The following is a 57,671-nucleotide window of genomic DNA, read 5'->3' as shown; positions in this document are numbered from 1 at the left end:
CTTCTGGATCATGGTCAGCGCGGTTTGTATTGCCATGGGGGCGATGATGTTTGCCTCTAAACCACTGACCAAATTTGTCAATGCGCATCCTACCGTGGTCGTGCTGTGTCTGAGCTTTTTGCTGATGATTGGCGCCACACTGATTGCAGAAGGTTTCGGCCTGCATGTGGATAAAAAATACGTCTACGCCGCTATCGGTTTTTCCATCATGATCGAAATTTTTAACCAGGTGGCACGCCGCAATTTCCTGAAGTATCAGGCGCGTATTCCGTTAAGGGAGCGAACAGCGAATACCATTTTTAACATGATTGGGCTGCACGGAGGCAAACACACTTTTACCGCTGCATCTGAAACAACATCCGGTTCCGGTGCACAAGCCAGTGCGAACAGCCCTGTATTTGGGGATGAAGAGCGTTTCATGATCCGCGGGATTCTCACGCTGGCAGACCGCTCCATCAAAACCATCATGACGCCGCGCATGGATATTTCCTGGATTGACAGCGAAGATACGCCTGAGCAGATCAAGCAGGCGTTGCTGGACTCTCCGCACAGTCTGTTTCCGGTCTGCCAGGGCAATCTTGATCATGTGATTGGCGTCGTCAATGCCAAAGATCTGCTGGAAGCCATGGAAAATGGCATTGCCGTGGATGACATGCTCAAGCAGCACCCGCCCATTATGGTGCCAGAAAGTATTGACTCGCTGCAATTGCTGAAAGTCCTGCGGGCAGCCAAACGCCGTCTGGTACTGGTGACCGATGAGTTTGGGGCAATTCAGGGGCTGATCACGCCGCTGGACATTCTGGAAGCCATTGCCGGTGAGTTTCCGGATGAAGATGAAACGCCTGATATCACCAAACAGGAAGGCGAAGTCTGGCTGGCCAAGGGCAGTGCCAGCCTGCATCAGCTGGAGCGGGCGCTGGGAAGCATTGACTTTATCCAGCCGGGAGAAGAGTATGCGACGCTGGCAGGGCTGCTGTTGGCTGAATATGGTCAGATACCGCAGGAGGGCACGGTGATTGATATTGCGCCTTACCGCTTTGAGGTGGTGGAGATGGATAAGCGCCGTATTGAGCTGGTGCGCATCAGCATGCTGCCAGTAATACAACCGGATCAGTCAGATTAAAGTAAGAAAAACGCTCCACATTCTGTTTGCAAAAGAATGGGAGCGTTTGACGCTATACGGCTAAAAGCAAACTTATTGCGGTGGCACAGATGCTGGTGCAGGTGCATCCATTTTGAAGCAGGCTTTAAATGCAAAATAAACAGAGATCTGAAACAATGCAAATAAAGCCATGAAGCACGTTACCACAATGAAAAAAAGCAGCATGGTGGTAAATGTGTTCAACCCCAGCAGCATCGCCAGCAGACTGCAAAACAGGCTGACAATAAATAAGCTGATAGTCAATAAAGCCAGCCACATGACTGCATACAGTGCAAAGGCCGCTATATTTTTATAACCTGCAATCAGGTTGAAAAATATGGCCTTGGCTGCTGGTATTTGCCCCCAATAAACCAAAGCAGGGGTGAAGAGAAAGAAGAACAGCACAATCACATAAATGAACAAGGACTGGATGCTCATCACAGAAACATACTGCACGAGAAGCATTTGGTCATTTTCAGACAAAACAATGGATGTGCTGTTGGGATCTGACAGCCGCATGGTCAGTTCCACAAACTGGGCTGTAAGTTCAGGAAACAGGCTGGCGGTGATCTGTCGGCATACCAGCCATACCAGAACCGTTGCAGCCATGTACATGACACTCAGGGTGAATAACGGTCTTTTGCCTGCCGGCGCATTCAGGATGCCGTTAAGCAGCAGGGTGAATGACGACGGATTGTTGTGCAAGATATTATCGGTGGCAATCATGAATGCCAGGCTGAAATACACAGAAACCATGAACGCCAAGAGCGGGCCGATATATGGCAATGTTGACGACAAGGCAAACGTCATGAAAAAACTGAGTACGGCCAAGCCAATGAAATGCATGGGGCTGCGTTTGAACGCAGAAAAGCTTTGAAAAATCCATTGCTGACCGGCGGTCATGGGAACAATATTGAGTTTCATAGTCAGAAAGTGTCAGCTGATGGGATAGGGTGTTCAGATGAAGAGAGGTGTTTTTCAGGCAGCCAATTCCATGGGTGGTTGACGCGGTGGCGCAAAATACGCTCGAAATGGCTGGGGTCGTGCGGTGTCAGCATTTGTGCGGTACGGGGCAGATAAAAGTCCCACAGGCGCGATGTCCAAAAGCGCAGCGCCCCGGCACGCAACATGGCTGGCAGCATGGCCAGCTCCGCATCAGACAAAGGGCGTTGCTGGTGGTATGACTGCATCAGGGCCTGTGCACGGGGCACATCCAGTTCACCGGTTTGCAGGTTCACGCACCAGTCGTTCAGGCATACGGCAATGTCAAACATGAATGTATCAATGCCGGCAAAATAAAAGTCAAAAAAACCGCTGAGCCGTTCGGTTTCAGGCGTCTGGCCATCAAACATGGCATTGTCGCGAAACAGATCCGCATGCACTGGACCACGTGGCAGTTGCTGGTATTGCGCGCTGGCAGCCGTTTTTTGCTGAAAGGCCAGTTCGTTTTGGATCAGTTGGCTTTGCTCACTTGATAAAAAGGGCAGCACTAAGGGAATGGTTTCCTCCCACCAGGATAGCCCGCGTAAATTAGGCTGCTGAAGCTGGAAGTCCAAGCCGGCTGTATGCATCAGCGCAAGGTAATGGCCAAGCTGCGCACAATGGTGAACCTGAGGGGCCAACTGGTTATGCCCATACAGGCGCTCCACCAGCGCGCAAGGCTTGTTCTTTAACGAATGCAGGATTTCACCCTGATGTGCGCCTTGGCGATGCGGCTGCGGTGCCGGCACCGGAATTCCTTTACCGGCCAGGTGCTGCATCAGTCCCAGGTAAAAGGGAAGTTGTTCAAAATCCAGCCGCTCGAAAATAGTCAGGACGTATTCCGCCTGATCTGTTGTGACAAAATAGTTGGTATTTTCTATGCCTGAAGAAATACCTTTCAGTGCAATCAGTTTGCCTGAATCAAACGGAACCAGAAACGCCTGTACCTCGTCAAAAGAGACTTCTGTAAAAACAGCCATATTGACCTGAAGACTTAAAAACTCAGAACACGCCAGACCCGCTGGCCCGCATTGTTATTACGGTCAGATGGCTGTGCAGGAGAATCCGGCACCACTTCATAAGACGGCATGTTGCCCTGCGGCTTCACCTGTATGCTTTGCGTTTCACCACGCACACGCAGTTCATCGATCTGGATGCTGCCATCGTCAATATGAATGCGCTCGGCTTTGGCTTCGGGCGTGCCGGAATCTGCCTCAGGGCTGTCCTGAACCCGTACGGCGGCTGGCGCTGGTGAACTGCCGGTAGCAGCATCTTGCTGGGCCTGTGCATTCATATAGAACCCGCTCAGTACGGCCAATGTCGCAAAACTGACGGTGGTGATAATTTTTGACATGATTTAAAAATGGATAAAGTACTCTCAGGGCCACAGGGCGTTTGTGCAAAAATAAGCACTGGGCTGTGCGTGTATGTGCAATAAGTGAGAGTATATCGGTTATTGGGTTTCCCATGTATCAAACTATTTTTCCTGTAATAGACGCAGGCCTGGCTCTGATAGATAAAACAAGTGACAATTGCTGCTTATGAAAAAACTGCTTTTAATTGATGGCTCCAGCTACCTGTACCGTGCATACCACGCCATGCCCGATATGCATGTGGTGGCCGGAGACCGTAACAGCCCGCCGACAGGCGCTTTGCACGGCATGGTCAATATGCTGGAAAGCCTGCGTAAAAGTGAACCTGCGGTACTGGGTGCCTGCGTATTTGATGCGCCAGGGCCAACATTTCGAAATGAATGGTATGACCAATACAAGGCCAATCGGCCGCCAATGCCCGAAGATCTGGTGGCACAGATAGAACCCATACACGAAGTGGTGCGCTTACTGGGCTGGCCGCTACTGGTGGTGCCGGGCGTTGAAGCTGATGACGTGATTGGCACACTGGCTTGCATCGGGGCGCAAAATGGTTATGAGGTTGTGATTTCAACCGGAGACAAAGACATCACCCAACTGGTCAACGAGCATGTGTCCCTGGTGAATACCATGTCCGGTGAAAGGCTGGATATTGACGGCGTAACGCAGAAATTTGGCGTGCCTCCTGACAAGATCATTGATTACCTGACGCTGATGGGCGACGCGGTCGACAATGTCCCTGGCGTCAATAAGGTGGGCCCGAAAACAGCCGCCAAATGGATCGGTGAGTACGGTTCGCTGGATGGTGTGATTGCTGCCGCGCCCACAATGAAAGGCGCAGCCGGGGAAAATCTGCGCCAGGCGCTCGAATGGCTGCCGGAAGGCAAACGGCTGGTCACCATTGTGACCGATTGCAACTTGACGCAGGCGATAGACGGCTTTCCCAAGCTGGATGCATTGCACATCCTGCCCGAAGACAAACCTGCACTGAGGGATTTTCTGCAACGTTTTGGTTTTCGCAAACGCGTGCAGCAACTGGAGCAGGAGTTAAAGTCGGTATCCTCTGGCGAAAGCTCCTCAATTTCAAATGCTTCTGCCAATGGAGAACTGTTCCCTGATGAGCCGTTGCCGTCATCTCAACAAGCTGCCGGGCAGGCCGCAAACTACACGCTGGTGCAGGATTGGAAAACGCTGAACGCCTGTCTGGATGCCATACAAAAAGCAGATCTGGTCGCTCTGGACACAGAGACCACATCGCTCGAGCCTATGCAGGCGCGTATTGTCGGGCTGAGCTTTTCCGTAGCACCTTACAGCGGCTGGTATATTCCGCTGGCGCATGATTATGCCGGCGTACCGGAACAACTGCCTTTGCAGGAGGTTCTGGATAAATTCCGCCCCTGGCTGGAAAACGCCAGCGCCGCCAAACTCGGGCAGAACATCAAATACGACTGGCATGTATTTGCCAACCATGGAATTGAAGTACAGGGCTACCAACACGATACCATGCTGGAAAGCTATGTGCTGGAAGCGCAGCGACAGCACTCTCTTGAAAGCTTAGCATTGCGCCACCTGAACCGCCAGGGTCTGAGCTACACTGATTTATGCGGCAAAGGCGCACATCAAATCCCGTTTTCCCAGGTTGATATTGAAAAAGCCGGTACTTATTCGGCAGAAGACAGCGACATGACGCTAGATGTGCATCAGAAACTGTGGCCACAGATCGATGCGACCCGCGAGCAAAGTGTCAAAGAAGGGGCAGGGCTGGCCCGGATTTATGCGCTGGAAATGGAAACCTCGCGCGTACTGGCACGTATGGAGCGCCAGGGCGTACTGGTTGATGCACAGGTTCTGGGCAGACAAAGCGCAGAACTGGGCAAGCGTATCAGCGAGATTGAACAGCAGGCGTATGAACTGGCAGGGGAAAAATTCAATCTGGGCAGCCCTAAACAAATTGGCGAAATATTTTTTGAAAAACTGGGGCTGCCGGTTGTTAAAAAAACCGCCAAAGGCGCGCCTTCCACCGATGAGGAAGTGCTGGAGAAGCTGGCCTTGGACTATCCTTTGCCAGCCAAGATTCTGGAGCACAGGTCATTGTCCAAGCTGAAAAGCACCTACACCGACAAACTGCCGCAAATGGTTCTGCCGGCAACCGGCAGGGTGCACACCAATTACGCACAGGCGGTTGCTGTGACCGGGCGGCTGGCCAGCAACGACCCCAACCTGCAGAACATTCCGGTGCGAACGGAAGAGGGGCGCCGCATCCGCACGGCATTCATTGCGCCGGCAGGCTGCAAAATTGCCAGCGCCGACTACTCCCAGATTGAACTGCGCATCATGGCGCATCTCAGCGGCGATGAAGGGCTGCTCAAAGCCTTCTCCCATGGGATGGACGTGCACCGCGCAACTGCCAGCGAAGTTTTTGGCGTGAAGCCTGAAGAAGTCAGTGCCGATCAGCGGCGTTATGCCAAAGTCATTAACTTTGGCCTGATTTACGGCATGAGCGCTTACGGACTTGCCAGCAACCTGGGAATTGAAACATCCGCAGCCAAGGCATGGATAGATCGCTACTTTCTGCGTTATCCGGGGGTACGCCGCTATATGGATGAAACCCGCCAGCGTGCCAAAGAACTGGGCTATATTGAGACAGTTTTTGGTCGCCGGCTTTATCTGCCCGAGATCACCAGCCCGAATGGCCCCAGGCGTGCCGCAGCAGAGCGTGCGGCAATCAATGCGCCAATGCAGGGGACGGCAGCCGATTTAATCAAACTGGCGATGGTCGCCATGCAGGATAAGCTCGATCAGGAGCAGCGCCAAAGCAAAATGGTGATGCAGGTTCATGATGAACTGGTTTTTGAAGTGCCTGAAAATGAGCTTGAATGGATTCAGGCCGAAGTTCCCAAGGTCATGGCGAGTGTGGCTACGCTCAAGGTTCCCTTAATTGCTGAAATCGGTGTTGGCAACAACTGGGACGAAGCGCATTGATACCGCCAAGGCTGGAAACTATTTTGTCAGTAGTGTTATTTCCCGGCTGTGGCAGTTGCTTTTAGGTCAGCCGTAAGGAAAGCACCAGAGTAAAAACCCGTATCCGGGACGGGGAAAGGCTGGTGCAATCTGAGCGTTCAGCGCTGCCACGGCAAAAGACCCTTTGACGATCTTGACTGAATCGCTCAATCTCTGATATACTCGAGTAAAAGATTCGGAATTTTAGTGAACAGAGTGCACTGATTGACCATATTGCTGATGAGAGTCAGCTTATTTATTATCCAGTGCATTCATCGCGATGATGAACGTATCCAGTGACTGCAATTGGTGTTAAATAGCTGCCTGTGCTTGAGCAGGCTTAGGAAAAATATAGGAGTGTCAGCCATGCGTCTTACAACAAAGGGAAGGTTTGCCGTTACTGCCATGATTGATCTGGCGATGCGGCAGCATATGGGGCCTGTCACATTAGCTGCAATCAGCCAGCGGCAACAAATTTCTCTGTCTTATCTGGAACAATTATTTGGCAAACTGCGCCGCCATGAACTGGTGGAAAGCACACGCGGCCCGGGCGGTGGATACACATTGGGCCGTAAACCTGAAAGCATCACAGTGGCAGACATCATTGTGGCTGTGGATGAGCCGATTGACGCAACCCAATGCGGCGGCAAAGAAAACTGCCTGGGTGAGGGCGGGCGCTGCATGACCCATGAGTTGTGGACCTCCTTGAATTCCAAGATGATCGAGTTTCTGGACTCTGTCACGCTTAAAAAACTGGTAGACGAACAACTGGCCAAAGGTGTTACGGTGGAAGATGCGCCGATCAAGCGTGCAATTTCTTCAGCACCGGTTGTAAAACCCATCAAAGTCAATGCCCCCAATTCGGTGTTTGCATTGGGAGCGGCTTTTACAAAATAAATTACCTGACGCTGGTAGCAATACCGTGAGCAGTTTGATGATGCCTAGGACACGAAGTCTTTGGGTGGTTTTTGGGCAAGTATAAAAGCGATACATCAAAAATGGACACGACCCCACACTTTCCAATTTATCTGGACTATAGTTCTACAACCCCATGCGACCCCCGCGTGGTAGACGCCATGATTCCATGGCTGCGAGAGCATTACGGCAATCCTGCATCGCGTTCGCACGCCTGGGGTTGGGAAGCAGAAGAAGCCGTGGAAAAAGCGCGCACACAGGTTGCTGAGCTGATCAATGCCGATCCCAGAGAAATTGTTTGGACGTCAGGGGCAACAGAGTCTGACAACCTCGCTCTCAAAGGTGCTGCACAGTTTTATAAATCCCGTGGCAAACACCTGATTACCGTTAAAACAGAGCACAAAGCCATTCTGGATACCATGCGTGCGCTGGAGCGCGAAGGTTTTGACGTCACGTATATGGACGTTTTGCCCAACGGGCTGCTGGATCTGAACGCATTTGAAGCCGCCATCCGACCTGATACCATTCTTGCCAGCGTCATGCTGGTCAATAATGAAATTGGTGTGATTCAGGATATTACGGCCATCGGCCAGATTTGCCGCAAGCACAATGTTATTTTCCATGTCGATGCGGCGCAGGCTACCGGCAAAGTGGAAATTGACCTGCAGAAGTTGCCAGTTGATTTGATGAGCCTGGCCTCGCACAAAACCTATGGTCCCAAAGGAATTGGTGCCCTGTATGTGCGCCGTAAGCCCCGTGTGCGCCTGGAAGCTCAGATGCACGGTGGAGGCCATGAGCGCGGAATGCGTTCCGGCACGCTTGCAACCCACCAGATTGTTGGCATGGGTGAGGCGTTCCGCATTGCCCGTGAAGAAATGGCCACCGAGCTCCCGCGCATGCATGCATTGCAACAGCGCCTGCTCAAAGGGCTGCAGGGGCTGGAAGAAACATATATCAATGGTGACCTGGAACACCGCATTCCACACAATCTGAACATCAGTTTCAATTATGTGGAAGGCGAATCTCTGATGATGGGGCTCAAGGGGGTTGCCGTATCGTCAGGCTCGGCCTGTACATCGGCCAGCCTAGAGCCCAGCTATGTGTTGCGCGCGTTGGGGCGCAATGATGAACTGGCACACTCCAGTCTGCGCATGACCATTGGCCGCTTTACAACCGAAGAAGAGATTGACCATGCAGTACAGGCAATCCGCCACAATGTGACCAAGCTGCGTGAACTTTCCCCTTTGTGGGATATGTATAAGGATGGCATTGACCTGAATACGATTCAGTGGGCCGCCCATTGATTTTTTAGCGTTCATATTGGAGTAATCCCAAGCAAAAGCTGTTTTCTGTATTGGGAGGAGTTAAAAATGGCTTACAGTAATAAAGTTGTTGATCATTACGAAAATCCACGCAATGTGGGCTCTTTTGAAAAAGATGATGCATCCGTGGGTACCGGCATGGTTGGTGCGCCGGCCTGTGGCGATGTGATGCGCCTGCAAATCAAGGTTAATCCGCAAACGGGTGTGATTGAAGATGCCCGTTTCAAGACTTATGGTTGCGGTTCGGCCATTGCCTCAAGCTCCCTGGTGACAGAATGGGTCAAAGGCAAAACGCTGGACCAGGCACTGGAAATCAAAAACAACCAGATTGCGCAGGAACTGGCTTTGCCCCCGGTTAAAATTCATTGCTCCATTCTGGCAGAAGATGCCATCAAAGCCGCTGTGAGTGACTACAAAACACGTCAAAGCCATTGAGCAAAAGCGCCTGATAAAAGGAGATGATGAAATGACGGTCTCATTAACTGAATCTGCGGCTCGCCATGTATCGAGCTACCTGGCAAAGCGTGGCAAAGGCATTGGCATTCGTTTGGGTGTTAAAACAACGGGCTGTTCCGGTCTGGCCTATAAGCTCGAATACGCGGATGAGGTCACACCGGAAGATGTGGTTTTCGACTCTCAGGGACTGAAAGTGCTGATCGACCCTAAAAGCCTGCCTTATCTGGAAGGCACAGAGCTTGATTTTGTGAAAGAAGGGCTGAACGAAGGTTTTCGTTTCAACAATCCCAATGAGCGTGGCCGCTGTGGCTGTGGTGAATCCTTCCGGATTTAATCATCAGCAATGACGGTTGCACTTGCTGCAAGCAAATAGAAAAGGGGACATGATGATGTCCCCTTGTTTTTTGCGTCCCATCCCATCAGAAGCTGTATTTCAACCCAAACTGTGCGGCTGTATCACGGTAGGAATTGGAACCCATCTGATGCCCCACATTGAACCATAAGGTGGTGTTTCTGCTGATATTGGCTTCCATACCAATTCTCACTTCTCCCACATCTTTGGCGCCATCCTGAGACACTTCTGTGCCCCCCATGTTGACATGATAGCTCTTGGTGTTGTGTATCCAGTTCAGCTCAAGGTAGGGCTGCACAACATTCTGGCTGGCCTGGCTATTGATATTGCTCAGGTAGCCTCTGGCGCCCAAACGGGTCTGCACATTGTTGCGGTTGCTGGTTACCCAGGTGCCGTTGTGTTCCATATGGTCATCGGCCTTGGCGCCCATCCAGGTAACCTGGGCCTGAGGCTGAATCCACACGCCATATTCTTCGTTCATCTGGCCAATCTGGAATGAATACCCGGCCTCCAGAGAAGCGGTTACCCCTTTGATGTCATAGCTTTCTTCTGCCAGGCCGCTGCCGTTAACCTTGGCATTGACATCATTCCACAAAATCCAGCCGTCCACATAAAGGCCTGACTTATCTTCCTGGTTGGCATACCAGGTGCCATAAACGCCCAGGCTGTAGCCATCGACCTTACCGGAAGAGCGGTACCCGGTTAAAGAAGAGTCGGTATCAATATTGACCCGGCCATACCCACCCATCACACCCAAGTGAAAACGGTCGCTGCCGTTGCTGCTCCACTGCGCAATATCGCCGCCAACCTGCACAACGCTGCGATCAGACTTGTTGGTTAACTGGCCGCTGCTATCTTCAGACCTGTTGTGTCCATAGTCGTAACGTATCCACAGGCTGCTGACTTTATCCTGCGCGCTCAAGCTATCGGCAAATTGCGGCTCCCCGAGACGGTCATGCAAACGCATGTTGAACATGTTGTTTGCCGCTGCCAGATTGGCTGAATAGGTTCCACCTTCTGGGCGCATCATATAGACGCCGGTCTGTGTTTTACTACCACCCTGGCCGGTAATGATGTATTCACTGGTCAAATACCAGCTCTCAGGATCAAGCCCGCTGACGTTGCCTTTCATCAGGCTGTATTCATACGCGCCTGCAACGATACGACCACCCTGCACAAAAGCAGAATCGGTCGATGTACCACTCACATCAATGATCTCAAAGCCTTCAAGTGTCTGTCCACCCAGGCCGCCTACGTTGCTGACCGTTACATACGTGGTGCCGGATGCATTGCCATCAATCACCAGTTTGTCAGTCACGGAAGAAACATCATCACCCAAAGCGCCGTTCAGATGCAGTGCGCCATTGTTCCCGATGTAGTTGCCATGGATTGTCAGACTTCCGGTGGTGCCGGAAAGAACATTCGCAGCCGAACCGGGAGCAACAATGCCCGAGTTGTTCACATCAGCGGTAATGGAGCCATATCCGCCCAAAGTTCCGCCTGCGTTCACAATCACACTGCCACCACCGCTCAGAGCAGCAGTCGGGTGGCTGCTATCGCCCACCATCAGTGTGCCGGCATCAATGGTGGTTGTACCTGTATAAATGTTGTCTGCATTCAGCACCAGCGTACCAGCACCGTTTTTGCTCCAGGAACCTGTGCCTGAGACCACCCCCGAAAGATCAAACGTCGTTCCGGCATCCACAATGACGGTGCCGGTAGAGTTCAGTGTGACGTCGCGTGCGCTTGAGAAGCTTGCTACGGTTTGCAGGGCTCCGCCATCAAATATGAGCGAGGCAGTAGGGTCGCCCAGATTGGCATCCTGCGATACGACAAGCGTCCCGCCTTTGAGCGTTGTCGAGCCGGTATAGGTGTTGATGCCTTCAAACCTGACCGAGCCGCCCGTACCCGTATTATCGATGGTGATGACACCGGGGGTACCACTGACCGCATCAGAGAGAATGCCGGTAAATACCGAATTATTGCCATTCTGATCGATGGTGTTTGTGGCGATATTGGACAGCGTGAAGTCGTCTGTATAAATACCATTGACCTGATCCATTTTCAGAGTGCCCCCGACAAAGATCGGGTCCACAGTAACGCCCAGCTCGCTGCCCAGGTAGTTAGGCTGCATCAAGTCAATCGGTGAGCGCCCGGTATAGCCGCCAAAAACCACATCTCCGGTGGAGTAGAACTGGAACGGAAGTGTTAAGTTATTACTTGCTGAGATGCTGTAACCAGAAACAAACAGCGTATAGGTAATACCGGCTGTAACGCTGAAAGTGATTTGCGGGCACCAGCCTGTATTGTTACCGCATGAGACATTAAGCGTTGAGTCTCCCAATGTCGTCCGATGCGTTGCCTGCGGGGTATCATCATTGCCGACGATTGCTCCGGTTCCCGGGCTGCTTGGGTCGTAAACACCGTTATACAGAATCATGACGGTATCGCTTGGTGCGTAAGTCTGCCCAAAAGTAAAACTACCGCTGCTTGTCGGCGTGAATATGATGGCCGAATATTTGAAGACATTTGACCCGGTGGTCAATGCGGATGGATTGCCTAAAACACCGTTGCCAAGATTTGACTGATTCAGCCCGACAGTCGATGTCGTGGAATTGCTGGTGTCAGCTGTGTAAAAAGTTGCTGCAGATGCGTTGCTTACAATACAGCCTGCACCAATCACTCCGGCAGTTGTTGCATACAACAATTTTTTCAACTTGAATGGAGGTGTTACTCGTTGAGCCATTTGATACCCCTTTTGGCGTCATTGATTAATTCTTATGACGAATTGTCTGCCATTGGCTAAAAATAGGGCAAAACTGTAGCGTGAAAGCTGCCAATTCATGTTAAATAATTCACAGAAGCAGATTTTTGTTTTTTCTTTGATGGAACTTTTTCAGAAATTGAGTTGAAATGATTCTTGTTTAATGAAAATTCATCGGTTCTATTTCGAATATGTCGGTTTATTGATCACACCCTTTCTGATCTGAGATATAGAAGGGCAAAAAACAAAATAGCCTCTGTGAAAGAGGCTATTTATCTATAGAGAAGTGGCCCTTAAACTATAAGGAAGCTTCCACTTCCGGAATCATCATGCGGGATTTTGTCAGAACCATACCCATGTTGGCTCCTTTTCTGCACACAAAGCAGGCCACCTGATGTTGCTTTTTGCCGCGCAAAAACACATGCAGGAGGTTATCGCTGTTGATGATGATTTCCTGAAAATAGTGGCGCCCGTCTTCGCTGACACCACGAGCCTTGCGGAAAATCTGCTCAATCAGTTGCACATTCTGTCCTTGAAACAGATCCGCTGTAGCTGCTGCCAGCAGCTCGATCACTTCGCGTGGGTGTGAATCAACCGTTTTGATGCCCAATAACATGCCTGATGCCAAATCAACGTAGCCTGCTGCCACACAGTCCGGGATGGATGTCACTGCTTTTTGTAAAGCCATATCTAAAGAACTCATTGTATTTCTCTTGTTTACTTGTGAGGATTAAGTTTTATGATAATTTTCCGGCAGAGTGCCAGAGCTGTTCAGACTATTCTTCTGAATCAGCGGATTGGAATTTTACAGATGCATCACGTTCGGTCAAATTTGAAAAATGACCTGATAAATACCGCCGCTGATAAGGTTATGTGTTTGCGTGTAGGCATGAACACCCATGACCAGCGCAGCGCAACATGTTAAACCCTGTGGTTGATCGTGAGGTTATCGCTCGCAAACCGAGATACGAAAAAAAGGGGACATTGTGTCCCCTTGGTTTTCACAGCCTGCAAAATATCAGAAGCTGTATTTCAAGCCAAACTGCGCTGTTGTATCACGGTACGAATCAGAACCCATCTGATGCCCGACATGCAGCCATAAAGAAGTGTTCTGGCTGATATTGGCTTCTACACCCAACCGTACTTCACCCACGTCTTTGGCACCATCCTGCCGCATTTTTGTACCATCCATGCTGACATTGAAGCGTTTCGTGTTGTGTATCCAGTTGAGTTCAAAGTAGGGCTGCACAACGCTGCGAGTTGCCTGGCTGCTGTTGATATTGCTCAGATAGGCCCTGGCACCCAAACGGGTCTGCACGTTGTTGTCATTGCTTTTGACAAATGTGCCGTTATATTCGATATGGTCGTCCGCATCCATCCCCATCCAGGTTATCTGGGCCTGTGGCTGAATCCAGATGCCATAATTTTCATTCATCTGGCCAACCTGGAATGCATACCCGGCTTCGAGTGACGCCGTTACGCCTTTGATGTCATAACTTTCGCCATACAACCCCTGGCCATGCACTTTGGCATTCATGTCATTCCATAACAGCCAGCCGTCAATATACAGGCCTGATTTATCCTCCTGATTGGCATACCAGGTGCCGTATAAGCCGACACTGTAACCTTCCACCTTGCCTGAAGAACTGTATCCGCTCAAAGCCGCATTCGTGTCACTGTCGGTGCGGCCATAACCACCCATGACCCCCAGATGGAAACGGTTGCGTCCGTTGCTGCTCCATTGCGCAATATCACCGCCGATCTGCACCAGGCTGCGGTCTGATTTGGTCGATGTCTGACCGCTGTTATCTTCAAACCGGTTATGCCCGTAATCGTAACGGATCCACATGCTGGTCACTTTATCCTGCCCTGTGATCAAGTCCGTATATTGGGTTTCGCCCAAACGGTCATGCAGGCGTGTATTGAACATTGTGTTGGCCGCTGACAGGTTGGCAATATAAGAGCCGCCTTCCGGGCGCATCACATAAATGTTGTTATTGTTCCCAAGGTACTGGCTGGTCAGATACCAGCTTTGCGGGTCAAGGCCGCTGGTTGCGCCTTTCACCAGGCTGTATTCATAGGTCCCGGCCACAATACGTCCGCTTTGCACGAAAGCGTTATCGGTCGATGTGCCGCCCACATCAATGATTTTGATACCTTCAACAGTTTGCCCGCCGATACCACCCAGGCTGTTGATAACGACATAAGTGGTGCCAGATGCATTGCCGTTGATTGCCAGTTTATCTGTCTGGGAAGAGGCGTCATCCCCCAAAATGGCGTTCAGCCGCAACACGCCGTTATTGCCAATATAGTCGCCCTGAATGGTCAATTGCCCGAACGGAACGGCCGTTGTCAGTGCACTTGCAGCCGAGCCCGGTGCCACAATACCTGTATTGCTCACGTTTCCGGCAATAGAACCATACCCGCCTAAAGTACCGCCTGCGTTGACAATCACGTCTCCGCCGCCGCTGAGCGCTGCGGTCGGGTAGTTGCTGTCGCCAATCACCAATGTGGCACCCGTGTTAATGGTGGTGATTCCGGTATATGTGTTGACCGCATTGAAGGTAACAGAGCCGCCTGTGCCCGTATTGTCAATGACAATGCTGCCCGGTATGCCGCTGGTTGCATCGGAGAGGATCCCCTCAAATACCGAGTGGTTGCCGCTCTGGTCAATGGTACTCGTGGTGATATTGGCCAACGTAAAATCGTCTGTGTAAATGCCGTTAGCCAGGTCCATCTTCAAGGTACCGCCGACAAAGCTCGGGTCCACGGTGACGCCCAGCTCGCTGGACAGGTAATAAGGCTGCATCAGATCAATAGGGGTACGGCCGCTGTAGATGCCAAAAACCACATCCCCGGTGGAATAAAACTGGAAAGGAAAGACGAGGGATGATCCCGGGCTGAAAGTGGAAACAAACAGCGTATAGGTAATGCCTGCTGTGATGCTATACGAAATCTGCGGGCAAAGGCCTGAGCTGCCACTGCATGAAACAGAAGTGGGGGAGCCAATGGCACCTTCATGATCAGCCTGGTCTGTATCATCGTTTCCAACCAGCCCGCCAGCACCCGGATTGGACGGATCATAAACACCGCTGTACAGAATCATCACCGTATCGGTGTTTGCAAATGTCTGCCCGAACGTGAACATCCCGCTGGTGGTTGATGTGAATATGATGGCCGCGTAGTTGTAGTTATACGAGCCGGATGTCAGCCCGGACGGGTTTGAGATGGTGCTGCTGCCCAGATTGCCTGCAGACAGGCCGACCGTGGATGTCGTCGCGTTGGAAGAGTCAGCAGTGTAAAACGTTGTTGCCTGCGCATTCTCAGATATCAGACTGGTGCCGATCAATCCGACCAAAGCCAGTGAAATTGCTGAAAGTGGCAGGCTTTTAGCATGTCTTCCTGCTGCGCCCAGTGGTCGCTGGTTTTTTTGTATTGTGCTATAGATCATGAGGGGCCCTTAAAAAGTAGCAATGATCAGTGCCGTGGATCGTGGATACACGAAACCGTGTCAGAGCAATAAATGCGAAATGGAGTGTCTTGACACCGCCCGCTGCTTGTTAATGCGGTGCAGTTATTCAATAGAGGCATCGTACGAGTCTGGATACAACACCATCGTGTCAGGTTGCATGCGCCGTACTGTTTATCTGCCGATTTTGCCGGCCTGTTTAGCTTTTAATACCCATTTTATATTTATTGTTATTCAAAAATCTACAACAGAATGTATTTATGTTGGATTGATGCAATTTCCCCTGCAAATGCGAGCAATAGGCTGCAAATGCAGATTCATAGATGCTTCGACCTGCAAAACAAACTGCAAATACTGCTGTGAAAATCGTTATGAATTTGAGTGCCAACACACTCTCAAGATCAGCGCAGCAGCAGGTTAAACCCCGCGTTGATCATGCCGCCGCCAATCACCAGCCAGCCAAACATCAGGGCCGCCAGTAACAGGGGCTTGATCCCCGCTTTTCGAAACGCGGAAACATGGCTGGTGAGTCCTAGCGCAGCCATAGCCGTGGTCATCATGACATCGTCTGCATAGATAACCGATTGAACCAGCGGGTCTGGCAGAATATGCAACGAATTGATCACCGCCATGAACATAAATCCAACAGCAAACCAGGGTATGGTGATTTGGGCGTTGCGAGGGAGGTCATTTTCGTTCTGACTTCCGTTCTGCTCACGCAGTTGCCAGGTTGACAGTGCCAGCAGAAAAGGTGCCAGCATCAGCACACGGATCATTTTGCTGATCACCGCGGTATCTGCCGCGTGTTCTCCAATGGCATTGCCCGCAGCCACCACCTGTGCAACTTCGTGAATGGTTGATCCGGTAAATATGCCAAAAGAAAATTCGGAAACACCCCAGTACTTTAAGATCAAAGGGTAGAGCAACGGGTAGATAAACATGGCCAGCGTGCCAAAAACAACAACGGTAGCAACGGCCATGGTCACTTTTTCTGTTCTGGCTTTAATAAGCGATTCTGTTGCCATAACGGCCGCTGCCCCGCAGATCGAGCAACCACTGCCAATGAGAATGATACTGTGCCGATCCAGCCCAAACCATTTGCGCCCAAGCCAGATGGTCAGGCCAAAAGTGGTACATATGACGGTGGCGTCGATGAGTACGGCAGTGATGCCAACGGAAGCAACATCCTGCAACGTCAAACGTAAACCGAACAGGATAATTGCCAGGCGCAGTATTTTTTGCTTTGAAAAATCCACGCCTGCATGGCATACAGGTGCCATGCGGTGGTAGATGGTATTTCCAATCAGCATGCCTCCTACAATTGCCAGCAGCGAGGCCGAAATACCCCAGGGCTGAACCCAGCCTGAATGAGATACATACAGGGCACAACATGCCAAGGCAACCGCAAGTAAAACACCTGGCATCAATTTCATGATGAATTTCATTGATTATTTGATTTATTTTGTAATATCGGCTTACTGTACAGCGCACAATAAAATAAGTAAAATTAATAATATGGATGTATTTAAGTAATTTTATTAATATGAAGCGGCCTAAAGGGATGGCATTAAGGAGCGTTGTTTGCGTTTGCATCTGACACTGCGTGAACTGGAAGTATTTCAGGCCATTGCACAGCACGAAAATGTACTTAAGGCATCTGAAGCTGTCATGCTGACCCAGTCTGCCGCCAGTCAGGCACTGGCCCGGCTGGAGCAGGCGGTGCAGCAGCAATTATTTGACCGCCATGGCAGGCGGCTGACACTGAACGAACATGGCCGGCTGTTTTTACCCCAGGCGAGGGCGCTGCTTGACCGGGCCCAGGCGCTGGAGAAAACCTTTACCATTGGCTCGTTGTCGATACGCATAGGAGCCAGCACCACGATAGGAAACTACCTGATGCCATCCTGCCTAGCCGCATTCCGCAGCCAGCATACGGGCTCCAAACTCAATCTGATGGTTGGAAACACCGAAGCAGTCGTCAATGCAGTTGCCAATTTTGAAGTGGACTTTGGCTTTATTGAGGGCATCTGTCACCATCCCGGGCTGAATACGACTCCCTGGCGTGATGACGACATGGTGGTATTTGCATCCAGTTCACAGCCTTATGCCACCCGGCGGTTGACTGCGGAGCAATTGGCACAGTTGCCTTGGTTACTCAGAGAAGAGGGCAGCGGCACCCGGGAAGTTGTCGATCAAATGCTGCGGCCTTATCTTCAGCACTTTAACGTCGACATGGAGCTGGGCGATTCAGAAGCCATTAAACACACCGTTGCAGCCGGGCTGGGAGTCAGTTGCCTGTCACGATGCGTTATTGAAGACCTGATCACACAAAATAAGGTCGTGGTGCTTGATACTACTTTACCGCCATTGCGGCGCACGCTTTACTGTGTGATGCATCAGGATAAGGAAATAACCCGGGGTATGCAGGCATTTTTAGCTTCATCTATGGATGAAACTTCACCTTGAAGAAACGAGCAAGATTCATGACATATACCATTCGCGATGAACAGGAGCAGGACTTTGCACCCATTTCGGCGCTTTTGCAAAAGGCATTTGAAAACCATCCTTACAGCATCAATAATGAATACCTGATTGTAATGGCATTGCGCGAGGCAAACGCCCTGACTTTAAGCTGTGTCGCGCTGGATGATCAACAAGGCCATGTCGTCGGGCATATTGCGTTTTCGCCTGCGCAGCTTGATGGGGTGTTCGATGGCTGGCATACGCTGGGGCCCTTGGCGGTATTGCCGGAATACCAGCGCAAAGGCATAGGGCAGGCGTTGATCAGGCACGGACTTGAGCGCCTTCAGGGACTGGGCGCAAGCGGGTGTATCCTGGTTGGAGACCCTAGCTACTACACCCGGTTTGGCTTCAAGTCTTATCCGCAGTTGGCTGTTGAGGGAATTCCAGCAGAGAACCTGATGGTATATTCATTGACGGGAGAAGCCCCTGTGGGGCAGGTTACCCATCATGAGGCATTCCATATTTAATATATTGTTTAATAACAATGAGATAGAAATCACTTTAAAAGTAAATTCTTAACCTAAAAGCAGCGCATCGTCGGATATTTCTTCACCGCGAACCTTGGTGAACATGGCGACCAGCGCCGGCACATCCATGCGTTCACGCTCTTTACCGGAAACATCCAACACCACTTTACCCTGGTGCAGCATGACTGTGCGTTCGCCAATATCAAGGGCCTGGCGCATGCTGTGCGTGACCATCATGGTGGTCAGCTTGTTTTCCTCAACAATACGCTGGGTCAGGTCCAGCACAAAATGCGCGGTGCGCGGATCCAGCGCCGCAGTGTGCTCATCCAGCAAAAGAATACGCGATGGCTTCAACGCGGCCATCAGCAGGCTGACCGCCTGCCGCTGCCCGCCGGAAAGCAGGCCGATACGGTCTGTCAGCCGGCGCTCCAGCCCCAGCTTTAAGGAAGCCAGTTTTTCGCGGAACAGGTCGCGCAACTCGGCACGGGCGGCACGCCTGAGCCCGCGGGAGGTGCCGCGCTGATAGGCCAATGCCATATTTTCTTCAATTGTCAGGTCTTCACAGGTGCCTGCCATGGGGTCCTGAAATACCCGGGCAATCTTGGAAGCCCGCTTGTAAGCCGGCTGGCTGGTTACATCTTCACCGTCAATGATGATGCGTCCGCCGTCAATCACCTGGTCACCGGAAACTGCATTCAAAAAGGTCGATTTGCCTGCACCATTGGAGCCGATAACGGTGACAAACTGGCCTGCCGGAATATCCAGCGACATGCCGCGCAAGGCACGGGTTTCAATCGGCGTGCCGTGGTTGAACGTCAGAACAATATCTTGTGCGCTGAGCATTTATTGACCTCCTTTACGGGGCATTAAACGTTGTTTCAGCATCGGGATAATCAGGGCAAATGTCACCAGAACCGCGGTAATCAGGTTCAAGTCCTGCGCTTGCAAGCCAATGAACTCTGCATTCAGTGCCAGCGCGATGAAAAGCCGGTATACCACAGCGCCAAGAATCACTGCCAGCGTGGTCCAGATCAGGCGACGGGCAGGAATAATGCGCTCGCCGACGATGACAGCGGCCAGCCCGATCACAATGGTACCAATCCCCATGGATGCATCAGCACCGCCATTGGATTGGGCAAACAATGCGCCAGCCAGTCCAACCAATGCGTTGGAAATGGCCAGCCCGAGCAACATCATGCGGCCTGTAGGAACACCTTGCGCGCGCGCCATCCGGGCGTTGGTGCCAGTTGCACGGATAGAAAGGCCCATTTCGGTGGAAAAAAACCAGTCCAGAAGAATCTTGGCGATGATCACCATCAGCAGCATGATCAGCGGACGCGCCTCATAATCCTGCAGCAACTCCCCAGGCTGTAAGGTTGTGAATACCGTGGGATCATTGATCAACGGAACGTTGGCGGCCCCCATAACGCGCAGATTGATCGAATACAGCGCTGTCATAACCAGAATACTGGCCAGCAAGTCCATGATGCGCAACTTAACACTTAGAAACGCCGTGACCAGCCCCGCCACAAAACCTGCGGCCGTACCCGCCGCGGTCGCCACAAAGGGGTTGTGCCCATGCACGATCATGATGGCACATACTGCACCGCCCAGGGTGAAACTGCCGTCAACTGTCAGATCAGGAAAACGCAGCAAACGAAATGAAATCAGTACCGCCAAAGCTACCAGGCTATAGATCAAACCGATTTCAATAGCGCCAAGAAATGAAAATAAGGACATCGGGCAGACAGATTGATACGTTAAGTGTATTTCAGGCACGCTATTTTAAAAGCGTGCCTGCAGGAATTTCTTTATGTAAAACAGATTATTGTATTGGTTTCAGCCATACTGAGTAAACCATATGGCTTACTGAATGATACGGTTGGCCTGGTCAAGCAATTCCTGAGAGAAGGTGACACCCTGGCCTTGGGCAGCTTTCAGGTTAAGGACCAACTCCAGGTTTTGGCCGATTTCCGGTTTGATATCGCCCGGTTTTTCACCGTTGAGAATGCGCAAAACCATTTTGCCGGTTTGTATGCCCAGCTCTTTATAGTCTACCCCCAGTGAAGCAGCAGCACCACGCTCCACACAGTTAGGGTCGCTCGCGATGAGCGGGATTTTGGCGTTTTCAGCAACTTTGGCCAGCGTTTCAAAGGATGCAACCACATTGTTGTCTGAAACGCTGTAAAACACGTCAATTTTGCCTACCAGGCTGCGACCGGCGGCACCCACATCCACAGTACGAGGTGCGGCCGCCGTCACCAGTGTCATGCCCCGGCTGGGCAGTAACTCCTGCAACTGGCGGACATAATAAACGGAATTGGCTTCAGCCGGGTTGTATACCACGCCTACACGTTTGGCATCAGGCGCAATCTGCAAAATCAGGTCAACCTGGCGGTTGACTTCCAGCATATTGGATACACCGGTCATATTGGTACCCGAAGGCTCCCAGCCTGCAACCAGTTTGGCGCCGATCGGGTCTGTGATAGCAGAAAATACGATGGGAATGTCTTTTGTGGTGGACAGCATGGTCTGGGCTGACGGGGTTGAAATGGCCACGATCACATCCGGCTTATCGCCCACGAATTTACGGGCGATCTGAGCGGCGGTTCCCACATTGCCCTGTGCGGTCTGATATTGCCAGCGCAGGTTTTTGCCATCGGTATAGCCGGCAGCCTCCAGCGCTTCTTTCACGCCGTCACGCACAGCATCCAGTGCCGGATGCTCAATTACCGAAGTGACTGCAACAGATCTCTGCTGTGCCACAGCAGGCGTACCCAGAGCCACCAGTGCACCCAGCCCTGCCAGCAAAAAGCATTTTTTGAGTGTACCCAATGAATTTTCGATCATATGTAAGGCCATAAATCATCCTGTTATTTGTATTGAAAGTTCATTTCCTTGCAACGGGGGTTTATTCTGTTATTTTGCAAGGGGTTAAAAATGAGAACATGTTATTGTAAATGGGCCAGCCTAAATATACAAAAACATGTTTTCTCAGCCTGTTTTCGGTTTGGGCATTAAAAACGGCTGTCTTTAAGCCGTGGGTCCAGCCAATCACGCAAGCCATCGCCCAACTGATTAAAGCCCAGCACGGTCAATGCAATGGTCACACCCGGAATCACAGCCAGCATAGGCGCTTCAAACAGCAGCGTTTGTGCTTCGCTGAGCATGCGTCCCCAGGAAGGCGCAGGCGGTTGTGTTCCTAAACCGAGGTAGGAAAGGGCGGCTTCAGCCAGAATGGCCATTGAAAACTGTACCGACGCCTGCACAATGATCAGCGGCAACAGGTTGGGCAGGATATGAGACTTCACAATGCCCCAGTTGGAGCGCCCCAGTGCACGGGCGGCTGTGATGAAATTGCGCGGCAGCAGGCTTCGCACGGCATTGCGCGTCAGGCGGGTGAATACCGGAATATTGGCAATGCCAATGGCAATGATTGCATTGGTGATGCCTGGACCAAACAGCGCAATCAGCATAATGGCAAGCAAAATGGCTGGAAATGCAAAAGCAAAATCCATTGTGCGCATGATCATTTCATCCGATTTGCCACGGTTAAAAGCGGCAAGCATGCCTAACAACAGCCCTGCAGCCAGGCCAATGCTGACGGCAACCAGTCCCACCCACAGCGCATTGCGGGCGCCCCCCATCAGGAGTGAGGCCACATCGCGACCATACGCATCGGTACCCAGCCAGTGCTGGGCAGAAGGCCCCTGCAATTTGATAGACAGGTTAAACGCATCAACCGGCCAGGGCTGCCATACCGTGTAAATAAGGGCAGCCAGCACAATGCAGAGTGTCAGTGCGCCGCCAAACCACAGTTTGGCGCTCGGGCCTGAGCGGCGTTTGCGGATAGAAAGGGTATTCATGTGCACAGGCCTTTTTTCACACAGAATCCCCCGTGCTCTTTTGCAGACGTGGGTCAATGGCGGCACAAAACAGGTCCACCACCAAATTGACCACCATCACCATCATCACCAGCAGCAGCAATGCGTTGCGAATCACAATCAGATCCCGATTGCCGATGGATTGAAATATCAGACGCCCAAGGCCGGGCAGTGAAAAGACATTCTCAGTCACAATCGCCCCGGCCAGCAGATTGGCAAACTGGAGCCCTGCAATGGTCAGTATCGGAATGGACGCATTGCGCAGCACGTGCCGCCACAGCGTCATACGGGAACTGGCGCCTTTTGCCCGTACGGTGCGGACGTAATCTTCCCGCATAACCTCCAGCATCGATGATCGGGTAAAACGTGTCAGGATCGCCGCCTGCACCAACGCCAAAGCCACCGCAGGCAACAGCAGGGCATGCAGTGCAGACGTCACGCCACCGCCTTCCTGAACACTCCAGCCGGGAAAACCGCCTGAAGCAAACCACTGCAATTTAACAGCAAACAACAATACCAGCAGTATCGCCAGCCAGAAGCTTGGTATGGCCATGCCGGTTTCGGCCAGAATGGTGACCACATGGTCTCCGGTACGCCCATGGCGTGATGCAGCGTATACACCCAACGGCAATGCAATCAATATGGTCAGCAGCATGGCCATCAACGCCAGAGGCAGTGTCACCTGCAGGCGCTCTCCAATCAGTTCAGCCACGGGAGAACCATAAACATAACTCAGCCCCAGTTCGCCTTGCAGCAATCCGCCCAGCCAGTGGACATAACGTACCCATGCAGGCTGATCCAGACCCAGTTGCCGTGCAAGTGCTGCCACCACCTGAGGATCAGCATCCGGCCCGCTGAGCGTCTGCGCCGCATTGCCGGGCAATACTTCCAGCGCCATAAAAATAACCACCGAGGCTGCCAGCAGCATCAGCAGAAATGAAAATATGCGTTTGAACAGATAAACCGCCATAAGTGCGCAAGACAACCACGTGACCACCCGAATGGGCCTGGATGAATGGATTATACGCAGCAGCGTGATCCGTGCTGGCGGCTCATCAACTTAAAAGCCGGTTGAAGCCTGAGCGGTCAGTCATCTGTTTCACACCAGTTAAATATCAGTCTCACCTGGTTTTGCACAGGAGAACTGGCGTTTGTTGTACTAAAAAGACGCTGCCGCCATACAGAAAGAGACTCTTTTCACAATGGGAGGGATTCTGGGCGTTTGATTGAAAAAAAGGTGGGATAATGAATAAATCTAGTTTGTGCTGCGCAAAAATACTTGTCTGACCCGGTTAGACGGATGATTTTTATTATTGCGGGAAGTATGGGCTTGTGGTATTTTTAGAAAAATTTGTGAAATAGCAAGAGGGGGAAATATGAAGAAACTGGCTGTTGCTGCCATGAGCTTGGCAGTTTTATGCTCTGGGTGCGCAATTGTTGGAGGCGGGCGTCCCAGCGAAGACAGTGGTGAAAAGGTATGGTCCATCATGGCATCTCATGAAACCTGGGCTTTTAACAGTGCCGACGACTTATGCCCTCATGGATACTATGTCCATAATGAGTTACCCAACCGTCCTTTGCCGCCGCTTTACCTGATGGAAATTGAATGCAAACCAGAATCTTCAGGGCAGGTAAATCTTGTACTGACCCCTCCTAAAGTTGAAGCCTACAATCCTCTGGGCATAGGCAAGCCAGGGCAATACTCCTACCAGATTGAACGCATGCCCGAAGTTTTGGCCTGCAATGAAAAACCGCTTGCACTGGTGGAGTCCAAAGGCCCCGGGATTGAAGAATACAACGTTGACTGCTCCAACGGCAATCAACTGGCTGTGCGCTGTGAGTTCAGCATCTGCTCAGTGAAATAACCCGGCCTGAGAATTTCTTTTCGATCTGTTGAAACCTCCGGAGTCATTCCGGAGGTTTTTTTATTTTTTAATCGCGCGGAGAGCGCAGCATGCGCAAGCCATTAAGCACCACCAGCAGGCTGGCTCCAACATCGGCAAACACTGCCATCCACATGGTACCGTAGCCTGCAACAGTGAGCAATAAAAATACCAGTTTGATGCCCAGCGCCAGCGTGATATTCTGCAGCAAAATCCGGTGCGTACGCTTGGATATCCTGATGAACAGAGGAATCTTGCGCAGGTCATCATCCATGATGGCAACATCGGCTGTTTCCATGGCGGTATCGGTACCGGCAGCCCCCATGGCAAAACCGATATCTGCACGCGCCAGGGCAGGGGCATCATTGATGCCGTCACCCACCATGCCAACCATGTTTTTCTGATCGCCACGGGTCTTCATCTGCGCAAGCTTTTCTTCGATGGCCTGGCGTTTATCTTCGGGCAGCTGATTTCCGCGCGCTTCATCAATACCGGCCTGCAACGCAATCGCCTGTGCGCTGTGCTGGTTATCACCGCTGAGCATCAGGGTCTGCACCCCGAGCTGATGCAGCTCGGCAATGGCTTGCTGGCTGGTCGGCTTGATGCTGTCTGCCACAGCAAACAAAGCCAGCACCGCCTGGTCAGTTGCCAGGGCAACCACTGTTTGTCCCTTTTGCTCCAATGTATTGATATGTTGTGCAATTTCAGGAGCCAACAGATTCAACGATTCGATCAAACGCAGGTTACCTAAATAGTACTGAACACCATATATGACACCGCGGGTTCCCTGACCGGCCAGTGCCGTAAATTGCTCTACCGGCAGAAAATCAATGTTATCAGCCAGTGCCGCCTTGGCAATTGCCAGGGAAACCGGATGATCTGACCGGCCGGCCAGACTGGCTGCAATCTGTCGGGTCTGTGCAGGCTCGGCTTGAGCTGCAGGCAAAACGGCCATTTCTGTCTGCACCGGTTTGCCATGCGTAATGGTTCCGGTTTTATCCAGTGCCAACCAGCGCAGCCGGCGGCCATTTTCCATATAGACACCGCCTTTGACCAGCAGTCCGCGCTTTGATGCCGCCGTCAGCGCGCTGACAATGGTGACAGGGGTAGAGATCACCAATGCACAAGGGCAGGCAATGACCAGCAGAACCAGCGCCTTATATATCCAGGCAAGCCAGGGTTGGGCAAACAACAAAGGCGGGATAATGGCAACCGCAACCGCAATCAGCACCACCGCCGGCGTATAGTAGCGGGCAAACTGGTCGACAAACCTCTGGGTGGGCGCACGTTCCGACTGTGCTTCTTCCACAGCGTGGATAATGCGGGCCAGTGTGCTGTTATGTGAGGTGGCTGTCACCTTGAACTGAAACTCCCCTGATTCATTCAGGGTGCCTGCAAAAACAATGTCACCGGCTTTTTTATCAACCGGAAGACTTTCCCCGGTTACGGCAGATTGATTGATGCTGGTCTGGCCCTGCGTGATGACGCCATCCAATGCAATGCGCTGCCCAGGACGAACCCGGACAATATCGCCAATGCTGAGCGCATCAGGCGCAAGTTCTTTCCAACTGCCGTCGGTCTGCAATACCGTGGTGGTATCGGGTGCCAGTTGCAGCAGGCTGCGAATAGCCAGCCGGGCCCGGTCCAGCGAACGGGCTTCAATCAGCTCTGAAATGGTGAAAAGCGCCATCACCATGGCTGCTTCAGGCCATTGGCCAATGACTGCGGCACCTGTGACCGCAATGCTCATCAGCGCATTGATATTGAGTTCACCATGCCTGAGCGCAATCAAGCCTTTGCGGTATGTGCCCAGACCGCACATCAAAATGGCAATGATCGCCAATGCAGCGGAGACCATCGAAGGCCATTCAAGCCAATGGGTGATCTCAGCACCCAAAGCCAGTGCTAAGCCGCCAGCAGCCAGGCCAAGCGCCCGGTACTGCTGCTTGGGAGAAGCCGTGAGTTCAGGAGCAGGGGCTCCTTCCTTAACGGGCACAGCTTGCATACCCAAAGAGGCAATAGCCGTCTCGATTGTGCCTTCCGTCCCTTTGAAATGAATGGCACTGAGCGTGCGCTGCATCAGGTTGAATTCCAGCGCGCTGATATTGTCCATGGATGCAAGCTGCTTGCGAATCAGTGTTTCTTCTGTAGGGCAATCCATGGCGTCAATACGCCACTGCGAAATCTGGCTGCCATCCGGAACAGGCTGCTGACGCAGACGACTGCGGGTTTCCGGCACCGGTCCGGAAACATTGCAGCAAGGGGTGTTGTGATCATGATGGTGCTGCGCATGCTGCTGATCTTTATCCGCATGCGCATGATCTTCTACCGACACTTCAACATGCTCATGCTTGGCAGCATTGCAACTGCAACAGCAGGTATCAGATGCTGTTGAATCGTGGGTTAAAGTTGTTTTTTCTGTATTCATGCTGTTATTACACACCTTATAGTCACTATAAGGTCAAGCCCCTAGGGCCGAAAATGCAACAAGGCCACAACACGAGGATGAAAAGGTTTCAGTTGCTGGGACTATTTGGCCTGCCGTGCTTTGGCTTTAGCCAGTACCTGGCTGATCAGCTCGCGCTTGCGTTCCAGCGTATGCGGATCGGACAGCTTTGAAACCTGCTCCAGATTTGCCAGTTTTCTTTGCGCTTTGGCCAGCAATCTGGCCTGGTTTTCACGCTGCTGGCGCTCCAGGCGGAACTGGCGAAACACATAGCGATCACGTGCCGTATCCGCCTGTTTTTTTGACCACGCCGCCCAGCCTGTCGGGGCTGGGTGGTCACAGGAAGAGGGCACCAGTTCAATGCAATCCACAGGGCAGGCCGGCAGACACAGCTCGCACCCAGTGCACTGGCTTTCTATCACCGTATGCATCTGTTTGGATGCACCCATGATGCAGTCTACCGGGCAGGCCTGAATGCATTTGGTGCATCCGATGCACCAGTTTTCGTCAATGACTGCCAGCAGGCGCGGGCCTTCTATGCCTGCATCAGGATCGAGCTTTTGTGCGGTTTGTTGCGTGACTTCAGCCAGGCGGGCAATACCTTCTGCTCCACCCGGCGGGCAGCGGTTAATGCCGGTGTGACCTTCTGCAACCGCCTGCGCATAATGGCGGCAATCCGGATAGCCACAGCGCGTGCATTGTGTCTGTGGCAACTGGGCATCAATCAGCTCAACCAGCTTCTGTCGCTGCATGGGCGTCATTTTGGCGTATGCAGATGACATTTCCTGTGAACCAGTCACTTGGATCATCACCCCTTAAGAAGTCACTTTGACTTTGGGCATAATGGCCGAATAGTCACGTGGACGCAAAGCAATTTCTGCCGCAATTTTTAGCGCAATTGCCCGATATGCCTTTGCCTCCGGGGATTGAGGGGCATGTACCACGGTAGGCGTACCTGCATCGGCCTGCTCACGAATCGCAAGGGTCAAAGGCAACCCGCCCAGGTAAGGAATGTCATACTTCTGCGACATCCTCTGAGCCCCACCTTCGCCAAAAATGTGCTCTGCATGACCGCAGTTGGAGCAGATATGCACCGCCATGTTTTCAATGATGCCCAGCACAGCAATGCCCACCTGCTCAAACATCTTGAAACCCCGTTGTGCATCAAGCAGGGCAATATCCTGCGGGGTTGTCACAATCACGGCGCCGGTGATCGGCACTTTCTGCGCCAGCGTCAACGCAATGTCTCCAGTGCCGGGCGGCATATCGACAATCAGGTAATCCAGCGCCTTCCAGTTGGTCTGCACCAGCATCTGCTGTAGCGCCTGGGTTGCCATGGGGCCACGCCAGATCAGGGCATTGTCGGCATCCACCAGCAGGCCGATGGACATTACCTGCACGCCATGATTTTCCAGCGGTTCCATGGTTTTGCCGTCGTTGCTTTCCGGTCTACCATCAACCCCCATCATCATGGCCTGGCTGGGGCCATAGATATCAGCGTCCAGAATACCTACATTGGCTCCCTCAGCATGCAATGCCAATGCCAGGTTGGCTGCGGTTGTACTTTTACCGACACCGCCTTTGCCGGAGGCGACAGCGATGATATTTTTCACCTGAGGCAACAGTTCCAACCCCTTTTGCACCTGGTGCGCAATGATCTGCGAGCGCACATGACACACCACCTCCCGAATATCGGGGCAGGATTTCTTCAGCGCATCTTCAATCTGCTTTTGAATCCGCTCATGTTGCGATGCAGCAGGGTAGCCCAAAAGCACATCCAGGCTGACACGCGAGCCTTCAACCTGGAGGTTCTGCACGCTTTTCTGGCTGATGTAATCTGCGCCTGTATTGGGGTCGATGACGGTTTGCAGTGTTGTGAGGATATCTTCTGTAGTGATGTTCATAACGGATACATTGTATGGGTTAGTTCGCAGAAATCGGCAAAACCGGCTTTTGTATTGATATTGACCATGAACGCTAGCTTGTCATCATCAAAGCAAACGCGAGTATAAGCCTGTTGCATCATCCAGTGCTGAACTTTTCGTTCACCCGCCTGCAAGTAATGATACAACTGGCTTTCAAGCGAGCGGTGCAATAACGCAAACACCGGATGGTCTTTGCATTGATCAGGCTGGCTGTCAGAAGTCGTGCAGGCAAAAGCGACTTTGGCATTGGCCTGCCGGGCACCTTCGTATAACTGCTGTACCAGATGAGGGTGCAAAAGCGGCGCATCGCAAGGCACCGTCATGAGCCAGGGGGTCGTACACTGGCGCAGGCCAGTCAGCATACCGGCCAGGGGGCCGGGAAAATCCTCCCAGTCAGCGTCGCGCTCGTCTGTCCAGACCGGAACTCCGAGCTTTTGATACTCGGCAATATGGCGATTGGCATTAATCACAACTTGATCAACCTGGGGCCGCAGCCTTTCAAGCACATAGTGAACCATGGGTTTTCCCTGCCATGGCAGCAAGCCTTTGTCAGAAACAACGCGCTGCATACGCTGGCTGGCCCCTCCAGCCAGAACCATTCCGGTAATCAGTTCATCACGACCTGCTGCCATCTGTTCAGCCTCCAATGTAGCTCATCTCTACACGCCGCAAAGGCTGCATTCCCTGTCCGCGCAATTCTGAATAATGGTCGTCACGCTGTTGCCATAAATGCGCGACGGAAGCCTGCAGCGCCGCATCGTCCAGATTTTGCCGCAACAAGGCGCGCAGATCATAGCCGGCACCGGCAAACAGGCACAGAAACAGCCGCCCCTCCATGGACAGGCGGGCCCTGCTGCAACTGTGGCAAAACGCCTGTGTCACACTGGAAATCACACCGATTTCCCCGGCGCCATCGTCATACGCCCAGCGCTGAGCTGTTTCTGCCGCTGTGTGAGGCTCTAAAGGGTGCACAGGGTAGAGTGCATGGATACGCCGGATCACTTCGCTGGATGGCAATACCTCGTCCATACGCCAGCCATTGGTTGTTCCCACATCCATATATTCGATAAAGCGCAAAACAATACCGCTGTGCCTGAAATGCTCCACCATGGGAATGATCTGCCCGTCATTGATGCCTTTGCGAACCACCATGTTGATTTTGACAGGATGCAGATCGGCTGCCAGCGCCGCATCAATTCCTTTGAGCACAGTGGCCACAGGCACACTCATATTGTTGAGCCTTTGAAAAATGGCATCATCAATGGCGTCCAAACTAATGGTGACACGGTCCAAACCGGCTGCTTTCAATGTTTTGGCTTTTTGCGCCAGTAAGGACGCATTGGTTGTCAATGTCAGCTCCGGTGCCTGTCCTGACAAGGTGCGCAGGCTGGCGAGCTGCTCAATCAGGTTTTCCAGATGTTTGCGCAACAAAGGCTCGCCACCGGTAATACGCAGCTTGGTCACCCCCAGCTTCAAAAACACACGGGCAATGCGGTTGATTTCTTCAAAACTCAGCAATTGGTCGTGTCGCAAAAAGGGGTGATCGCGGTTGAACACCTCTTTGGGCATACAGTATGAACAACGGAAGTTGCACCGGTCGGTCACCGATATCCGCAAATCCTGCAACGGGCGATGCCTGGTATCTTCAATGGCTTCCAAAACAGGGGGCATCGCGTCTGCACGGATCAGTTCGATCGGCAGCGCAGGCGTACGCGCATCCACTAACTGCTGCGTCGTTTCATGATGGGGCGTTGTAAGATCTGGCGCATTCATGATGTACTCAATTATAAAGGATATACACTGTGCCCCGGTTAATGCCACACCTCTTGGGTGGTTGAAAATAATCTTATAAAACAACAAGTTACAAAATATAATCCAATGTGCTTAGTACGTCTAAGCAGATTGCAGAACCGCCTCGGCCCCCTTATCTTCCTGCGCTTTCAGTGAATCCCTGTAAGCCACCAGCATTTCATACCGGTTGGGATAAATATGGAAGGACAACTCTTTCGGGTCGATATTGTGCGTTTGCAACCACTTTTTCATATGGTTGGTATGGTCGGCAAAAGCCAACGCAATGCCACGGGCAGCCAGGAATTTGCCCAAATCAGACAGCGTCATCACGCCAGTAAGGTCCACGTTATTGATCGAATGCCCATCAATAACAACCCACTGAACAGGAGAAATATCTGTACGCCTGACCAGACTCAGCACACGCTGACGGAAATAACTGGCGTTCAGAAAAATCAATGATGCATCGAAGCGGTACAGCAGCAACCCCGGAACCTCCTGAGCTTCCGGGTGATGGTCTGTTTCATAAAAGTTATCGTCATCGGGCATCAGCCCCAGGCAATGGTCGACAGGGCGGGCCGTTTTGCGCAGGAAAGAGAGGATTGCCAGAAAAATTGCCAGAATCACCGCATGAATCACACCCAGCAGCAGCACAGAGAGAAACGTCGTCATCGCGATGAAAAACTCTGTTTTGCTGATTTTGCGCAGCTTGAACAGCCAACTGAAATTTGTCAGCTTGATGGCACTGCAAATCAGGATAACCCCCAATGCTGCCAAAGGCATGTACCCCATGGGCTCAATGAACAGAACCAGTGCACCCAGGATGGTGAGGGCGGCAATCAGTTGCGCAAACCGCGTTTTGCCGCCGGCCGCTTCATTGACTGCGGTACGCGAATCGGCCCCACTGATCGCAAACCCCTGACATATGGCTGATGCCATATCGGCCACCCCCAGCGCGATCAGTTCTTTGTTGTCATCCACTTCATAATTGTTTTTGGCAGCAAATGTATGCGCGGTCAGAGTTGCACTGATGAAGCTGACAAAAACCAGGGCAATAGCGCCAAAAAACAGTGAGCCCCATTGCTCGTGCGGCGGCAGTGCCGGCATCGTCATATCGGGGAGTGCCGATGGTATTTCACCCACAATATTCACCCCGCGGGTGGAAAGTGAAAACACCATACTGAGTATCACAGCCACAATCGCAATCACCAGAATGGAAGGGACCTTTTTGCCGCCTGGATAGCGCTGCATCACATAATACAGTGCAAACAGCGTACCGGAGAGCAACAGTGTGAGCCAGTGAAAGTCAGGAATCAGGTGAATGAACGACATCAGCTTGCCGATGGTGTCCTTGCCGGTTGCCGCCACACCAATCACATTACCAAGCTGGCCAATGATGATCATGACGGCCACACCGTTCATCAACCCCAGCAAAATAGAGCGCGATTGTAAATCGGCCAGAAAACCCAGCCGCAAAAAACCGGCAACGATGAAAAGAATACCTGCCAGCAGCGTCAGTGTAAACACCAGCGACTGGTAATATTCCGGATTGCTGCCAGCCGCCACAATCGGCATCAGCGTGGAGGAAATCATGGCACAGGTGGCTGCATCCGGCCCGACAATCAACTGCCGGGAAGAACCGAGAAATGTATAAATGATCATCGGCAAAATGGTGCTGTACAGCCCCGCCTGGGGCGGCAGGCCAGCCAGTTGTGCATAAGCAATGCTGGTCGGCAGGGCAACCGCAGCTACCGATAAGCCGGCAAACAGGTCGTTTTTAAAATACGCCAGGTCGTAACGCAGCAACTCGGGCAGGCCAGGAATCCACTGGCCAATCCAGTTCAGCATATGGATGATTTTTTGAAATAATTTAATCTCCACCGAGCCTGCTCCCCCCGCATCAAAGACTCTTTATCCCTCTGCTGTCAGTGTATAACAAAGCCAGGAAAATAAACAGGCAGGGACATTGGCAAACTGCGTACTTTTACCCGTTTATGCATAGAAAACCTGTTCATATGGCATGAACCGGCCATCTGATTCGCATCAGGCTATTTGCCAATGGCAAAAACTGCGGGCAGCTTCCATTGCTCGGCGCTGAGCCGGAGTTTTTTCCAACCGTTTTGAGCCTCCTGCTTCCAGGCACTGACTTTCATGCTGTGCTGCCACCCGCTGGGCAGGGTGACGCCAGCAGCAACAGCCAATTGGGTATCAGGAGCCAGTGTGGCCAACAGGGCTTGCATCATGGCTTCATTGCGGTAAGGCGTTTCTATGAACAACTGGGTTTGCCCAAAGCGCAATGCCAGCTTTTCCAGTTCACTGATCCGTCGTGCCCGCTCGTCTGCCTGCACCGGAAGATAGCCGACAAAAGCAAAACTTTGCCCGTTCATGCCGCTCCCCATCAACGCCAGCAGGATAGAGGAGGGGCCGACCAGAGGACGGACTGGAATATGCAAAGCATGGGCGGCACGCACAACGGAAGAGCCCGGATCGGCAACCGCCGGCAGTCCGGCTTCAGACATCAGCCCTATATCATTGCCCTGCAATGCGGGCTGCATCAATGCACGGGCATCAAATCCTGCATCACCTTGCTTATGCACCTGCCGGGGCAGCTCTGCAATATGCATCTGTTGCAGCGGAAGCGCTAAAGGAGAAATTTCATTGACACGCTTTAACACCGCGCGGGCAGTTTTGGCGTTTTCAACCACCCAATGGGTGATTTGCGCGGCCTGGGCTATCACATCACGCGGAATGATGGCATCCAGCGCGACCGGGGACTCGGTGCCGAAGTCCAAAGGAGCCGGGACCAGCCAGAGCGTCCCCGTATCAGTTACTGTATTTTGATCTGCCATATCAGCGTCTACGCAACCTCAGGGCAATGAAACGCCGGCTGCACGCAGCAGCCGTGCCGTTGCAATCAGCGGCAATCCAATCAGCGCCATCGGGTCATCGTTATAAATGGCATTGAGCAGGGTAATGCCCAAACCTTCAGATTTTGCACTGCCTGCACAGTCATAAGGTTCCTCTGCACGCAGATAGCGGTCGATCTCAGCATCATTCAACTGCCGGAATTCAACCCTCACCGCAACCAGTTCACATTGCTGAAAAGCGCTGGCCTGGCAAACGACAGACACCGCTGTCTGAAAGATCACCGTCTGCCCGCTCATGCGCCTGAGCTGTTCAAAAGCCTTATCGTAATTGCCGGGCTTACCGATGGCCTGCCCATGCAGATCAGCCACCTGGTCTGATCCAATCACCAGTGCCTGCGGATGCTTAACAGATACCACCTGTGCTTTGGCAACGGCCAGCCGCTGTGCCAACTGAACTGGTGTTTCTCCGGCTAAGGGCGTTTCATCCACTTCCGGCTTGTGTACATTGAAAGGCAGCCGCAGACGTTGCAGCAGCTCACGCCGGTAGCGCGAAGTTGAAGCCAGAATGATGTCTGGCGGAAAAGACGGTTGTGTACTTGTTGTCATAGCTTGGGATTTTAAAATAAACAAGGTACCATTGCAGTATTGCCAAAGAAGTAGGGTATTCTTCGGCACAACCCGATACAATGCATGTTTCAGATGATTTTGGGTGTGACTAACCATGAAAACGCCTCTATCCGTTCGTAAACTCAACGTGGCAGAATTTGCACGCAGGGAAGAAGAGCTGACCGGCTCGCTCAGCCTGGACGATATGCCCCGGCTGGCTGATTTATGCGTTGCTCCGCTGCCAGCAGGAATCACCAGTTCTACGCCCATTGCACACTGGAGGGCACGTGGAGAATTCAAGCCTCAGCGCATTGGAGAGCCGCAGCTTTGGCTGTTTCTGACGCTGGAGGCACAAATCCCGCTGCGTTGCCAGCGCTGCCTGCAAGACCTGCTGCAACTGGTTCCTCTGGAACTGTCTTACCGTTTTGTTGCAACAGAAGAGCAGGCCACACTGGAAGACGGAGAAAGCGAAGAAGAAGTCCTGTCGCTGACCCGCGCGCTGGATTTACCTGCTTTATGCGAAGATGAACTGATCATGGCGCTGCCGTTGATTCCATTGCACGAAATCTGTCCTGATCCGCTGGTGCCTGGCCTGGACCGGGCCGGCATGATGCTCGAAATCAGTGATGATGATGAACAACCCAATGTGCAAAACGGCGAGGAGGCTGAAAAGCCGAATCCCTTTGCAGCGCTGGAAACATTGCGGAAAAAACTGCACTGAAATTTCCCAAACAACACAGCGCCATACAGGGCGCTTTGACATTCTGATCAGGTAAAAAGAGTTTATATGCACATCCATATTCTGGGAATTTGCGGTACCTTTATGGGCGGCCTGGCCGCATTGGCACGGGAGGCCGGGCATAAAGTCACAGGGTGTGACGCCAATGTCTACCCGCCCATGAGCGACCAGTTGCGCGCGTTGGGAATCGATTTGATCGAGGGGTTCTCTGCGGATCAGTTGGGCCTGAAACCGGATGTGTTTGTCATTGGCAACGTCGTCAAACGCGGCAATCCGCTGATGGAAGCCATTTTGAATGCAGCGCTGCCTTACACCAGCGGCCCCCAGTGGCTGGCTGAACACATGCTGGCCGGCCGGCATGTCATGGCAGTGGCGGGTACGCATGGCAAAACCACCACCACATCGATGCTGGCGCATGTCTTACAGGCCAATGGCATGGAACCCGGTTTTCTGGTTGGCGGTGTTCCCCAGAATTTTGGTGTTTCAGCCCGGTTGGGCCGTTTGCAACCCGATGCGCCGCTGCCAAGCGGTCTGGGCAATGTTTTTGTGATTGAGGCTGACGAATATGACACTGCTTTTTTCGACAAACGCAGTAAATTTGTTCACTATCGGCCGCGAACAGCCATTTTGAATAACCTCGAGTATGACCATGCCGATATTTTTCCTGATCTGACAGCCATAGAAGTTCAGTTCCATCACCTGGTGCGCACGGTTGCCGGGCAGGGCCGCATCGTCATCAACGGTATGCAGGAAAGCCTGCAACGCGTGATTGAGCGCGGCTGCTGGAGCGAACAGGCATGGTTTGGCCATACTCCGGGCTCCATGCTCAACACAGAACAGTATCCGCAGTGGACATACAAAGGCACAGCAGAACACTTTGATGTGTTTAAAAACGGGGAACCTGCCGGGCAGGTGAACTGGGCGCTGCTTGGTGAGCACAATCAGCTCAATGCCGTTGCCGCCATTGCCGCAGCAGAACATGTCGGTATTGCGCCTGGGCAGGCTGCACAGACCCTGGCCTCGTTTGAAAATGTCAAACGCCGTATGGAGCTGAAAGGCACGGTCAGCAACATCACCGTTTATGATGATTTTGCCCACCATCCTACGGCCATCCGCACTACTATTGACGGTCTGCACGATAAATCGGGCAGCCGGTCCGGCCGTATCCTGGCCGTATTTGAACCACGCTCCAATACCATGAAACTGGGCACCATGAGCAGCCAACTGCCGTGGGCGCTTGAGCATGCCGATGTGGTTTTCTGTTATGACAACGGGCTGGGCTGGGATGTTCAGGCCGCACTGTCCCCCATGGGTGCCAAAGCCCATGTTATCAACCATCTGGATACACTTGTACAACAAGTCGTTTCAGCCAGTCAGCCGGGCGACCAGATTGTTTGCATGAGCAACGGCGGTTTTGGCGGCATCCATGCCAAGCTGCTGGCAGCGCTGGCAGAAAAATTCAGACCAGCAACTGCTTGAAACTGGTCAAACTTCACACACATTTCACATGAAGTTCACATAGACTTCATTGGCCTTTCACACCATGCAGAAATAATAACAATCAATATCACTGCACGATGTCAAAGGAGGTGTGAATCATGACAAGCAAGCTTCGCTTATGGGGTGTTGCACTGCTGACGGCTGTTGCTGCAAGCCATGCATCAGCGCAAACATACGCAGCACTGGATGTTTTGCCCACATACCATTCGGGTCTGTATTATTTGTATGCGGACATGTCAGCAGCAGGTCAGGGCGGTGCCTCGCCTGTACTGGCGGTGGCATCCTACGGCGAACCCATCACGGCGCCAGAGCCTATTTACATGAGTGAGGATGAATACCTTGAACTTGAAGCACAGGGCAAGCATTGGAATGCCAAGCTGTGGCATGAAAAAGGCCTGCGTTCAGGGTCATGGCAACGGCAGCATGTCCGCACGTCCCTGATATGAAACTGCTGTGTTTGCAGTAACATCATGGCGGGCGAATGCAGCAGCAGGGCGTCAGTGCAAAATGAGTGCGTTTTATCCGGGGTAGCCGTTTTTATTGTATTCTCTGGTCGTATAAGCATATTGTTTCAACTGCCTCACTGACCAAAGGCCTCCCGTTATGAAATTACTCTATTTGCATGGATTCCGCTCATCCTCCCAATCTGTCAAGGCACAGAAATGCGATGCACGTGTACAGCAGTTACGCAAACAAGGCGACCGCATTGAATGGTATTGCCCGCAACTGCCGCCATCTCCCAAAGCAGCCATGGAGATGGTGATGAACCACATTGAAAGCTGGCAGGGGCACCAGATGGGCATCATCGGCTCATCACTTGGCGGATTCTATGCCACCTATGTGGCAGAGCATAAGCGCTGTGGTGCGGTGCTGCTGAACCCTGCGGTCAATCCGGCGCGGGATATTGAAAAGTTCATGCAAGAGCATACCGACATCCCGCAGGAAGAACAGATTTATTTTCAGCCACAGTACATTGAAGAACTGCATGCGCTGCAGGTCACCTTGACCATGCCGGAGCGCTATTTTCTGATTGCAGCCAAAGGCGATGATGTGCTGGACTACAAAGAAGCCGTCAAACACTATAAGGGCAGTGAGCAACTGGTTTTGGAAGGCAGTGATCACCAGTTGACGGATTTTGATCAATATATGGATGATGTGTTTGACTTCATCGGCTTAGGGACATGATACAGACCTCCCTATGCTGCGATGACAAGCCATCACACTATTGGATGAGAACGAATGAAAAAGAAATGGCTTATCGCATCATTGGCAGGTTTCATATTACTGTCGGCAGGATGCTACTATGCAGTGACACAGTACAACATCCATCCTAAGCGGCAGGTAGGCGAAGTGGTTGATGCGCTTCACGGCGTTCCTGTCTATTACAACGGTGGTGTCAACCATGTACGCGGCAGAAACACCACTGCCGACGGCTACAACCTGGGGCTTGAATACCAGTGTGTTGAATTTGTAAAACGTTATTATTATGTACGTTTCGGGCATAAAATGCCCGACTCTTACGGCCATGCCAAAAGTTTTTTTAATACCCAACTGGAAAGCGGCGCGCTGAATCCTCAGCGGGGCATGCTTCAGTTCAGCAACGGCAGCACAGTCATGCCGCAGGCAGATGATCTGCTGGTATTTCGCGCCACGCTACTGAACCGTTACGGGCATGTTGCCGTCATTTCAGCGGTTACAGAAGATGCCATCGAAATCGTGCAACAAAATCCGGGCCCTTTTGCAAGCCCCAGAGAATCATTCAAACTGCTGCACGATGCCGATGGGCAGTGGCGTATTGATCACTCGGCTGTCCTGGGCTTTTTAAGACTCCCTCCCTGATGACAGGAGCCGGCTGTATGTCCCCCGGCGCACCAGAGCGTGTTAACACGCCTTAATTGATCTAAAATCCAGGCAAAACGATAAACCCGTTAAAATAAGCCGCCCGCTTTTAGGCAGCTTTATCGCATGCAGCGGATATTGGCACTGTGCATGTTTTGAGAGGAACCGATTTTGACTTTTGCTTTGTTTGATGATGGTGGCAAATTTTTAGCCGGACGGATCATGTCACAAACGGATACTTCGGCTCAGGTAGAACTGGATTCCGGCCGCCGCATTAAGGTCAAAGCTGCCAATATCGTGCTGACATTTGAACAGCCGCAGCCATCTGAGCTGATAGCACAGGCACAGGCACTCTGCCCTGAAATCGACCTTGATCTGGCCTGGGAGTTTGCCCCGGCAGACGAGTTCAGCTTTACCGACTTCGCTCGCGACTATTACGATGCCGGCGCTACGCCGGTTCAGCAGGCAGCGGTGCTGTTCCGTCTTTTTGAGGCGCCGCATTATTTCCGGCGTGCAGGGAAGGGACGCTTTAAAAAAGCCCCCGAAGAAATTGTGAAAGCCGCATTGCTTGCCATTGAACGCAAGCAGCAACAGCAACTGCAGGTCGACGCCTGGGCACAGGAACTGATAGAAGGGCGCTGTCCGGAAAATATCCGCGAACAACTGTACAAAATTTTGTTCAAACCGGATAAAAACTCACTGGAATACAAAGCCGTTGTCCAGGCCAGCCGGCAAAGTCAGGTGTCACCACTGGACTTATTCAAACGCTCCGGCGCCATTTCATCGGCCTACCAGTTTCACTGGCAGCGGTTTTTATATGAGTTTTTCCCCAAGGGAACACAGTTTCCGTCATCTTTACCCGAGCCTGCTCTGAAAGCCACGAGTGATTTGCCATTGGCCGATGTGCGAGCATTCAGCATTGATGATTCGGCAACCACCGAAATTGATGATGCCTTATCTGTACAAGGGCTAGGCAGCGGTACCGTCACCCTGGGGATTCACATTGCAGCGCCGGGGCTGGGCATTTCACCCGCCGATGCCATAGACCATGTGGCACGCAACCGGCTTTCCACAGTCTATATGCCGGGCTGGAAAATCACCATGCTTCCTGATGAAATCGTGCAGCAATTTACCTTGCTGGAAGGGCAGGCATGCCCAGCGGTTTCACTGTATGCCAGCTATGACGAACAGTCACTTGAATTCAAAGGCCAGGTCACACGGCTTGAGCAGGTACCGATTGAGCGCAACCTGCGCTACGATCTGCTCGAAGACAGCATTACCGAAGAAACGCTCTCCGGGCAGGCCCCGGCTGATTATGAATACGCCAATGAACTGGCGTTTCTGTTTAAACTGTCCAGGCATCTGAAAGCCAAACGCGAAGAAGTGCGCGGCAAGCCCGAGCTGTTCCATCATCCGGACTATGCTTTTCGCCTGCTGGATGAAAATGGCCAAACCAGCACAACAGAACCTGTCGGCAGTGAACAGGTCAGCATTGGAGAACGTAAACGCGGCTCTCCCCTGGACCTGATTGTTGCTGAAAGCATGATTGTGGCCAATGCCACCTGGGGCGGCTGGCTTGCCTCGGTCGGGGTGCCGGGCATTTACCGCAGCCAGTACAGCATGGCTCCTGGCGTCAAAGTGCGCATGAGCACCAAAGCCTTGCCGCATGCGGGGCTAGGCGTGCCGCAATACATATGGAGCACATCGCCGCTGCGCCGCTACACCGACCTGGTGAACCAGTGGCAGATCATTGCATGTGCCAAACATGGCTCCACTGCCGCTCTGGCAGCGCCATTCAAGTCCAAAGATGCAGACTTGTTCTCCATCATTTCCGCCTTTGAGGCAGCCTATACAGGTTATAACGGTTTTCAGCGCACCATTGAACGGTACTGGACTTTGCTTTATCTGCAGCAGCAGGGCATAACTGAGCTGGAAGCTACCGTCATGAGAGACGGAATGGTGCGTGCCAGCCACTTGCCACTGGTTTTTTTGGCTGTCGGAGCCCAAAACCAGCCCCGCGGTACTGTGGTTCTTGTTAAGATTACCACTGTTGACCTGCTGACACTGGATGTCAGTGCACAGCTTGAGAAGGTTGTACAAACCATTGGCGTTGCCGGGCAGGATACCCCGCAGCAAACCGATGAAGAAAGCGCTGATGAAGATGATGATGCCATGACCGGCCCGATTGAACTGGCAGTAGATATACAGGCCGGTGAAGAAGGACAGGCGACTCTCTAGTAAAATAGCAGAATTACAGAAAACAGAGGTAAAGGGATTGAGTCCGGGAAGCAAAAAAAACGCAGCACCTGATCCGGCAGCAGATGACGCCGCACAGACACCTAAAGTGCCCAAGGCTGCCAAAACAACCAGAGCGCCAAGGGCAGCTAAAGCATCGCCTAAAACGGCTGAAACAAAGAAGAAAAGCAAAGCCGCTACCGGAACAACTGCCCCCAGGCGGAGGAAAAAGGCCGAGCCTGCTGCCACACCTGCGCCGGTGCTGCTGGACCTGGATTCCGCACTGACGCCCAAGCAATCCAATACGGTTTTGCGTACCGCCATCATCGTGTCGGTTGTTTTCCACCTGGCTTTACTGACCATTAAGTTCACTGACCCCGAAGCCATTAATGACTTCTTCCAGCGCTCGTCGCTTGAAGTGGTGCTCATCAACGCACAAAGCGAGGAAGCGCCCACCAACCCTCAGGTCAGAGCCCAGTACAACTATGCCGGCGGCGGGGATTCAGAAGAAAAGGTCTACGCAACCTCTTCAGAAACGCATTCCGAGGTTTTCTCTGCGGGAGACTCCTTTGAAGAAATCCAGGCCGAACTCAATTCCGCACGAGAAGAATCCATGCGCCTACTGAATCAGGTTAAAGCACAATACGCGCAGCTTCCCCCGATTGATCCCAGTTGGGGCGAAAATGACCCGCGCCGCAGAGCCGAGGAAGAGCGCAGGCGGCAGCTTTCCAATACCATTGCAGCCATTGAACAGCGTATTCAGGAAGAAAATGCACGTCCCCGGCGCATGTACATCGGCCCAGCAGCCCGAAGCGATGCGCAGGCCATGTACTACGACATGGTCCGGCAGAAAATTGAACAACGCGGCACAGAGAGCTTCCCTCAATATGCAGGATTGCCGTTGTATGGCTCCCTTTTGATGGAAGTGGTGGTAAGCCCGAAGGGGCAAATGGTCAGTGCCAGCGTCCTGCAAAGCTCTGGCAATGCCGTGCTGGACCGCCAGGCCCAGGCCATTGCGCTGAAGGCCGGCCCATTTTCCGCTGCCCCGCCAGAACTGCTGCGTGTTGAGCAGAACGTGGAGTTTGTCTTCGTCATGCGCTTTAACTTCCTGAATGAAGGCAAGCTGACAACGGAGTTGATGGAGCGGGTCAACCCTCAGTGATGCCTGAAACCGGGCTCTGCATTTTTGATTTCGTCATAAGGGTTACGCTATGAGCCGCCAGCTTTCACACTCCAACATCTATGCTGTTGTTGGCAACCCTGTTGAGCACAGCCTGTCTCCGCGTATACATGCCTTATTTGCGCAGGCCACCGGTCAGGAGATCCATTATGGCAGGCTGCTGTCTCCTTTAGATGGTTTTACACAATGCATTGCGGATTTTGCCGCTTCTGGCGCACATGGTGCCAATGTGACCGTTCCTTTCAAATTTGAAGCATTGAAACTCGCTACCCATGCAACCCCACGCGCCCAGTTGGCAGGTGCCGCTAATACGCTGCGATTTGACGCCACATTACCAGACCAATCCTGGCAGGCCGATAATACCGATGGCGCCGGCCTGGTGCGCGATATCACCCACAATGCCGGCACGCCCTTGCGTGGGCAGCATGTATTACTGATTGGCGCAGGAGGCGCATCATCCGGTGTACTGGGCCCCCTGATTGAAGCCTGCCCTGAACGCATCACTGTGGCGAACCGCAGTCTGGATAAAGCACAGGCTTTAATCGCCAGACACTCAGCTCTGGCACAAACAAATGAGGTGGAATTAAAGGCAACAAACCTGCAGGATTGTGGCAGCAGCTACCACGTGGTGATCAACGGGACTTCCAGCAGCCTTGAAGGTGCCGGGGTACCGGTTTCTGCCACAGTTTTACGCCCAGGAGCCATGGCGCTGGACATGATGTATGGTCCGGCAGCTCAGCCATTCCTAAGCTGGGCACAGTCACACCAGGCCTGCGGGCGCGATGGCTTGGGTATGCTGGTGGAGCAGGCAGCTGAGTCGTTTTTGTTCTGGCGTGGCGTACGCCCTGATGGTGCTCCGGTACTTGATCAACTGCGTAAGGAGCTGTAAAACCCATGAATCCATTTTCTTTTGATTCATTCAATGCAGTGCTTGAGCAATACAAAAACAAAACATACCAGGAACTATGTGCATTGCCTGCCGAAACAAAGCTGTCCCATCAGAACTTGTCTGCACACGATACCCTGCATCTGCTGAAAACAGTCAATACTGACCAAAGTTTGACCATCACGCTTAAATACCAACGCTGGCTCACCGCAGCCGAATACAAGCAGGAGCAGACATCCATGTTTGAGCAGTTAAGCGCCTATGCACTGCCCGCAGATGCCGAAGAAGTCATACAAACCTTTAAAAAATACTTTCCTAAACCTGTTGCACATCCGTCTAATCCCGACTTGCTGGGAGGATCAGGCTATGAAAATTATTTTGAAATTCATCCGGATGGCATGTTGGTTGAAGATGAGGATACCCGTAACCAAAAAGCAGAAAATGAAATACAGGAAGAAGCACCGTGGTTTGGCACAACAGGGCTTGATGAAGAAACTGAACGGGAAGTGCCTCGCTACCTGCGACTGGAATATGGCGAATTCATTTTGGATGAAGATTCTCTGAAAGCCCGTGACCTGACATACCTTGGCCGTTTTCAACTGACCGCCAAAGAACTGGAAGAGGGTGATTTTGCATCTGATACCGTCGCGGTTCATTTCTGGCGTTATCCCGCCAGCGGCTCTGAGCCGGCTTATGCCTATGTAGAGGAATGGGATAATGGCGATACCTGCATTGGCATGGGTTCTTACTTTCCTACAAAAACATAAGACAGGCAGAATAAGAAAATTTTCAAAAAAGGGCTAGCCAAACAGGAAAAAATCAGGTTATAATTCCATCTTTCGAAATTTAAGGGCCTTTAGCTCAGTCGGTAGAGCAGCGGACTTTTAATCCGTTGGTCGCGAGTTCGAGTCTCGCAGGGCCCACCAGAATTTTGATCAGAAACAGCCCGACGTGGCTGTTTTTTTATGTGTGAAAAATTTCTGACCCATAGATGTAAACACAGATTGATACTGGCATCAGATTAAAGGCTTTATTCTGTGGGACAATCGGTACCTGCATTTTTTTCTTCTGCTACCCAACGTTACATTTGTCATCATGCTGGTTCACCCCCAATTCAACCCTGTAGCCCTTGATTTAGGTATCATCTCTGTGCATTGGTACGGCCTGATGTACCTGGTTGCATTTCTGCTGTTTTGGTGGCTTGGTTCTTTACGTTGCAAACAACCCCATATTGCTGCTCAGGGCTGGCAACGCAAGGATATTGAAGACCTGCTGTTTATCGGTGTCATCGGGGTCGTTGTGGGCGGACGCCTGGGCTATATACTGTTTTACAAGCTGGGCTACTATCTTGCACACCCTTTGGAAATTTTTGCCTTACAGCAAGGGGGCATGTCTTTTCATGGCGGCTTTCTGGGCGTACTGCTGGCATCGGCTATTTATGCCTATGTCAAAAAAAGAAACTGGTTTGATATCACCGACCTGGTGGCCCCATGCATACCACTGGGCATTGCTGCAGGCCGGCTTGGCAACTTCATCAACGGAGAATTATGGGGCAGGGCGGCAGACCCGTCATTACCATGGGCCATGGCTTTTCCGCAAAGTGGCAATATGATTGCACGCCACCCTTCGCAATTGTATGAACTGGTTCTGGAAGGCATTTTGCTTTTCATCATTCTGTGGGTATATGCACGCAAACCTCATGCCCGGGCACGCGTGTCTGCATTATTTCTTGGTGGTTATGGCGTATTCCGGTTCATTGTGGAATTTTTCCGTGAACCAGACAGCTTTTTAGGGCTGCAGGCCTTTGACCTCAGCCGTGGGCAGTGGCTGTGTGTACCCATGATTTTAGGCGCTGTCGTTTTGTATATGTGGGCAGGAACCAGACAGAGCAATAAGCAATAGGCGCCACCCACTGAAAAAAACACATGGCTCTGCTGCACACTTAATCTCAGTTACAGCAGTTCAATGCCATCCAGCGTTTTCATGCACTGCTGCCTTATGATCTGCACAAAATCAGCAATGTATTGTTTGACTGCCAATTGCCTTGACGCAATTGCATAAAGCTCACTCCATAAACCATGCGCACCGATATGGCGGGCAATCACATAGTCATGGTCTACATAGCTCTTCACGCCCCAGTTGGGTAGCGCTGCAATGCCACGCTGGCTTGCAACCAGTTGCAAAATATTAAGCGTCAGCTCTGCGGTACGCCGTTTGTAGTGAATACCTGCGGGTTGCAGAACCTCCCGGATGAAATCTATTTTTTCAACTGGAACCGGGTAGGTGATCAGCGTTTCACCGGCAACATCGCTGGCCTGAATTGTTTTGCAATGTCGCAGCGGATGGCCTGGAGCCAGCACCGCCAGAATTTCAAACCGGAATAAAGGAAAATTAGTCAGCAGTTTGCTGCGCGCCTTGATGCCGGCAATGACCAGGTCGGCCTTACCTTCCTCAATCAGGTCAACCGGCTCACTGTGAAAACCGGAAACCAGGTCGATATTGATTTGCGGCCAGCGTGCATGGAATGTATCCAGCACCGGCATCAGCCATTCAAAACATGTATGACATTCCAACGCCACACGCAGTTCTTCATTGGCCGATTCATCTTTCATACGTACCAGGTCACGTTCAGCCTGACTGGTTTCACTGACGACCATACGAGCCAATTCCAGCAACCGTTCTCCGGCTGGTGTGAATACCACGCCAGAACGTGAACGCGTTAACAGAGATATGCCATAGTAATCTTCCAATGCACGCAACTGATGCGACAGGGCAGACTGTGTCAGGTGAACCTGTTTGGCAGCAAGTGCCAGTTTACCCGTCTGGGCAATGGCCAGAATCGATTTGAGGTGGCGTAATTCAAGCATGAATGTTATTCAACAAAACTGGCTTTTATTGTAAAGTTTTTTCAAAATTAACGCTGACGTGTTCAAAGCCGCCTTTTGTTGAAAATACCCCAAAGCTCCCCCTTACTCGCATGTGGCAGAAGGAGCCATTACTGTCACACTCAAGACAAATTGAGTACAATGCTGTCGCTGAATCTGTGATTCTACGGTATGATTACAACTGACACGGAATTATAAAAATATTTCATGTAATTTTGCTTTATGATCACACGTTGTTCCCCGACGATGTACTCCTTGTATTTGCTTTAAAGGCTTAAAAAATAATGACGCGCCAGTCTATTGAAAAAAGCACCTTTTTACTGCTGCTTGTGGCCGTATCGCTGGCATTTCTGCTGGTGATCTCCAACTTTTACGGTGCCATTTTCTGGGCCCTGATTCTGGCCCTGATCTTTATGCCGCTGCACCGGCGCTTTCTGAAACTGTTTGGTGACCGGCCCAATGCCGCATCTTTTGCCAGTTTGTCCGTGTGTATATTGCTGGCGATTATCCCGATGATTCTCATCATTTTCGCCATTGTGCAGGAATGCATGGCACTGATCAAAAGTATCACCGACGAAACCACGGGAAAAATAACCATCACGCCTTATCTTGACCAGCTATGGGCCGCCATTCCGGATTCTCTGAAAGAATGGATTGACCGCATCGGCGTGGAAGAATTGGCCGACATACGTTCTAAATTTGAGCAGGCTGCCGCCAGTACAGCGTCTGTCGTCGGCAAAACACTGGTTGGCTGGGGACAGAATGCTTTTGGTTTTGCTGTGGCATTCTGTGTCATGCTGTATCTGTTGTTTTTCCTGTTCCGGGACGGCGAGAAACTGGCCCAGCAAGTGGTTGATTATGTGCCGCTGAGCCCCAGCTACAAAAAACACCTGTTCCAGAAATTCATTACCGTCGTCAAAGCCACGGTCAAAGGCAACATTGTGGTTGCCATAATTCAGGGGGCCTTAGGGGGAATTGCTTTTTATGCACTGGATGTGCAGGGCGCCTTGCTGTGGGGCGTGCTGATGAGCTTCCTGTCGCTGCTGCCTGCTGTGGGAGCGTCGCTGGTATGGGGCCCCGTTGCCATCTATTTCCTGGCAACAGGAAAAATTGGAGCAGGCATATTCCTGATCGTGTTTGGATCACTGGTGATCGGTATGGTCGATAATGTGCTGCGCCCGATCCTGGTGGGCAAAGACACCAAATTGCCTGACTATGTTGTGCTGATCACCACGCTGGGAGGCATGTCACTGGTGGGTCTGAATGGTTTTGTCATTGGGCCCTTGATAGCAGCCTTGTTCATTGCTGCCTGGGGACTGTTGGACCAGGAGCGTACCGAAGAAGCCCGGCAAAAAGAACAGCGTCAGCAATACCGTCCACGCAGAAAAGGCAGAAAAGAAAAAGTACCTGAGGGTGCTGCGGCTCAGCAAAAGCAGCAGAGCAGGGGGGCTAGTAAGGACACACAAAAAGACATGCCCCTGTGGACCGATACGCAAACGCCTAAAGAATAAAAGAAAGGTATCGCTTTTCTTCAGCTGTAAAAATCATGAGAAATTCATGAGAGGTGCATCGTAACGCGCCAATGGCGCGTTACAGCACATCACTGGCAAAGTCAGCCAGACGCGAACGCTCACCACGCGCCAGTGTCACATGCCCGCTGTGTCCCCAGCCTTTGAAGCGGTCCACCACATAAGTTAAACCTGAGCTGCCTTCAGTCAAGTAGGGCGTATCAATCTGTGCCAGATTTCCCATACAGATGATCTTGGTGCCCGGGCCGGCACGGGTAATCAATGTTTTCATCTGCTTGGGTGTCAGGTTCTGGGCTTCATCAATAATCAGGTATTTATTCAGAAATGTACGCCCACGCATGAAGTTCAGGCTCTTGATTTTGCTGCGAACCAGCTCATTGGTGGCTGCGCGGCCCCATTCTCCGGCTGTGCCTTCGTTTTTCGACAGTACCTCCAAATTATCATCCAGAGCCCCCATCCATGGTCCCATTTTTTCCTCTTCGGTGCCGGGCAAAAACCCGATATCTTCACCGACAGATACGGTTACACGGGTCATGATAATTTCACTGTAGCGACGGTCATCTAACACTTGAGTTAACCCGGCAGCCAATGTAATCAGCGTTTTACCGGTGCCTGCCTGTCCGGCCAGGGTGACAAAGTCAATATCAGGATCCATCAACAAGTTCAGGGCAAAATTCTGCTCACGGTTTTTGGCACAAATGCCCCAGACAGCATTTTTGTTGTGTGTATAGTCCTTAAGCGTTTTGAGAACAGCCGTTTTACCTCTGATTTCAACCACTCGCGCATACAATGGAATTGCTCCAGGCGCTTCATAATAAACAAACTGGTTGATATAAAGGGAGGGCACCACAGGGCCTGTAATGCGATAAAAAGTAAAACTATCCTGCTGCCAGCTTTCCATGGTTTTGCCATGCCGGTCCCAGAAATCAGCAGGCAGCTCAAGCACCCCGGTATATAGCAAATCGCCATCATCCAGCGTTTTATCGTTGGTATAGTCTTCCGCAAGCAGACCCAGCGCACGCGCTTTGACGCGCATATTGATGTCTTTTGAAACCAAAATCACCTGGCGCGTAGGGTGCTGCTTGGCCAACGCATTAACCACCCCCAGGATTTGATTATCCGCCTTGCCAACCGGCAGGCTGGAAGGCAGAGTCATATTCAATGGTTCGGTCTGAAAAAACAGCCGTCCGGTGGCTTCAACATGTCCGGTACGGTTTAATGGGATACCAACCGCAATATCATGCAACTCAACACCCTCAGCCAGCTCATCTAAATATCGACTGGCTTGCCGTGTATTGCGCGCAACTTCGGTGGTTCCTTTTTTATGCGCGTCCAGCTCTTCCAATGCAATCAGAGCAATGAAAATATCATGCTCTTCAAAACGGAACAGGCTCACCGGATCATGCATCATGACATTGGTATCCAGAACAAAAAGCTTATCCTCTTCTATGCCGGTTGTATGCTTTCCATCCTTTTTCGCCAGCTTTTTCTTTTTCTGCATCAATTTTTGCTGCTCAATAACTTCAAGATGCTGCTGCGCAACCTGAGAGACTGCTACAGATGGTGCGGATACAGGCTTTTTACCCCCTATCTTTCTCTCTGCTGCTGCGATTTGTTTTACAGCAGGTTTTTCCGCAGCCGCAGGCATCCCCTTTGAGATTTTTTTCTTCGCTGCAACCTGTTTGGGTGCCGCCTTGACATTGAATGCTTCAGGAGTAATGTTATCTGCGCGTTTGTTCGGAGGTGGTGGTAAAGGCATATAAATCGATCAATCGTTTTTAATAGAAGAATGCTGATACTATAACTTTTTCGCCGGGTTCAATCAAATTGGGTTGTGCTGTGCCATTTCTTCCAGCAAGCGTATCACAGTCTGTTCAGATAACTTATTTGAGAGGGGCAAATTTAACGCCGCTTACGCGAAGATGTCTCTACTTGTTTTCTAATTTCAGAACGTACCTTTCCCGGTTCAGGAATGTCTTCAAACCGTACAACTTGATATCCTGCATCAGCAAGCAGCTTATCCCTATCGGCATCACGCTGCTCATTGCCCTGGTGACTCCAATCATCCAATTCAATAATCACCAGCACATTCAGATCATAATCGCACACGACAAAATCGGTAAACTTCCGGTTGAAGGTAGCCCGGGAAGCGAAAGATTTGGCTGTAATTAACGCACAAAAACTGACCTGGGAGAAAACAATCAGCTCGGGCAGGGCAGCTTTAAGCACAAAATACATCTTTTGCTCTCTGGGCGTCATGATTCTGCGCTGCACAGGCTTTTCAACAACCTTTTTCTTCTTTCTTAAAAAAAGTACCTGAACCATAACCGCAATGGCTATGCAAGCAAAGATAATAAAAAGCTGCCAGGTTGTTGAAAAAGGAAATTTATCCATTGAAGTATGCTTATATCAAAGGCATATTAGTTTGCCATAAGATGAAACATTTGTAACGAAAATATTTCTCATTTACTTTTAAAAGCAAGCTTCTGAAAGATAATATTGATGTTCGTCACAAGTCAAAGAAGCATAAACTGCAATGCATATGATGAACTCTATTCAATTTGATCGAATGGCATGTTACCCGGCAATGGTCAAATGAATTCTCGCGTAGCCTATAAATAATCGAAAAAATCAAGGGCACAGGAGTTCGGCTAACAGTCGTGTGAGGTCAGGAACTGGATGGACTTGCCGGACGGCTCCATTGTCATTGCCGAGGCTTTGACTTCTTCATCGTTACACAACACCCGAGCAACATCAGCAGCTTTATCAATAACCTGATCGGGGAACCCGGCTGGCATTGGCACCTAAAGCGCAAAATGGACCTAAACGGGGTTATGGCGTTGAGTATGACCATGCAGAACCCAGTTGCAACAAAGGCTCTGTAAAACCGCAGGAACGGCATACATTCCGGTTTCCCAAAGAGGTCTACAAGTGGTACCGCTCGGCGGTCATGCACACCGGAAAGGTCCACATCCATAAGGCATTCTTCATGCTGCCTGTGGCGCTGGCGATTGCCGGTTATGCCATCTGGAACACCTTTGATCGGCTTTGGAGCAAAGCTCCAGAAGAACAGGCCACCATAGAACAGGTACAACAGACCGGAAAACCCGCCACATCGGCGCAAAACCGTTCACTGCTCAATTCTGAGCCTAGAAAAGCCATGACCACGGCGGAATACATCAAAACCTTTGAGCCACGCAAACAGGGCTATCCGCACACCGCCAGCAGATACGATGAAATCACCAAGCCGGTCACGGCTCCTTATCCTACAGCTTGTGTCTACAGTTCTGAGCGCGACACTTGTAAGTGCTACACTCAGCAGGCTACACGGTTTCCGATGGACAAGGTAGCCTGCATCAGGATCGCGCAAAACGGCTATTTCTTGGACTGGCAGCCTGATTCACAGGGTAGAGAAGGAGAAAACCGGGATGACAGGGGATGAATATAAGAACAGATTCAAAGTTGTGAATAGGCTTATGCGTCGTGTGGTGGTTGCAGTGGTTGATATCGGTTTGATTTTGATGGCAATATTCGTTTTAAGTATGTTTTTATTTCAAGGATATGAAAGAATCAGGGATAACGGGGGTGAAACTTCGCTTGCCTTGTCACAGCAAGCCAAACTGTTTTTAATGGATAAAGCCGTGTGCGTTAGAATTGCACAGCGTAACAATTTTTAGACTGAGAGCCCACCCACAAAGCCGTAAAGAAGGGCGCGCAGCAGTACAGTCACCAGTTTGAGGGGCACTCAATTGACTGTTTTAGACTTTATTTTCTGGCTGGCAATCCCTTGCGGATTGTTTTTCTTGCTGATCTGCATACCCCATCTGAAAGACGACACTAAAAAAATCTCCGATCCAAGAGAGAAAAGAGTCAAAAAGAGGGCAAAACCGATTCAGGAACCAGCATCAGGGCAAGTGAACCTGATGTTATCTGATAGGAAATAGAAAGGCCTCTATGTCGTCAGAATCAGAAGAACCCATTGCACAAGACAAAATGCCTCATGTATGGCTGTTTTTGATATGGTTTTTTGTATGTACTATCTTATTTTGGGTTTATCCTGATCTCCACAAAGATCCAGTAACGATTATTGGAACAGTAGCTTCATTTTTAACCGTTTACGGTGTGTTATTTGCAATAATTGAATTAAATCGAGCAAAATCTTCTCTTGAACTAGTTCAAAAAGAAACGGCTAAAGCACTTAATTTTGCAACTGCTTTAATTACTGCACATGAGATATCTGAATGTCAGCATCTAATTCAAAATATTATTGTACTCATTGATGAAGAAAAAACCGTTCCACTAGTTAATGTAGTTCAAGTAGTCAAATACTATTCACAGGTTTTTTATGAAGAATGTAAAGATGAAGATTCTGAATATCGAAACTGTCACGCTATGTTGGAATCTTATGCGATATCATTGGAAAGAAATTTAAATAGCCAAAAAAGTACACCTTCTAGAAAAACACGCCAAGCACTAATAACCATTGTTCGTCAGCTTGGACAATTGCAAGGTTCTACTAAAGAATTGCAGGAGTAATATATTATGATTCCAGATCATTTTCGTAATTTTGTTGATCAGCTACATGACGCTACACGAGAAGGTACCGTTATTTGGGAAGAAGGGGCTAATAGTAATTATTTTTTCTGTAGCCGCAAAATTTATAATGTCCATTTAACTTTAGATGATATAAATGGTGTAAATATTATTGAACTTATTTTTTATGTAAATGGTGAAATACAGCAAAGCTTTACGGTTAATGATTCTGAACTTCGTGAAGAAGAAGATTATTTGACAATGGAACAATTACACACATTGGTGCATCAAAAAGTAAATGATATCAGTTATGAATTAGAAGATTTTTTTAAAGATTAAGAATATCAGGGGTATCGGGGGTGAAACCCTCCGATCAGGAACAGAAGCTTAAAAACGTGCCCTGTCCGTAAGCTGCTCTGACCCTGTAATCGCACTAAATTCGCTGGGATGCGGGAGCAGGTAGTCCCGGTCAACCCCAGGCACTTCGCAGCCATCCAAAGCAGATAAACGGCGTTCCAGTTCCCGGATATATTCCTTCTGAGCCATCATCCGGTTCACAAGGTCATTGATGCGATTTATTGCATCAGCATCAATTGTCGAGCGTCTGTGTATGGTAAAAAGAAAAAAAGCAACACGGACAAACCAGGGTTCCGATCCATCTTTGAGCCACCGCCGCACTGTATCAACTGATGCCCGCATTGCCTTTGCCACATCTGCAGGACGTGCGCAAAGCTCTTTCATCATTTCAGAAAGAGGGGGAGTGAAATCAGGAACACAGTGCAGGGGACATCTATGTGTAGACATATGTTTAAATGGGCCTAAGCATAGATAACAGTTTGATCTTTATGTGAATCAGCCACTTACCTAATTTGACATAATACACAATGTCGAAATTAATTAATACTTTTACAATCACTCATGTGCCATATGCATCAATACTTTCCAAGCAACTTATCCCACGAATTATTTATATGTAACCTGTTTTGATGATTCATACATACAGATACTTGCTGCGACTGCTGCATTAAATGATTCTTCGCCACCAGGCTGATCAATACGCACAATTTGACTGCAATGTTGCAGCAGTTTTGCAGAAATTCCCTGGCCTTCATGTCCTACGACCCAAGCACATGGCCATGGTAATTGCAGTTGTTGAAGGCTTTTTTCTGCGTGTGAGCTGGTCCCAAGCAATGGCAGCTTCAGGAGATGTTGCAACTGTTCAAGGCTGCATTGCTCATGTAGTTGCAGTGAAAAATGTGCTCCCATACCTGCGCGCAGTACTTTCGGTGCCCAGAGTCCACAGGTGCCTTTCAAGGCAATGATCTGTTTAAACCCAAAAGCGGCCGCACTACGTAGGATCGTCCCAATGTTGCCGGGATCCTGCAGGCGGTCCAGCACCACCGTGGACATATGTGGCGCAACCTCAGACTTCATTGTTTCCGGTTCAACCAGATAGCCTATGCTGGCTGCGCTTTTTAAGCCGCTGATTTGTTCGAAAAGCATATCACTGAGCACATAGACTTCTTGCGCAGAAGCTCCCAGATAAGCCAATTGTTGTTTCTCGTAGCCACTTTGGCTATAAACAACCGCTTTTGCCGCACCCATTTTGTTCTGGTAAGCATGACACAGGTGCTCGCCTTCCAGCCAGATTTGTTCCAATTGCTGGTAACTTGACGGCGTTTGCGACAGTCGATACAACTGTTTGACCAATGCATTTTGCCGAGAGCTGATATATTTAGGATTCATCAAATTTTAAATTAATATCAATAAGTTAAAAATAATACTTAATCTTGTTTATGAAAATAAATTTTATTAAATAGCACTTTAATAAAAGTAAATAACCAATTGATATTTAATAACTTTTAAGGTTTTTTATAGGTGCGAATGATTTTCGATGCTCCGGACAGGCCCCATGCTCCTGCAAGGCAGCAAGATGCTTGGCTGTACCATACCCTTTATGCACCGAAAAGCCATATTGCGGATATGTCTCATGCATGTGTTCAAGCAATTGATCCCGATAGACTTTTGCCAAAATAGACGCTGCCGAAATACAAGGCACTTTGGCGTCTCCTTTCACAATCGCTTCCGCTTCACACCGGACAACCGGGATACGATTGCCATCCACCAGTATCTTTACGGGGGGCAGCCGCAACCCATCGACGGCCCTGCGCATAGCCAGCATGGTGGCCTGTAAAATGTTCAAGGTATCGATCTCTTCCACGCTGGCCTGGGCAATAGAGCAGCAAAGCGCTTTGGCTTTTATCTCTTCAAACAGAACGGAACGGCGTAGTGCGGTGAGTTTTTTGCTGTCAGCCAGCCCCTCAATCGGGTGGTCTTCATCCAGAATCACTGCGGCAGCCACCACAGGGCCTGCTAACGGGCCACGCCCTGCTTCGTCGACTCCGGCAACCAGTCCTGGAGATGTCCAGTCAAATGCAGCCTGCAGGGTATTTTGTTTTTTCATAAGGACACTGATGCACTACAGGTAGATAACTCCATAGGCAGATTCAAATGATGACGGTCTTTTCCCAAATCATAACTCTCGAATTTTAGGGCAAAACGTGTAAGACCATATCAATAACAGTGCCCACGCTTCAACATCCAAGTGCCTGGACAATGGCATTTGTTGCCATTTTGGCTGTATTCTGGCGTAACAGCACATGCAGTTCAGTAAAGCGTTTTTGAAGCGATTCCATTTTTCCAGGAGCATCAAGCCAGGCCAACAGGTCCTGCGTTAACTGCTCAGGCGTCACTTGTGCCTGTACCCGCTCTGGCACCATGCTTTCTTTGCAAAGGATATTGGGGAGCCCGATCCATGGCAAGTAGCTCATGCGCCGAAGGATAAACCCCGAAATTGCCCCCACTTTATAGGCAATGACCATAGGGCGTTTATACAGAGCAGCTTCAAGCGTTGCCGTACCGCTGGCAATCAACGCCACGTCACATGCAGCCAGAACCTGGCCTGCACGCCCTTCTGTCACCTGGATCCGTTCAGGAGGCAACCCAGAGGCTTGTACAAGCGGCAATGCCATTGACATTAACCCAGGCGCTACAGGAAAAAGAAAATGCGCTTGAGGCCGGTACTGGAGCAGTTTTCGGGCTGTTGCCAAAAAAGGAGCACCAAGCCGCTGCATTTCAGAACGGCGGCTCCCGGGCATAATGGCAATTACGGCATCAGGTGCATTTTGCAGGTTGAATTCTGCCCTGGCACCTTGCTGGTCAATTTTCAGCGGAATTTCGTCTGCCAGAGGGTGCCCGACATAGGTAGCGGCAACACCGGCTTTTTCGTATATGGCTGGCTCAAACGGAAACAGGCACAATACCAGATCCGTGCTTTCTTTGATAGCTTTCATGCGCCAGCCACGCCAGGCCCAAATGGACGGGCTGACAAAATGAATGGCTTTGATGCCCGCCTGGCGCACACGCTTTTCCAGCCCCAGATTAAAGTCCGGCGCATCCACACCAATAAATGCTGCAGGCCGGTCTGCCAGAATTCTGTCCCCGACCTGGCGGCGTAGCGCACTGAGTTCGCGGTAGCTTTTAATGGCATCCACATAACCATGCACAGCCAGTTTGTCGTAAGGCCACCAGCAGTCAAACCCCTGTGCCTGCATCAGGCTGCCGCCAATCCCCGCAGCCTGTACATCGGGCCAATGCTCGTGCATGCCTTTCAGCAGCAAACCTGCCAGCATATCCCCGGAAGCCTCTCCGGCAACCATTCTGAACTGAGGGGTAGCCATGTGGCGATGCTGAGGCATCTCTTTACCTGACAATCCCGCGGTTGGATTGCTGTAAAAACTCTTGCATCAACCGGGAGTCAAATTCTTCCTCAGGCGTCGCAAATGGCAATGCTTCAATTTCAGCTCGGGCTGTAGCCAGCGTCAGGTTGTCCCGGTAAAGCAGCCGGTACATGGCTTTGATGCGTGTAATACGCTCGCGTGTAAAGCCACGTCGACGCAGCCCCTCAATGTTAAAGCCATGCACATGGGCAGGATTGCCATCAACCATCATGAATGGAGGCACATCCTGGGAAATAGCACTGGCAAAACCAATCATGACATGGGCCCCGATATGCACAAACTGGTGTACACCGGTCAGGCCGCCAATGATGGCGTAATCTCCCATATGCACATGCCCGGCCAGCGTTGCATTATTGGCCAAAATGGTATGGCTGCCCAGTTGAACATCATGAGCCAGGTGTACATAGGCCATGATCCAGTTGTTGTTTCCTATCCGGGTGACACCGCCATCCCCCTGGGTGCCCAGGCTGAAAGTGCAGTACTCATGGATGGTATTGGAGTCCCCTATTTCAAGTGCTGTGTTTTCACCCTGGTACTTTTTGTCCTGAGGCATGCAGCCTATGGAGTTGAATTGCAGGATTTTGTTATGACAACCAATGGTCGTGTTGCCTTCGATCACACAATGGGATGCCACAGTCGTCCCCTGCCCGATACGGACCTGGGCCCCAATGATGGTAAATGGACCAATTTCGACGTCAGAATCAAGCTCTGCTTTCGGATCTACGATTGCCGAAGGGTGGATCTTCGCCATAGCTTACCGCCTTTGTATACACAATCACTGCTTCATGCAAGCAGATGCTTCAACACAGGTTTGCCAGCGCCAGTTCTCAACCTTCATGCTTTGACCGGCAAACCGCAAGCAGCCAGATATCAGCTGTTAGGATCGTTGATAGAGCCGCGCATGGCGCACATCAGAGTGGCTTCTACTGCCAGCTCACCATCCACCAACGCCCTGCCGCTGGAGCGGAACATGCGTGCTTTGGCCTTTTCAAAAGTCACTTCTAGAATCAGTTGATCGCCTGGGATCACTGGACGGCGAAAACGTGCGCCGTCAATCGAGGTGAAATAAAACAGCATTTGTGCCGTATCGGCAATATCAAAAGTTTTGAAAGCCAGCAAAGCAGATGCCTGAGCCAATGCTTCCAGAATCAAAACGCCGGGCATAACGGGTTTTTCAGGAAAGTGTCCTGTAAAACAGGGTTCGTTAATGGTGATGTTTTTTAATGCCCTGATTTGTTTTCCTGGCTCAAGCTCCAGTACTCGGTCAACAAGCAAAAAAGGATAACGATGAGGTAACTTGGATAATATATGCTGGATATCCATTACTACAGGGCTAGTCATGAGTTTTATCGGTTGAGTTAGTTGTTAAATTTGAAACCTGCTTTTCCAATGCACGTATACGATCGCGCATATGGCTCAGTTGCCTGAACATGGCTGCATTCTTACGCCAAGCATTGGCTTCGTCAAAAGGGACAATACCACTGTAAAAACCGGGTTTGCTGATAGAGCGTGTTACGTTGGTAGCCGCCATGACCACCACGTCATCCACAATTTCCAGATGCCCAGCCATGCCTACAGCACCCCCGATAATACACCGTTTACCAATATGGGTACTACCGGATATCCCCACACACGAGGCCATAGCAGTGTCGTCGCCCACATGGACATTATGGGCTATTTGAATCAAATTATCCAGCTTGACGCCATCGCCAATCACTGTATCTTCAAGTGCGCCGCGGTCCACACAGGTATTGGCGCCAATTTCCACATGGTCACCAATCAATACACCACCCAACTGCTCAATTTTGACCCAGCGTTTGTTTTCCGGTGCATAACCAAACCCATCGGCACCAATGACAGAACCTGAGTGAATGCGGGTAAAATTTCCCACCCGGCATTCATTCATGATGGAAACCAGCGGTGCAATATAGCTGTCATGCCCAACAGAGGCATGAATACCTATATAGCTTTGTGCACCGATCTGTGTATGCTCACCAATGCGGGCATAGGCATCAATCACTGCGCCTGCCCCAATTGTGGCTGTATCGGCCACGTGTGCCGTCGGATGAATTGTTGCCGACGGTGCAATCCGCTCGGCCAGATGTGCTTGCAGACCTTGCACATGCTTTTTCCACCACTGGGTCAGCCGGGCAAAATACAAATACGGGTCTGCTGTGATGATGACTGGGCCATCACGGAGATCTGCATACTCTGCAACCATGATGACAACGCTGGCCTTTGTTGCTGCCAACGCTGCTTTGTACTGTGCTCCAGCGATAAAGCTGATGCTGCCTGACTGCGCCTGCTCCAGTGATGCCAGTTGGTTAAGCGGCGTATCAGGATCTCCACGCAACTCTCCGCCCAAAGCATCAACAATGTCCCCCAC

General features: G+C 51.1%; 55 protein-coding genes and 1 tRNA gene (2 of these 56 cut by a window edge). 25 read left to right on the top strand and 31 right to left on the bottom strand.

Features of this window, described 5'->3' with window-relative positions; all coding sequences use genetic code 11:
• Nucleotides 1–1,123 carry the 3' portion of a TerC family protein gene (locus tag AACY98_RS13525; protein ID WP_339805828.1) on the top strand. 449 nt of this gene lie to the left of the window's left edge, so 1,123 of the gene's 1,572 nt are visible here — the last part of the coding sequence; its start codon lies off the left edge, out of view; its stop codon occupies nt 1,121–1,123.
• A gap of 72 nt (nt 1,124–1,195) precedes the next feature.
• On the opposite strand, the gene AACY98_RS13520 is transcribed toward AACY98_RS13525, so the two are convergent.
• Genes AACY98_RS13520 through AACY98_RS13510 form a run of 3 tightly spaced genes read right to left on the bottom strand, consistent with a single transcriptional unit; the run spans nt 1,196 to nt 3,476 of the window.
• A complete protein-coding gene (locus tag AACY98_RS13520; RefSeq protein ID WP_339805826.1) occupies nt 1,196–2,065 on the bottom strand; it encodes a BPSS1780 family membrane protein in 870 nt (289 codons plus the stop codon).
• A gap of 2 nt (nt 2,066–2,067) precedes the next feature.
• Nucleotides 2,068–3,102, bottom strand: a complete 1,035-nt coding sequence (locus tag AACY98_RS13515; protein ID WP_339805824.1) for a homoserine kinase — start codon at nt 3,100–3,102, stop codon at nt 2,068–2,070.
• A 14-nt stretch (nt 3,103–3,116) separates the two neighbouring features.
• Nucleotides 3,117–3,476, bottom strand: a complete 360-nt coding sequence (locus tag AACY98_RS13510) for a hypothetical protein (protein WP_126977730.1) — start codon at nt 3,474–3,476, stop codon at nt 3,117–3,119.
• 187 nt (nt 3,477–3,663) lie between these two features.
• On the opposite strand from AACY98_RS13510, the gene polA reads away from it, so the two are divergent.
• The 5 genes from polA to iscA all read left to right on the top strand — a co-directional run bounded on the left by polA (nt 3,664) and on the right by iscA (nt 9,519).
• Nucleotides 3,664–6,474 (top strand): DNA polymerase I, encoded by a 2,811-nt coding sequence (gene polA / locus AACY98_RS13505; protein ID WP_423817575.1) that lies wholly within the window; start codon nt 3,664–3,666, stop codon nt 6,472–6,474.
• Between the two features lie 384 nt (nt 6,475–6,858).
• Nucleotides 6,859–7,389: a Fe-S cluster assembly transcriptional regulator IscR gene (gene iscR / locus AACY98_RS13500; RefSeq protein WP_126977734.1), complete on the top strand. Its 531-nt coding sequence runs from the start codon at nt 6,859–6,861 to the stop codon at nt 7,387–7,389.
• A 101-nt stretch (nt 7,390–7,490) separates the two neighbouring features.
• On the top strand, nt 7,491–8,711 hold the full coding sequence (locus AACY98_RS13495) for an IscS subfamily cysteine desulfurase (protein ID WP_126977736.1): 1,221 nt from the start codon (nt 7,491–7,493) through the stop codon (nt 8,709–8,711).
• 66 nt (nt 8,712–8,777) lie between these two features.
• Nucleotides 8,778–9,164, top strand: coding sequence for a Fe-S cluster assembly scaffold IscU (gene iscU / locus AACY98_RS13490; protein WP_126977738.1), 387 nt, complete (start codon nt 8,778–8,780; stop codon nt 9,162–9,164).
• Nucleotides 9,165–9,195: 31 nt separating this feature from the next.
• Nucleotides 9,196–9,519 (top strand): iron-sulfur cluster assembly protein IscA, encoded by a 324-nt coding sequence (iscA, locus tag AACY98_RS13485; protein WP_126977740.1) that lies wholly within the window; start codon nt 9,196–9,198, stop codon nt 9,517–9,519.
• Nucleotides 9,520–9,604: 85 nt separating this feature from the next.
• On the opposite strand, the gene AACY98_RS13480 is transcribed toward iscA, so the two are convergent.
• From AACY98_RS13480 to AACY98_RS13465, 4 genes are all read right to left on the bottom strand, one after another.
• Nucleotides 9,605–12,283: an autotransporter outer membrane beta-barrel domain-containing protein gene (locus tag AACY98_RS13480; protein ID WP_339805818.1), complete on the bottom strand. Its 2,679-nt coding sequence runs from the start codon at nt 12,281–12,283 to the stop codon at nt 9,605–9,607.
• A gap of 316 nt (nt 12,284–12,599) precedes the next feature.
• Entirely contained in the window at nt 12,600–13,004 is a 405-nt protein-coding gene (locus AACY98_RS13475) for a hypothetical protein (protein WP_126977744.1), read from the bottom strand.
• Between the two features lie 315 nt (nt 13,005–13,319).
• Entirely contained in the window at nt 13,320–15,752 is a 2,433-nt protein-coding gene (locus AACY98_RS13470) for an autotransporter outer membrane beta-barrel domain-containing protein (protein ID WP_339805816.1), read from the bottom strand.
• 419 nt (nt 15,753–16,171) lie between these two features.
• Nucleotides 16,172–17,203, bottom strand: coding sequence for a YeiH family protein (locus tag AACY98_RS13465; protein ID WP_339805814.1), 1,032 nt, complete (start codon nt 17,201–17,203; stop codon nt 16,172–16,174).
• Nucleotides 17,204–17,351: 148 nt separating this feature from the next.
• On the opposite strand from AACY98_RS13465, the gene AACY98_RS13460 reads away from it, so the two are divergent.
• Together AACY98_RS13460 and AACY98_RS13455 are read left to right on the top strand one after the other, a co-directional pair.
• The gene (locus AACY98_RS13460) at nt 17,352–18,236 is read left to right on the top strand and encodes a LysR family transcriptional regulator (RefSeq protein ID WP_339805812.1); all 885 of its coding nucleotides are present in this window, start codon (nt 17,352–17,354) and stop codon (nt 18,234–18,236) included.
• Nucleotides 18,237–18,253: 17 nt separating this feature from the next.
• Nucleotides 18,254–18,760, top strand: coding sequence for a GNAT family N-acetyltransferase (locus tag AACY98_RS13455; protein WP_339805810.1), 507 nt, complete (start codon nt 18,254–18,256; stop codon nt 18,758–18,760).
• 48 nt (nt 18,761–18,808) lie between these two features.
• On the opposite strand, the gene AACY98_RS13450 is transcribed toward AACY98_RS13455, so the two are convergent.
• The 6 genes from AACY98_RS13450 to AACY98_RS13425 all read right to left on the bottom strand — a co-directional run bounded on the left by AACY98_RS13450 (nt 18,809) and on the right by AACY98_RS13425 (nt 24,133).
• Nucleotides 18,809–19,603 (bottom strand): ABC transporter ATP-binding protein, encoded by a 795-nt coding sequence (locus AACY98_RS13450; RefSeq protein ID WP_126977752.1) that lies wholly within the window; start codon nt 19,601–19,603, stop codon nt 18,809–18,811.
• Entirely contained in the window at nt 19,604–20,500 is an 897-nt protein-coding gene (locus AACY98_RS13445; protein WP_126977754.1) for an ABC transporter permease, read from the bottom strand.
• Nucleotides 20,501–20,626: 126 nt separating this feature from the next.
• Nucleotides 20,627–21,610: an ABC transporter substrate-binding protein gene (locus AACY98_RS13440; protein WP_423817577.1), complete on the bottom strand. Its 984-nt coding sequence runs from the start codon at nt 21,608–21,610 to the stop codon at nt 20,627–20,629.
• Between the two features lie 167 nt (nt 21,611–21,777).
• The gene (locus AACY98_RS13435) at nt 21,778–22,626 is read right to left on the bottom strand and encodes an ABC transporter permease (protein ID WP_126977756.1); all 849 of its coding nucleotides are present in this window, start codon (nt 22,624–22,626) and stop codon (nt 21,778–21,780) included.
• Nucleotides 22,627–22,642: 16 nt separating this feature from the next.
• Complete coding sequence (locus tag AACY98_RS13430) at nt 22,643–23,614, bottom strand: ABC transporter permease (protein WP_339805805.1); 972 nt, start codon at nt 23,612–23,614, stop codon at nt 22,643–22,645.
• Between the two features lie 285 nt (nt 23,615–23,899).
• Nucleotides 23,900–24,133, bottom strand: coding sequence for a hypothetical protein (locus tag AACY98_RS13425; protein ID WP_339805803.1), 234 nt, complete (start codon nt 24,131–24,133; stop codon nt 23,900–23,902).
• Here AACY98_RS13425 and AACY98_RS13420 point away from each other — a divergent pair.
• On the top strand, nt 24,132–24,509 hold the full coding sequence (locus AACY98_RS13420; RefSeq protein ID WP_339805801.1) for a hypothetical protein: 378 nt from the start codon (nt 24,132–24,134) through the stop codon (nt 24,507–24,509). The genes AACY98_RS13425 and AACY98_RS13420 overlap by 2 nt on opposite strands.
• Nucleotides 24,510–24,576: 67 nt before the next feature.
• Here AACY98_RS13420 and AACY98_RS13415 read toward each other — a convergent pair whose 3' ends face one another.
• The 8 genes from AACY98_RS13415 to AACY98_RS13380 all read right to left on the bottom strand — a co-directional run bounded on the left by AACY98_RS13415 (nt 24,577) and on the right by AACY98_RS13380 (nt 34,159).
• A complete protein-coding gene (locus AACY98_RS13415) occupies nt 24,577–26,955 on the bottom strand; it encodes a heavy metal translocating P-type ATPase (protein WP_423817574.1) in 2,379 nt (792 codons plus the stop codon).
• A 101-nt stretch (nt 26,956–27,056) separates the two neighbouring features.
• Complete coding sequence (gene rsxB, locus AACY98_RS13410; protein WP_339805797.1) at nt 27,057–27,755, bottom strand: electron transport complex subunit RsxB; 699 nt, start codon at nt 27,753–27,755, stop codon at nt 27,057–27,059.
• Between the two features lie 33 nt (nt 27,756–27,788).
• The gene (gene apbC / locus AACY98_RS13405) at nt 27,789–28,877 is read right to left on the bottom strand and encodes an iron-sulfur cluster carrier protein ApbC (protein WP_339805795.1); all 1,089 of its coding nucleotides are present in this window, start codon (nt 28,875–28,877) and stop codon (nt 27,789–27,791) included.
• Nucleotides 28,874–29,530 carry a molybdenum cofactor guanylyltransferase MobA gene (gene mobA / locus AACY98_RS13400; protein WP_339805793.1) on the bottom strand — a complete coding sequence of 219 codons (657 nt, stop codon included), beginning with the start codon at nt 29,528–29,530 and terminating at the stop codon, nt 28,874–28,876. The genes apbC and mobA overlap by 4 nt, the downstream gene beginning before the upstream one ends.
• 4 nt (nt 29,531–29,534) lie before the next feature.
• Complete coding sequence (moaA, locus tag AACY98_RS13395; RefSeq protein WP_423817573.1) at nt 29,535–30,671, bottom strand: GTP 3',8-cyclase MoaA; 1,137 nt, start codon at nt 30,669–30,671, stop codon at nt 29,535–29,537.
• A gap of 120 nt (nt 30,672–30,791) precedes the next feature.
• A complete protein-coding gene (locus tag AACY98_RS13390) occupies nt 30,792–32,534 on the bottom strand; it encodes a SulP family inorganic anion transporter (protein ID WP_126977770.1) in 1,743 nt (580 codons plus the stop codon).
• Nucleotides 32,535–32,734: 200 nt separating this feature from the next.
• A complete protein-coding gene (locus AACY98_RS13385) occupies nt 32,735–33,535 on the bottom strand; it encodes an SAM-dependent methyltransferase (RefSeq protein WP_339805790.1) in 801 nt (266 codons plus the stop codon).
• An 18-nt stretch (nt 33,536–33,553) separates the two neighbouring features.
• Nucleotides 33,554–34,159 carry a Maf family nucleotide pyrophosphatase gene (locus tag AACY98_RS13380; protein ID WP_339805788.1) on the bottom strand — a complete coding sequence of 202 codons (606 nt, stop codon included), beginning with the start codon at nt 34,157–34,159 and terminating at the stop codon, nt 33,554–33,556.
• A 115-nt stretch (nt 34,160–34,274) separates the two neighbouring features.
• On the opposite strand from AACY98_RS13380, the gene AACY98_RS13375 reads away from it, so the two are divergent.
• The 11 genes from AACY98_RS13375 (at nt 34,275) to lgt (ending at nt 44,440) form a co-directional block, all read left to right on the top strand.
• Nucleotides 34,275–34,880 carry a YceD family protein gene (locus tag AACY98_RS13375; RefSeq protein WP_339805786.1) on the top strand — a complete coding sequence of 202 codons (606 nt, stop codon included), beginning with the start codon at nt 34,275–34,277 and terminating at the stop codon, nt 34,878–34,880.
• 66 nt (nt 34,881–34,946) lie between these two features.
• A complete protein-coding gene (gene mpl, locus AACY98_RS13370) occupies nt 34,947–36,377 on the top strand; it encodes a UDP-N-acetylmuramate:L-alanyl-gamma-D-glutamyl-meso-diaminopimelate ligase (protein ID WP_339805784.1) in 1,431 nt (476 codons plus the stop codon).
• 119 nt (nt 36,378–36,496) lie between these two features.
• Nucleotides 36,497–36,844: a hypothetical protein gene (locus AACY98_RS13365; protein WP_339805782.1), complete on the top strand. Its 348-nt coding sequence runs from the start codon at nt 36,497–36,499 to the stop codon at nt 36,842–36,844.
• A gap of 157 nt (nt 36,845–37,001) precedes the next feature.
• Entirely contained in the window at nt 37,002–37,583 is a 582-nt protein-coding gene (locus AACY98_RS13360; protein WP_339805780.1) for a YqiA/YcfP family alpha/beta fold hydrolase, read from the top strand.
• Nucleotides 37,584–37,637: 54 nt separating this feature from the next.
• Nucleotides 37,638–38,237, top strand: coding sequence for a CHAP domain-containing protein (locus tag AACY98_RS13355; protein WP_339805778.1), 600 nt, complete (start codon nt 37,638–37,640; stop codon nt 38,235–38,237).
• A gap of 222 nt (nt 38,238–38,459) precedes the next feature.
• Nucleotides 38,460–40,475, top strand: coding sequence for a ribonuclease catalytic domain-containing protein (locus AACY98_RS13350; RefSeq protein ID WP_339805848.1), 2,016 nt, complete (start codon nt 38,460–38,462; stop codon nt 40,473–40,475).
• 37 nt (nt 40,476–40,512) lie between these two features.
• Nucleotides 40,513–41,634: an energy transducer TonB family protein gene (locus tag AACY98_RS13345; protein WP_339805776.1), complete on the top strand. Its 1,122-nt coding sequence runs from the start codon at nt 40,513–40,515 to the stop codon at nt 41,632–41,634.
• A 49-nt stretch (nt 41,635–41,683) separates the two neighbouring features.
• Nucleotides 41,684–42,541, top strand: coding sequence for a shikimate dehydrogenase (gene aroE, locus AACY98_RS13340; RefSeq protein ID WP_339805774.1), 858 nt, complete (start codon nt 41,684–41,686; stop codon nt 42,539–42,541).
• A 5-nt stretch (nt 42,542–42,546) separates the two neighbouring features.
• Nucleotides 42,547–43,305, top strand: coding sequence for a hypothetical protein (locus tag AACY98_RS13335; RefSeq protein WP_339805772.1), 759 nt, complete (start codon nt 42,547–42,549; stop codon nt 43,303–43,305).
• 83 nt (nt 43,306–43,388) lie between these two features.
• Nucleotides 43,389–43,464 (top strand) — tRNA-Lys (locus tag AACY98_RS13330).
• A 169-nt stretch (nt 43,465–43,633) separates the two neighbouring features.
• The gene (gene lgt, locus AACY98_RS13325) at nt 43,634–44,440 is read left to right on the top strand and encodes a prolipoprotein diacylglyceryl transferase (RefSeq protein WP_339805770.1); all 807 of its coding nucleotides are present in this window, start codon (nt 43,634–43,636) and stop codon (nt 44,438–44,440) included.
• Nucleotides 44,441–44,490: 50 nt separating this feature from the next.
• On the opposite strand, the gene AACY98_RS13320 is transcribed toward lgt, so the two are convergent.
• Nucleotides 44,491–45,405: a LysR family transcriptional regulator gene (locus tag AACY98_RS13320; protein WP_339805767.1), complete on the bottom strand. Its 915-nt coding sequence runs from the start codon at nt 45,403–45,405 to the stop codon at nt 44,491–44,493.
• A gap of 302 nt (nt 45,406–45,707) precedes the next feature.
• On the opposite strand from AACY98_RS13320, the gene AACY98_RS13315 reads away from it, so the two are divergent.
• Nucleotides 45,708–46,934 (top strand): AI-2E family transporter, encoded by a 1,227-nt coding sequence (locus AACY98_RS13315; protein WP_339805765.1) that lies wholly within the window; start codon nt 45,708–45,710, stop codon nt 46,932–46,934.
• 79 nt (nt 46,935–47,013) lie between these two features.
• Here AACY98_RS13315 and AACY98_RS13310 read toward each other — a convergent pair whose 3' ends face one another.
• Together AACY98_RS13310 and AACY98_RS13305 are read right to left on the bottom strand one after the other, a co-directional pair.
• Nucleotides 47,014–48,711, bottom strand: a complete 1,698-nt coding sequence (locus AACY98_RS13310) for a PhoH family protein (protein ID WP_339805763.1) — start codon at nt 48,709–48,711, stop codon at nt 47,014–47,016.
• A gap of 143 nt (nt 48,712–48,854) precedes the next feature.
• The gene (locus AACY98_RS13305) at nt 48,855–49,346 is read right to left on the bottom strand and encodes a DUF2726 domain-containing protein (protein WP_339805761.1); all 492 of its coding nucleotides are present in this window, start codon (nt 49,344–49,346) and stop codon (nt 48,855–48,857) included.
• 403 nt (nt 49,347–49,749) lie between these two features.
• Here AACY98_RS13305 and AACY98_RS13300 point away from each other — a divergent pair, with 403 nt between their 5' ends.
• The 4 genes from AACY98_RS13300 to AACY98_RS13285 all read left to right on the top strand — a co-directional run bounded on the left by AACY98_RS13300 (nt 49,750) and on the right by AACY98_RS13285 (nt 51,824).
• A complete protein-coding gene (locus tag AACY98_RS13300; RefSeq protein WP_339805759.1) occupies nt 49,750–50,394 on the top strand; it encodes a hypothetical protein in 645 nt (214 codons plus the stop codon).
• Nucleotides 50,381–50,629 carry a hypothetical protein gene (locus AACY98_RS13295; protein WP_339805757.1) on the top strand — a complete coding sequence of 83 codons (249 nt, stop codon included), beginning with the start codon at nt 50,381–50,383 and terminating at the stop codon, nt 50,627–50,629. The genes AACY98_RS13300 and AACY98_RS13295 overlap by 14 nt, the downstream gene beginning before the upstream one ends.
• 277 nt (nt 50,630–50,906) lie before the next feature.
• On the top strand, nt 50,907–51,488 hold the full coding sequence (locus AACY98_RS13290; RefSeq protein WP_339805755.1) for a hypothetical protein: 582 nt from the start codon (nt 50,907–50,909) through the stop codon (nt 51,486–51,488).
• A 6-nt stretch (nt 51,489–51,494) separates the two neighbouring features.
• Nucleotides 51,495–51,824 (top strand): hypothetical protein, encoded by a 330-nt coding sequence (locus AACY98_RS13285; RefSeq protein ID WP_339805753.1) that lies wholly within the window; start codon nt 51,495–51,497, stop codon nt 51,822–51,824.
• A 48-nt stretch (nt 51,825–51,872) separates the two neighbouring features.
• Here AACY98_RS13285 and AACY98_RS13280 read toward each other — a convergent pair whose 3' ends face one another.
• The 7 genes from AACY98_RS13280 to lpxD form a co-directional block, all read right to left on the bottom strand.
• The gene (locus tag AACY98_RS13280) at nt 51,873–52,229 is read right to left on the bottom strand and encodes a hypothetical protein (protein ID WP_339805751.1); all 357 of its coding nucleotides are present in this window, start codon (nt 52,227–52,229) and stop codon (nt 51,873–51,875) included.
• A gap of 219 nt (nt 52,230–52,448) precedes the next feature.
• Nucleotides 52,449–53,231, bottom strand: a complete 783-nt coding sequence (locus AACY98_RS13275) for a TrmH family RNA methyltransferase (RefSeq protein ID WP_339805749.1) — start codon at nt 53,229–53,231, stop codon at nt 52,449–52,451.
• Nucleotides 53,232–53,337: 106 nt separating this feature from the next.
• Nucleotides 53,338–53,949 carry a ribonuclease HII gene (rnhB, locus tag AACY98_RS13270; protein WP_339805747.1) on the bottom strand — a complete coding sequence of 204 codons (612 nt, stop codon included), beginning with the start codon at nt 53,947–53,949 and terminating at the stop codon, nt 53,338–53,340.
• Nucleotides 53,950–54,079: 130 nt separating this feature from the next.
• A complete protein-coding gene (lpxB, locus tag AACY98_RS13265; RefSeq protein WP_339805745.1) occupies nt 54,080–55,225 on the bottom strand; it encodes a lipid-A-disaccharide synthase in 1,146 nt (381 codons plus the stop codon).
• 22 nt (nt 55,226–55,247) lie between these two features.
• Nucleotides 55,248–56,036 (bottom strand): acyl-ACP--UDP-N-acetylglucosamine O-acyltransferase, encoded by a 789-nt coding sequence (gene lpxA, locus AACY98_RS13260; protein ID WP_339805744.1) that lies wholly within the window; start codon nt 56,034–56,036, stop codon nt 55,248–55,250.
• 119 nt (nt 56,037–56,155) lie between these two features.
• Nucleotides 56,156–56,626 (bottom strand): 3-hydroxyacyl-ACP dehydratase FabZ, encoded by a 471-nt coding sequence (gene fabZ, locus AACY98_RS13255; protein WP_126977826.1) that lies wholly within the window; start codon nt 56,624–56,626, stop codon nt 56,156–56,158.
• A protein-coding gene (gene lpxD, locus AACY98_RS13250; protein ID WP_423817576.1) for a UDP-3-O-(3-hydroxymyristoyl)glucosamine N-acyltransferase crosses the window boundary here: on the bottom strand, nt 56,619–57,671 show its 3' portion. 6 nt of this gene lie beyond the right edge of the window; 1,053 of the gene's 1,059 nt are visible here — the last part of the coding sequence; the start codon falls outside the window, past its right edge — the gene reads right to left on this strand; it ends in the stop codon at nt 56,619–56,621. Before lpxD ends, fabZ begins: the two co-directional genes overlap by 8 nt.

This window comes from Saezia sanguinis (assembly GCF_963921665.1).
Taxonomy (GTDB): Bacteria; Pseudomonadota; Gammaproteobacteria; order Burkholderiales; family Burkholderiaceae_C; genus Saezia; species Saezia sanguinis.
Note: the sequence above shows the minus strand (reverse complement) of the source record. Positions and strands in the feature narration are given on the sequence as shown.

What these genes read in the sequence shown, in the direction of transcription:
- apbC (WP_339805795.1), bottom strand. Translation starts at nt 28,877, where the DNA reads ATGAACATCACTACAGAAGATATCCTCACAACACTGCAAACCGTCATC.
- AACY98_RS13385 (WP_339805790.1), bottom strand. Translation starts at nt 33,535, where the DNA reads ATGGCAGATCAAAATACAGTAACTGATACGGGGACGCTCTGGCTGGTC.
- iscA (WP_126977740.1), top strand. Translation starts at nt 9,196, where the DNA reads ATGACGGTCTCATTAACTGAATCTGCGGCTCGCCATGTATCGAGCTAC.
- iscR (WP_126977734.1), top strand. Translation starts at nt 6,859, where the DNA reads ATGCGTCTTACAACAAAGGGAAGGTTTGCCGTTACTGCCATGATTGAT.
- AACY98_RS13515 (WP_339805824.1), bottom strand. Translation starts at nt 3,102, where the DNA reads ATGGCTGTTTTTACAGAAGTCTCTTTTGACGAGGTACAGGCGTTTCTG.
- rsxB (WP_339805797.1), bottom strand. Translation starts at nt 27,755, where the DNA reads ATGTCATCTGCATACGCCAAAATGACGCCCATGCAGCGACAGAAGCTG.
- AACY98_RS13445 (WP_126977754.1), bottom strand. Translation starts at nt 20,500, where the DNA reads ATGTCCTTATTTTCATTTCTTGGCGCTATTGAAATCGGTTTGATCTAT.
- AACY98_RS13440 (WP_423817577.1), bottom strand. Translation starts at nt 21,610, where the DNA reads ATGATCGAAAATTCATTGGGTACACTCAAAAAATGCTTTTTGCTGGCA.
- AACY98_RS13425 (WP_339805803.1), bottom strand. Translation starts at nt 24,133, where the DNA reads ATGATGGACCATACCTTTTCACCACTGTCTTCGCTGGGACGCCCGCCT.
- AACY98_RS13275 (WP_339805749.1), bottom strand. Translation starts at nt 53,231, where the DNA reads ATGAATCCTAAATATATCAGCTCTCGGCAAAATGCATTGGTCAAACAG.
- AACY98_RS13430 (WP_339805805.1), bottom strand. Translation starts at nt 23,614, where the DNA reads ATGGCGGTTTATCTGTTCAAACGCATATTTTCATTTCTGCTGATGCTG.
- AACY98_RS13290 (WP_339805755.1), top strand. Translation starts at nt 50,907, where the DNA reads ATGTCGTCAGAATCAGAAGAACCCATTGCACAAGACAAAATGCCTCAT.
- AACY98_RS13315 (WP_339805765.1), top strand. Translation starts at nt 45,708, where the DNA reads ATGACGCGCCAGTCTATTGAAAAAAGCACCTTTTTACTGCTGCTTGTG.
- lgt (WP_339805770.1), top strand. Translation starts at nt 43,634, where the DNA reads ATGCTGGTTCACCCCCAATTCAACCCTGTAGCCCTTGATTTAGGTATC.
- AACY98_RS13435 (WP_126977756.1), bottom strand. Translation starts at nt 22,626, where the DNA reads ATGAATACCCTTTCTATCCGCAAACGCCGCTCAGGCCCGAGCGCCAAA.
- mobA (WP_339805793.1), bottom strand. Translation starts at nt 29,530, where the DNA reads ATGGCAGCAGGTCGTGATGAACTGATTACCGGAATGGTTCTGGCTGGA.
- lpxA (WP_339805744.1), bottom strand. Translation starts at nt 56,036, where the DNA reads ATGGCGAAGATCCACCCTTCGGCAATCGTAGATCCGAAAGCAGAGCTT.
- fabZ (WP_126977826.1), bottom strand. Translation starts at nt 56,626, where the DNA reads ATGACTAGCCCTGTAGTAATGGATATCCAGCATATATTATCCAAGTTA.
- AACY98_RS13310 (WP_339805763.1), bottom strand. Translation starts at nt 48,711, where the DNA reads ATGCCTTTACCACCACCTCCGAACAAACGCGCAGATAACATTACTCCT.
- AACY98_RS13470 (WP_339805816.1), bottom strand. Translation starts at nt 15,752, where the DNA reads ATGATCTATAGCACAATACAAAAAAACCAGCGACCACTGGGCGCAGCA.
- AACY98_RS13390 (WP_126977770.1), bottom strand. Translation starts at nt 32,534, where the DNA reads ATGCTGAACTGGATTGGCCAGTGGATTCCTGGCCTGCCCGAGTTGCTG.
- mpl (WP_339805784.1), top strand. Translation starts at nt 34,947, where the DNA reads ATGCACATCCATATTCTGGGAATTTGCGGTACCTTTATGGGCGGCCTG.
- AACY98_RS13285 (WP_339805753.1), top strand. Translation starts at nt 51,495, where the DNA reads ATGATTCCAGATCATTTTCGTAATTTTGTTGATCAGCTACATGACGCT.
- AACY98_RS13520 (WP_339805826.1), bottom strand. Translation starts at nt 2,065, where the DNA reads ATGAAACTCAATATTGTTCCCATGACCGCCGGTCAGCAATGGATTTTT.
- AACY98_RS13495 (WP_126977736.1), top strand. Translation starts at nt 7,491, where the DNA reads ATGGACACGACCCCACACTTTCCAATTTATCTGGACTATAGTTCTACA.
- aroE (WP_339805774.1), top strand. Translation starts at nt 41,684, where the DNA reads ATGAGCCGCCAGCTTTCACACTCCAACATCTATGCTGTTGTTGGCAAC.
- AACY98_RS13380 (WP_339805788.1), bottom strand. Translation starts at nt 34,159, where the DNA reads ATGACAACAAGTACACAACCGTCTTTTCCGCCAGACATCATTCTGGCT.
- iscU (WP_126977738.1), top strand. Translation starts at nt 8,778, where the DNA reads ATGGCTTACAGTAATAAAGTTGTTGATCATTACGAAAATCCACGCAAT.
- rnhB (WP_339805747.1), bottom strand. Translation starts at nt 53,949, where the DNA reads ATGAAAAAACAAAATACCCTGCAGGCTGCATTTGACTGGACATCTCCA.
- AACY98_RS13455 (WP_339805810.1), top strand. Translation starts at nt 18,254, where the DNA reads ATGACATATACCATTCGCGATGAACAGGAGCAGGACTTTGCACCCATT.
- AACY98_RS13350 (WP_339805848.1), top strand. Translation starts at nt 38,460, where the DNA reads ATGTCACAAACGGATACTTCGGCTCAGGTAGAACTGGATTCCGGCCGC.
- AACY98_RS13305 (WP_339805761.1), bottom strand. Translation starts at nt 49,346, where the DNA reads ATGGATAAATTTCCTTTTTCAACAACCTGGCAGCTTTTTATTATCTTT.
- AACY98_RS13360 (WP_339805780.1), top strand. Translation starts at nt 37,002, where the DNA reads ATGAAATTACTCTATTTGCATGGATTCCGCTCATCCTCCCAATCTGTC.
- AACY98_RS13335 (WP_339805772.1), top strand. Translation starts at nt 42,547, where the DNA reads ATGAATCCATTTTCTTTTGATTCATTCAATGCAGTGCTTGAGCAATAC.
- AACY98_RS13355 (WP_339805778.1), top strand. Translation starts at nt 37,638, where the DNA reads ATGAAAAAGAAATGGCTTATCGCATCATTGGCAGGTTTCATATTACTG.
- AACY98_RS13480 (WP_339805818.1), bottom strand. Translation starts at nt 12,283, where the DNA reads ATGGCTCAACGAGTAACACCTCCATTCAAGTTGAAAAAATTGTTGTAT.
- moaA (WP_423817573.1), bottom strand. Translation starts at nt 30,671, where the DNA reads ATGAATGCGCCAGATCTTACAACGCCCCATCATGAAACGACGCAGCAG.
- AACY98_RS13510 (WP_126977730.1), bottom strand. Translation starts at nt 3,476, where the DNA reads ATGTCAAAAATTATCACCACCGTCAGTTTTGCGACATTGGCCGTACTG.
- AACY98_RS13475 (WP_126977744.1), bottom strand. Translation starts at nt 13,004, where the DNA reads ATGAGTTCTTTAGATATGGCTTTACAAAAAGCAGTGACATCCATCCCG.
- AACY98_RS13415 (WP_423817574.1), bottom strand. Translation starts at nt 26,955, where the DNA reads ATGAATACAGAAAAAACAACTTTAACCCACGATTCAACAGCATCTGAT.
- AACY98_RS13465 (WP_339805814.1), bottom strand. Translation starts at nt 17,203, where the DNA reads ATGAAATTGATGCCAGGTGTTTTACTTGCGGTTGCCTTGGCATGTTGT.
- polA (WP_423817575.1), top strand. Translation starts at nt 3,664, where the DNA reads ATGAAAAAACTGCTTTTAATTGATGGCTCCAGCTACCTGTACCGTGCA.
- lpxB (WP_339805745.1), bottom strand. Translation starts at nt 55,225, where the DNA reads ATGGCTACCCCTCAGTTCAGAATGGTTGCCGGAGAGGCTTCCGGGGAT.
- AACY98_RS13295 (WP_339805757.1), top strand. Translation starts at nt 50,381, where the DNA reads ATGACAGGGGATGAATATAAGAACAGATTCAAAGTTGTGAATAGGCTT.
- AACY98_RS13450 (WP_126977752.1), bottom strand. Translation starts at nt 19,603, where the DNA reads ATGCTCAGCGCACAAGATATTGTTCTGACGTTCAACCACGGCACGCCG.
- AACY98_RS13320 (WP_339805767.1), bottom strand. Translation starts at nt 45,405, where the DNA reads ATGCTTGAATTACGCCACCTCAAATCGATTCTGGCCATTGCCCAGACG.
- AACY98_RS13365 (WP_339805782.1), top strand. Translation starts at nt 36,497, where the DNA reads ATGACAAGCAAGCTTCGCTTATGGGGTGTTGCACTGCTGACGGCTGTT.
- AACY98_RS13420 (WP_339805801.1), top strand. Translation starts at nt 24,132, where the DNA reads ATGGCATCTCATGAAACCTGGGCTTTTAACAGTGCCGACGACTTATGC.
- AACY98_RS13375 (WP_339805786.1), top strand. Translation starts at nt 34,275, where the DNA reads ATGAAAACGCCTCTATCCGTTCGTAAACTCAACGTGGCAGAATTTGCA.
- AACY98_RS13280 (WP_339805751.1), bottom strand. Translation starts at nt 52,229, where the DNA reads ATGATGAAAGAGCTTTGCGCACGTCCTGCAGATGTGGCAAAGGCAATG.